Source organism: Candidatus Binataceae bacterium, assembly GCA_036495685.1.
Taxonomy (GTDB): Bacteria; Desulfobacterota; Binatia; order Binatales; family Binataceae; genus JAFAHS01.
Map to the genome: position 1 here is coordinate 1 of DASXMJ010000094.1, position 51,508 is coordinate 51,508.

Sequence of the window (51,508 nt, forward strand, 5' to 3'; positions counted from 1 at the left end):
ACTGACCTGTCGAAGTTCACCCAGCGCCAGCTCAACGCGATCGCCCAGCGCCTAAATCAGCGGCCTCGAAAGACCTTGGGATTCCAAACCCCAGCACGTACACTTAGCAGCAACGTTGCATCGACCCATTGAACTGGCCGGAGCAAACTTTGCTGTTCATGGTCATCGAGCGGTTTAGGGATCGAGATCCACTTCCGATTTATCGACATCTGCGCGATCGCGGGCGGATGGTGCCGGAGGGACTCACCTACCTCGATAGCTGGGTCGAGCCTAACTTTGATCGCTGTTTTCAGTTGATGGAGTGCGATGATCTGCGGCTGATCCAGCAATGGGTCCTGAATTGGCGCGGTTCGGGCGTGACGATCGAAATCGTGCCGGTGGTTCCAAGCAAGGACACCATGGAGGTGGTCGGGCCGCGCCTGGATAAAGAGTCGACCTCCTGACTTGGTTGTCGGCCTCCTCCTCCTCGGCACACGGCGCGCCGTCTGGCGGTTTCGCTCGGGAGCGGCTTCGTTCCGCTACCGAGCCGGGCTTCGATCAGACTTCTATTTGTTTTCGAACTGGGTTATGAGTTTTCTCACCAACCCACTCAAAGTTGAGAAAAGGCAATGGATTTTTCGCTCAGCTCGAAGTCTGAAGACCTGCGCAAACGCGTGGGAACGTTCATGGATCAGCACGTCTACGCGGCGGAGAAGGAGGTTCTCTCGCATGAGCGCGCCGATTCCCATGAAGAACATCCCATCATGAAGGAGATCCGGAAGAAGGCCAAAGCTGAAGGGCTGTGGAACCTGTTCCTCCCGGACAAGGAATTCGGCGCAGGACTTACCAACCATGAATATGCGCCGCTGTGCGAATTGATGGGTCGCAGCCCGCTCGGGGCGCGCGCTTTCAATTGCATGGCGCCCGACACGGGCAACATGGAAATCCTCGCCGAGTACGGCACCAGGGACCAGAAGGACCGCTGGCTCAAGAAGTGTCTAGATGGCGAGATTCGCACCTGCTTCTCGATGACCGAGCCTGACACCCCCGGCTCCGACCCGACCCAGCTTAGGACGCGTGCCGTGCGCCAGGGGGACTACTACGTAATCAATGGCCACAAGTGGTTCACCTCCGGGGCCATCGGAGCCGCGTTCGCGATTGCAATGGTGGTGACGGACCCCGATGCGGAGCCGCACCGGCGCGCCAGCCAGATTATCGTTCCGACCGACACTCCCGGCTTCAACCTGATTCGGCCGGTGCCGGTCATGGGCCATGTTGGCGGCGGCGGCCACTGTGAGATCATCTACAAAGATTGCAAAGTGCCGATCACCGCCCTTCTCGGCGGTGAGGGCGACGGCTTTGCGATTTCCCAAGCGCGGCTCGGCCCCGGGCGAATCCACCATTGCATGCGCACGATCGGAATCGCGGAACGCGCGCTCGAGCTAATGTGCAAGCGGGCGAACACGCGATGGACGCACGGAAGCCTGCTTGCGGACAAGGCCAATATCCAGGAATGGATCGCGGACTCGCGAATCGAGATCGACTCGACGCGCCTGATGGTCATGAACGCCGCGTGGAAAATGGACACGTTGGGCAAGAAGGAAGCGCGCAAGGAGATTTCGATGATCAAGGTGATGGCGGCAAACATGGTGATGCGCGTGCTCGACCGCGCCATCCAGCTTTACGGCGCCGCCGGGGTTAGTGACGATTATCCGATCGCACGGTTCTGGCGAGAGAGTCGCGCTTTGCGCATCGCCGATGGTCCGGACGAGGTTCACCGCCAGACCATCGCGCGCCGCGAGCTGCGGGCGTGGAAATAATCGCGCCGCAGGGGTAGTAGGCCGGTTACCCGAAACCAGGCGAAGGGTAACGGCGCAAGCTGTCCTCCGACGCCGCCGAGAGAAATGTCGGCGGCGTCCTTTTTACGAGAAAGCGACGCCGATTGCGATCCCGGCCGCCATGATCAAAAACGACAGCACGATCACTATCCCGATCGTGATCGCCGCCACTGCGGGCGGGGCATGACCCGAATGCTCGGTCATCGCACCCATCTGCTGGGCGCCGGCCATACCCTCGTGAGCTGCGGCGCCGGCTCGACGCACCGTCAGCATTCCGTGCTTGAGCCGGCGCGCAACCAGCCACCAATTCATCGGATAGGCAGCGATGAATCCGGTCATCAGGGCCATGCTCATGACGAACCAGAAGGCGGGTGAGAGCGGGCTCGTCGCGCGGGGAATCCGCGACTTGAGGATCATCGCGACCGCAATCATTCCCGCCATCAGACAGTTCATCGAGGTAAGCTCGGGGATGAAGGACCTGGCCAGCGCGCGAGGGTACGAGCCGCCGACCATGTCGCGCATGAAAAGGGCCTGGAAGATTCCCAATCCGAAAGCGAACCCGAGGACATACTCCATGGTGATGTCGAGCGCGGCAGGCAGCAGCAGGAAACCGCCGATGACCGCGCCGGCTAGAATGCCGACGCCGTCCCCCGCGACACAGTGCATCGTAGAGCCCAGTGTCTGCCGCCATTGCGCGGCGACGTATTGCTCGTGCGTGCCGGCCAGGGGCTCGCGGCAGCCGAGTACATAGAGAATCGCGCCGATGGGACCGGTGAAGAGCGTCACCAGTACGAAGCCCCATTTCAGGACCGGCGATTCGGGAGTGTTACGGATATCGATCGCCACGAAGGCGACCGACAGAGCGGTCAGAACAAACCAGGCCAGAATAACGCCGCTGAGCATCGAGTCCCCTCGCCTGCCCGACCATCGCGCAGCGCGGCGATCATATGCACGACCCCGGTCCAGCGCCACCATTGATTTGCGGAACCCGGCCGCTCATCTGGCGCGGGTGGGCGGCTTTTTGGCATAAATCAAGGAGATGGCAGGGACCGACGAAATAACCCCCGAATTTGGCGAGGTTCGCCAAGAAGAGCAGCTCGATTGGGCGAAGCTCGCCGCCTATCTGCGCGAACGGCTGCCCGATGCGGATCGCCCGTTAACCGTGAAGCAATTCCGTGGTGGGCATTCAAACCTGACCTATCTCCTTCGCTTCGGCGATCGCGAATGGGTGATGCGCCGGCCGCCGTTCGGTCCCTTGCCGGTCGGCGGCCATGACATGGGCCGCGAGTATCGTGTGCTGTCGCGGGTCTGGGAAGTATTCACGCCGGCACCGCGTGGGATGTTGTATTGCGAAGACCCCGCGATAGTTGGCGCACCGTTCTTCGTAATGGAACGGCGCAAAGGAATTCTCATCCGGATGCGGCAGGCGCTGCCTCCGGAACTGCCGATGGATCCAGCCTCGCTGCGCAAGTTGTCGGAGGGGTTTGTCGACACACTTGCCGATCTACATGCGGTTAACTACCAAGCCATCGGACTCGGCGAGCTGGGGAAGCCCGATGGATTTCTCAAGCGGCAAATCACCGGGTGGATGGGGCGTTGGGAGAAGGCCAAGACGCGCGAAGTTCCGTTGATGGAAAAACTCGGCGGGTGGTTCCTCGATCACCTGCCGGATTCACCGCCGCCATCACTGATTCATAACGACTACTACCTGCATAACCTCATGATCGATTTTGCCGATCCCGGGCAGGTCGTCGGGGTCTTCGATTGGGAAATGTCGACGATTGGCGATCCTTTGGTCGATTTTGGAGTAGCGCTCGGCTACTGGCGTGAGCCGGACGATCCCCCGGATCTGCTGGCGACTGGCGAAGGGGAAGTGCATACGCTGCGCCCGGGGTTCATGAGCCGCGATGAACTGATCCATCGGTATGCGACCCGCACCGGTCGCGACCTGAGCAACATGCCCTATTACTGGGCGTGGGCGCATTGGAAGAACGCAACGGTGGTGGAACAGATCTATGTTCGTTACGTGCGCGGTCAGACCACGGACCCACGGTTTGCGGGCATGGGAACGCACCCGCCGGCACTGGCATCGGCAGCAGCGCGCATCGCGCGGCGACTAGGATTCAGAGACTGATTCTTGTTCTGAGCGAGGAATCGTCGTCTTTCCGATCAGGAGCTGACAAGAGCATTTGTAGGGGCGCTCGGAGAGTGCGCGCTTCTGGGCCCGTCAGTCAGGAGCGCGGTCAGCTTCACAATCACGCGCCGAGGACGCGCTGAAATAAGGAACCGCACCCTGGTCTCCGGCTGAAAAAGGGCAACAAAGGTTTGGACTTGTCCGAACGAGAAGAGCTTTGCGAAGAGCGGTCGCCGGGTTTGCTATTTACGCGCTCCTTTCGGGGCTGGGGAAACTGCGCTATCTAAGGGGATTGGGGGACACGTGTGCCCTAGCTTTAGCTGGAGGAAGTGCCCGCTTGCACGCATTTAATTACGAAGCTCCTTCGACGCTGGCCGATGCGCTCAAAATCATGAAGGCGCACGGCGACAAGGCGCGGCCGATCTGCGGAGGTACCGATCTGTTGATCCAGATGCGCGCCGGTGTCCGACAGCCCGATTTTATTGTCGATATCAAGCGCATCAAGGAGATGCGCGAACTCAAGTTCAACGCCAGGACGGGCCTGCGGCTTGGTGCGGTGGTGTCGTGCATCGATGTCGCCGAGAACGCCGAGATGCAGCGGCATTACCCTGGCCTGACTGAGGCAGCGCACCTGATTGGCTCGCTGCAAATCCAGAATCGCGCATCGGTGGGAGGAAACCTATGCAACGGTTCTCCGGCCGCGGATACCACACCCGCTCTCATCGCACTCAGGGCGCGTGGGCGCATCGTAGGGCCGCGCAGCGAGCGCGAAGTGCCGGTCGAAGAATTCGTGGTTTCCCCGGGGCGCACGATCCTGAAGCCGGGAGAATTGCTGGTCCAGCTGATGATTCCCGCACCCGCGCCCCATTCGAGCGACGCGTACCTGCGTTTCATACCGCGCAATGAAATGGATATCGCCGTGGTAGGCGTTGGTGCGTCGGTCACGCTGAATGGTGACACGATAAAGGCGGCGCGGATTGGTCTCGGTGCCGTAGCCGCGACCCCGCTCTTCGCCGACAAGGCATCGGAGTCGCTGATCGGCAAGAAGCTGGACGAGCACGCGTTGGCGACCGCAGCTCGGCTGGCCAGCGAACAGGCGTCTCCGATAGACGACATGCGTGGAACCGCCGAGTATCGCATCCACGTGACGGGAGTTCTGACGCGACGCGCACTGACGATCGCGACGGAGCGCGCGCGCAAACACTGAGAGTGAAAGAGACGAGAAGTATGGCGAAAAAAACCCTGGTTGAAGCCAATATCAACGGCGAAGTGGTGGAGTTCTTGTGCGAGCCCCGGCAGAGCTTGCTCGAATGCCTTCGCGACGTCCTGGAACTGACGGGCAGCAAGGAGGGATGCCTGACGGGAGACTGCGGCGCATGCAGCGTGCTGGTCGACGGCCGGGCGGTGTGCTCGTGCCTGATGCTTGGGGTGGAGGCTCAAGGCAAGAACATCCGCACCGTTGAAGGGCTCGCCGACGGGACGACACTGCATCCTCTGCAACAGAAATTCCTGGAGCATGCCAGCCTCCAGTGCGGTATTTGCACGCCGGGATTCCTGATGTCGGCGACCGCGCTGCTGGAGCGCAATTCGAACCCGACTGAGGCCGAGGTCCGCTATGCGCTAGCGGGGAACCTGTGTCGTTGCACCGGATACGATAAGATTGTTAGGGCGGTGCTCGACGCCGCCGGGTCCATAAGGTCTGGAGTCAAGACCAGCCGCGCCGCGTAGGCGGAACACGCGAAGAGCTAAGAGGGCATACCCATGGAAGGGACCACTTCTAACGGCAAGTTCAAGGTAATCGGAACCCGGCCGATCCGTCACGACGGAATCGACAAGGTAATCGGCCGCGCCAAGTATGGCGCCGACTATGCGTTTCCTGGCATGCTGCACGGCAAGGTGCTGCGCAGCCCCCACGCGCACGCGAAGATAAAATCGATCAACACTGCGAAGGCGCTCAAGCTGCCGGGGGTCAAGGCGGTGGTGACGGCGGCCGACCTGCCGGAAGCGGCCAACCGGCTCGAACAGGCCGGCGAGATGGCGATCAACCCCCACTATCTGTCGATGAACATCCTGGCGCGTGACAAGGTGCTCTACGACGGGCATGCGGTGGCGGCAGTCGCCGCGACCAGCCCCCACATAGCCGAAGAAGCGCTCAAGCTGATCGAAGTCGAATACGAAGTGCTACCGCCAGTCATGACGGTGGATGCCGGGATGAAACCGGGAGCGCCCATTCTGCTGCCCGATTTGCGCAACCGCGAAGAGGGCGACAAGCCGACCAACGTCGCGCAGCACTACCAGTTCAAGCGCGGCGATCTCGAGGCGGGTTTCAAAGCCGCGGATTTCGTGATCGAGCGTGAATTCAACACCGCGATGGTCCATCAGGGCTATATCGAGCCGCACAACGCAGTCGGCATATACAATGCCGACGGCCAGGCAACCATCTATTGCTCGACGCAGGGTGCTTTCGATGTGCGCTCGCTGAGCGCGCAGGTGCTCGGCGTTCCAGTCGGAAAGATCAAAGTGGTACCGGCCGAGATCGGTGGTGGCTTCGGCGGCAAGACGACCATCTACCTCGAGCCGCTCTCGGTGCTGCTTTCCAAGAAGACCGGCCACCCGGTGAAGCTGGTGATGACGCGCTCGGAAGTGTTGCGCGCATCCGGGCCAACCTCCGGTTCGCGGATCAAAGTGAAGATGGGTGCGACGCGGGACGGTAAGGTAGTCGCGGCGGAAGTGTGGATGGCCTACGAGGCGGGCGCGTTTCCCGGCTCGCCAGTCGGCGCCGGCGCGATGTGCATTCTCGCGCCTTATACCATTGAGAATCTGCAGATCGACGCCTACGACGTAGTCGTGAATCGTCCCAAGACAGCGGCCTACCGCGCCCCAGGCGCGAGCAATGCCGCGATGGCCAGCGAGACGGTTATCGACGAGATCGCGGAGAAGTGCGCAATGGACCCGCTCGAGCTGCGCATCAAGAACGGCGTACGCGAAGGCTCGCCGCAGGTGGTCGGTCCGCCTTTCAAACGCATCGGATTCATCGAGACCTGCGAAGCTATCAAGCACAGCGATCATTACAACTCCAAGCTGACCGGTGCGCATCGAGGGCGCGGGGTTGCATCGGGCTTCTGGTTCAACGCCGGCATGCAATCGTCGGCGACGGTTAACATCCACACCGACGGTACAGCTAGCGTCGTCACCGGATCGCCGGATATTGGCGGTTCGCGCGCCTCGATGGCAATGATCACGGCTGAAGTGCTCGGGCTTGCGGTTACCGACGTGCGTCCGGTGGTGGCAGATACCGACTCGATCGGCCACACCGATGTGACGGGCGGAAGCCGGGTCACGTTCGCGACCGGAATGGCGGTCTACGAAGCAGCGCAGGATGCAGTCCGCCAGCTCCGCGAGCGCGCGGCCAAGGTGTGGGAGGTGAAACCAGAGGATGTCCAGCTGGTCGACGGAGCGGTGAGCGTGAAGGATACGGCGAGCTTCGAAAAAGGCGAAGGCAAAACGCCGATGACGATCAAGGAGCTGGCGACCAAGCTCGCGCGCACTGGCGGCCCGATCACCGGACGGGCGAGCGTCAACGCGCGCGGCGTCGGCCCTGCCTTCGCGACTACCCTGGTCGATGTGGAAGTCGATCCGGATACCGGCAAGGTTCAAGTCCTGCGCTGCACCATCGCACAGGACGTCGGCAAGGCGATCCACCCGAGCTACGTTGAAGGGCAGATGCAGGGCGGCACCGCGCAGGGAATCGGCTGGGGCCTCAACGAAGAATACTTTTACGATGACAAGGGCGTGCTGCGTAACACCGGATTGCTCGATTACCGGATGCCAACCTGCCTCGACCTGCCGCTGATCGAGACGGCGATCGTGGAGGTACCCAACCCGGGACATCCGCTGGGCGTGCGAGGGGTCGGTGAGGTTTCGATCGTTCCACCCCCGGCGGCCCTGGCCAATGCGATCTATCGTGCCACCGGAGTCCGTATGACCGAGACCCCGATGTCGCCGCCGCGTGTGCTCAAGGAAATGCTCAAGAAGCGTACTGGCGAAGAGAGTCAGTCAGCAGCAGCGGACTGATCGGACAATAAAAGGAGCGAAGGAGCCGGGCCCCCGTGGTCCGGCTCTTTTGTTTGAGATGGCGACCGCAATCATTCCTTCACTGTTGCGAAAATTCACCAACGGCGAAGAACGGGTAACTGCTCGCGGCCGCAACGTGCGGGAATTGATCGCGGACCTGAACCGGCAGTTCCCAGGACTCGCCAGCCATCTCCTGGAAGGCGACGACCTGAAGCCATCCATTGCGGTCTCGGTCGACGGGGAGATTGGCCCGGGCGGAATAATGGAACCGATCGGGGAATCCAGCGAAGTTCACTTCCTGCCGGCGATTGGGGGCGGCAGCGGGAAACCCAAGGGGCCGCGCTTAAATTGGTCTCGATCACCGTAAGGTTTTCGTTGCAAGCAGGGCCCCAATTGGGCAACAATGGAAACTGCTGGCCGGGGTTTGCCCCCCTTTTCCCGGCTGGCGATGGGCCGGGCGAAGTGATTCGCTCGGCCTTTTTTGGTGGCCGCGACTTCGCCGGAGTTCAACCCAGCGGTTGCCGCAATGCTGTGGATCCCGCAGACCAGGTGCCGGATGGGAGGCTGGGCGAACCGGGTTAACTCATAAAGACTTCGCGGACGTGATTGGTGTCATTATACTCGCGGATTTGTCCGATCTGGTCGCCATCGAATCGGAAATAGAAGTGATACCGATTGGCGTACTTCTTTCCGTTTCCCGCCGTGGTATCTGATTCGGCTTGGATCGCGACGTGGTTAGCTTCCGCGATGACGGTATGGAATTTCAGGTTGAGCCCGTTGGGGAACATCTGCTTCAGGGTGACCGGCAGGCCCTTGAGGAGCGTATCTTTGCCCCTGATCGGGGCAACGCCCGGCAGGTGACCCATCACTTCGAACTCGACATCGTTGGCGAGCAGGCCCTCCAACGTCTTCGGATCGGGCTTGTCGAGGTTTTTGAGAAACGTGAGGGCGCGGTCCTTTTGTTCTTGAAGATTCATTGAAATTCTCCTGTTGGGACGGTGACGCTATTCCCGGCGGGTTTTCAGTACCAGCACGGAGCAGGGGGAATTGCGCACCAGTTTTTCGGTCACGCCGCCGATGAGGGCATAATCAGATCCCGAGTGACCGAACGCTGGCAGCACGATCAGATCGACATTGTTTTGCTTCGCGTATTCGACCAGCTTCGCAGCGGGTGGCCCTAGGAGGACCGCGGTGCTTACTTTGTCGGAGTCTCCCAGCTCGTCCTTTTTGAGACGGGCCAGTTCTTCTTCCGCCTGCTCCTCCATGGCGGTTTCACGTGCGAGTTCTCTGCTGCCCTCTACGATGGTGAAATGCTGTCCCACGACGTGAACGATATGCAGCTCACCGTTGACATCGCGGGTGAGTTCCCAGGCGTTGCGTAACGCCTCGGCCGAATGCTCCGAGAAGTCAAGCGGGGCCAGTACCTTCTTTACGTTTTGAATCATGACACCTCCGGAATTCTTGCACTTAACATGGTATTCGCGGCGGCTGCAAACCCGAACCCTTCCGTGCGATTATCACGTCGGTTGCAAGGGCGGCACGATTAGCTCCGCTTGCGGAAGAGGCATCCAAGGATGAAAGCGACTGTCTTCCACGGCCCGCGCGACGTTCGCGTCGAGACCGTCCCTGATCCGATTGTTAAGTCGCCGACCGACGCGATCGTACGAATTACCCGCGCGGCGATATGCGGTTCCGACCTGCATTCCTATCACGGCAATCAGCCAGTTGTTCCGGGCTTCGTGCTCGGGCATGAAGGGGTCGGCGTGGTGGAGGAGATCGGGAAGGCGGTCGGGCACCTGAAGAAGGGTCAACGCGTGGTGGTCGCAGGCGCGGTAGCGTGCGGCCAGTGTTTCTTCTGCCGGCGCGGCCAGGTCGCACAATGTTCCGTGAGTGGCGCTGCAGTTTTCGGCTACGGCAAAAATTTTGCCGGCACCTTCGGAGAAATAGGCGGAGAACAGGCGGAGGCGGTGACCGTACCGCTGGCCGACTACACTTGTTATGCGTTGCCCGACTCGATTTCAGATGAGGCGGCGATATTTCTGGCCGACATACTGCCGACCGGATATTTCGGCGCACTCAACGGCGACATCCGCCCGGGCGACACGGTGGCGATTTTCGGGTGTGGGCCGGTGGGGCTTTGTGCGATCATTGCGGCGCAGCTTTTCGGACCCGCCGAAGTCATCGCGGTCGATAACTTTCCCTACCGCCTCGCATTGGCGCGCAAGCTCGGCGCGAGCGCGGTGAAAGTCGAAGACGCGCAAAACACCATCCTCGATCACACGGAGGGACGCGGGGCCGATGTCGCGATCGAAGCGGTCGGCCACATCTCCGCTCTCGAAGCTGCCTTTCAGGCGGTGCGCGGCGGCGGGACGCTCTCGATGGTGGGGGTGATAAGCGACCCGGCGATCAGTTTTCCGATGATGCAGGCGTTCATGAAGGACCTGACGTTCCGTACCGGGCTCGCGAATATCCGCAGCAACATCCCGCATCTCGCCAAACTCATCGAGCGCGCCAAAATCGATCCCCGTCCAATCATCAGCCACACGCTTGCGCTCGACGAAACGCCCTATGGCTACAAGATTTTCGATGCGCGCACCGAAGGCGCGCTTAAAGTGTTGATCAAACCCTGATGTTTAGGAGCCCCGCGCAATGGCTGAAGAACTAGTCAAAAGCAGAATCGAAGGTGAACTCGCGTATATCGCGCTCAACCGGCCGGAGAAGCGCAACGCGGTAAGTGGTGCGATGCTGGAGGCGCTGCCGCGCGCGCTTATGGAGGTGAGCCGCGCGGAGGTCCGCGCGGTGATTCTGTACGGCGAGGGCGAAGTCTTCTCGGCTGGAATAGATTTCAAATCGCTCACCGGCGATACCGGAGCGTCGTCGGGAGCGAACGGTGGGCCTGATCTGGCCCGCTTTCGGCATTTCGTTGGCGAATCGCAGGCCGCGCTCAATCGCATCGAATCGATCGAGAAGCCGGTCATCGGCGCGATCCATGGTTACGCGGGAGGCCTGGGCCTCGAGATCGCACTGGCCTGCGACGCTCGGATCGTAGCCAAAGGAACCCGCCTGGGCATGCCTGAGGTCCGGGTTGGCCTGGTGCCTGACGTGGGCGGAACCACGCGGCTTGCGCGCACGGTTGGTTATGCGCGTGCGAAGGAATTGATCATGACGGCGCGACTGGTCGATGCCGACGAGGCCGAGCGCATCGGGCTGGTGAACCGGGTGGTGGCGCCTGGCAGCCATATCGTGGCCGCGGAAGAACTGGCCCGCGAGATGGCACGTAACGCTCCGGCGGCGGTGGGCCTGGCGAAACGGATCATCGACCGCGGCTACGGTCTGGACAAAATGACGTTCATGGAGCTGGAGATCCTCGCGCAGAGCTCGTTGCTCATGACCGAGGATTTTCGCGAGGGCGCCCGGGCGCTGGCCGAGCGTCGCGAGCCCAGATTCAAGGGCCGCTGAGGCGAATCTCGAAGCCGGTCTCGAACGACGCGCCCGGCCCAAGCACCCGCAGGCCAGACCCGATTCCGCGCGCCGCCATGTTGAAAGCATCGGGCGCGCAAGTATACGGCTCGAGTGCAACTACCTGATGATCCGGCGGCGCAAACACCACGAACTCGCCGAACTCCGCGTCCACGCGAACTTCGATGGCGGTTCGATTGGCGGGGTTCACCAGTGTGGCGCAGGGAGCTGCAAGGTCACGCGCAGGATCGAGATGAAACGCGTCGTCGTAGCTGCCATCGGTGAGCCTCTGCGGCTTGCGCAAATCGAACCTGCCGGCCATGGCAAGGGGTGACCCGGTCGGAATCATCTTCTCGTCGAGCGGCCAGCGGGAGATAGCCGGTGGCACCTGCACGGTCAGGTCCGCGCGCGTGCCGGCGCCGCCCAGAGGAGCATGAAAATAAGGATGCGCCCCGAAGCCGAAGGGCATCGCGAGGTCCCCGGTGTTGCGCGCCCGGGCGCGAACCCGGAGCCCATTGCCGACTTCGTAGTCAACCTCCAGAAGGAATTGGTAGGGCCAGTAGCGCTTAAGCTCCGCGTTCGACGACGAGTCGAGTTCGGTATGCACATAGTACGGGCCGCGACGGACAACGCGAAAGGCACAGTTCCAGGTGAGACCGTGAATCGCATGACCGTGCGCCGGTTCATTGATGGGCAGTCGAATTTCCCTTCCGTCGAAGTGGAATATGCCGTTGGCTACCCGACCCGGCCAGGGAAATAGCAGAGGAATACCGCTTCGGAACGGATGCGCACGCCATACGTCGAGGTCGGGTGGGCCGGCGATTATTTCCAGCGATGCGACACGATAGTCAAAGCATTGGCATCCGGCCTCGGGAACGATCGTCGCGCGCTCGCTTTGCGCCTCGAGGGTAATGAAATCCACGCTCCCTAGGTTAACCAACGAGTGCGCATCTCTCTAGCGTAGACGCTGACCGTCCCAGTTGATATGCGATGCTGCCCGCCCTCGCCTGCCGCCTTGTTCAACTTTCTCGCTCGTAGACCTAACCCAACGCGCTAGAGTCATACACAGAAATAATGACGAGTGAATTTTCAGTCGCACGAGCTGAGGCTCTGCGAGCAACTGATCTGCATGAAACTGCGAGACGAGGCGGCTGTGCTGAGTGCGGTTGAAGAGGGACGCGCGGCGCCGGAGCCGGGACGGATTCTCGCGATCAACCCGTACCCAGCCGGCGCTGCGGTTCAAAGTTAGTCGCGATCCCGCGGGCCTCCTCGCCGATCATTATTTCTTGCTTGAGCCTCGTTAACGCGGATCGGACGCCCCTTAATATCTCTGCCGTTCAGTTTCTTTATCGCCGCCTCCGCAGCTTCATCGGAGGCCATCTCAACGAAACCAAACCCTCTCGAGCGATTAGTCGCTCGATCGATTATGACCTGGGAGCTGTCGACTTTACCTGCTTCTGAAAATGCATCCTGCAGGTCCTGATCAGTCACAGTCCAAGCCAGGTTCCCGACATACAATCTGCGACCCATTACCTTCTCCCTGGCGACCTCCAAACTCTTCGCCCGCGCGCAAGACAGTTCACACGCTCCTTATCGCGAATTCGGAATTGTGTTCGCAGTCGCGCAGTCGGCGGGCAAGTCTCAGTGGCACGCACCTTTCGAAATTTGGCTGTCGTTATAGCACCGGAATCGTCTTAAATACAGGCACGAAATGCAGGGTGAGCTTGCGCTTGCATTGACTGCAAGTTGATGAGTGCAACCGACTGCGAGAGGTCTCGGGTCTGAGTGGCCGCGTCAGTCGCAGAAGACTGAAGGGAGCGCACGTAAGCAACGAATTTCTCCAAAAAGACGAACACTGCCTCTAAGAACGCTGTTCTAAACGACTTGTTGAGAGACTTATCGTAAAAGCCGCTCGGTTCAGGTCAGGGCGCTCGTTTGGTGAATCGCAGCGTTGGCCTGTGGCACCCCAGCCGGTCTGCAACCTCAAAGAAGTCAGCTGCTGGAGCAGCATCAAAAACTCAAGAGCATCATGGGTATTTTCGCGCTTTTCGCAACTCTGCGACTTGATGCGAAAATACAATTTATGATTGTCCGCTACCCAGTTAACAAAACCAAAAAAGTAGGTACATCGATCTAACAGTATTCGAGCGGAAAATCCCGGTCGGTAGCTAGTACCAAACGGACGGCTTGTAGTCACGTGACCGATTATGTAGGTTGAAATTGACTTTCGGGTCGGTTTCGTAAAGGAGTGAGTTAATGCCGCGTACTAGTCTAGGTGGAGTAACTTCAGCTTTTGAACGTATACAGCGCCAAGCTCGAACAGTACTTGGAGGCCTCCGGGGACAGATTCGCGCCAAGGAGAATGAACTCCTACGCCTCAAACAGGAAGAGGCGCGCCTTAGCCACCTGCTGGGAGGCAGCGGCAAGGCAGGACAACCAGCGAGGGCGGCGGCGGCCCCGGCTGGTGGCGGGGGACGTGGACGAATCAACTGGCGTGAAGTGCTGAAGCAGATGCCCAAGCAGTTCAAGGCTTCCGATGTTCGAAGAGTGCGCGGGCTCAAGAGCAAACGTCCGTCAGAGATCTTCGCCGCGATCACACGCTGGATCGACGCGGATCTGGCCAAGCGCAAGAAGCGCGGAATCTACGAGCGAAGCTAAGACCTTGTGATTCTTCTGAGTATTTCCTGACTACCTCGAAAACCAACCGGTGGGCGGTGACGAACTTGTCGCTCTTGTTCCCTATCTGGCGATCTCACGGTAGCGCCTGAACCGGCTATTCTGACAGGACAATTTCCTCGCCAACTCTTCTTAGTTCATGGCAGTCAAGACCATCGAATGGCGTGCCGATACGGTCAGGATGATCGATCAACGATTGCTCCCGACGCGAGAGGTAATACGTATCTATCGGGACTTTCGAGGGGTTGCTGGTGCCATTCGCACGATGGTCATTCGCGGCGCTCCCGCGATCGGGGTCGCGGCGGCGATGGGAGTCGCTCTCGGTCTCAAGGGTTTCCGCGGCGAGAATGCCTTGAAACGGTTTGCGCTGGTGGCAAAAACCCTACGCTCCACCCGTCCCACTGCGGTCAACCTCGCGTGGGCGGTAGAGCGGATGCACCGGGTGCTCGAAGCAAATCTGGCCCTTGACGAACCAGCGCTGTTCCGCAGATTGCGCGAAGAGGCGATTTCGATCTACCAGGAAGACCTGGCGGCCAATCGTTCACTAGGCCGCTACGGCGCCGAACTCCTGGACGATCCCGCCGCGGTGCTCACGCATTGCAATGCAGGAGCTCTTGCGACGGCGGGCTACGGCACCGCGCTGGGAGTAGTTCGCGCTGCACGCGAGGCGGGTAAGACCATCGAGGTGTATGCAGATGAGACTCGGCCCTTTCTGCAGGGTTCGCGCCTGACCGCGTGGGAGCTTCGCAAAGATCACATCCCGGTAACTGTGATTGCCGACAACATGGCCGCTACGGTCTTGTCCCAGGGCCGTGTGAACTGTGTCATCGTTGGTACGGACCGCACCGCGGCCAACGGTGATGTAGCCAACAAGATCGGTACCTATCCGCTCGCGGTGATGGCACGCCGTCACGGGGTGCCCTTCTATGTTGCTGCGCCGCTGTCGTCGGTCGATTTAGAGTGTGCTTCCGGCGAGGCGATTCCAATCGAGCAACGCAGTCCCAAGGAGATAATCGAGTTCTCCGGAAAACGGGTAGCTCCGAAAGGAGTAGCGGTTTTCAATCCGGCATTCGATGTAACTCCAGCCGAGTTGGTAAGCGCGATCATCACTGAGCGCGGCGTTGCGCGCGCCCCCTATCGCGAGAGTTTGCGCGCTCTCAAGGAGAGCAGCTGACCACACCGCGGCCCGGGGAAGGAATACCCTCCTGGGGACTTAGCGTTCCGCGTGCATGTTTAATCGCGGCCTACTCTTCGAGATGATCCAAATACTCGGCGAGGCCATAGCCGATTTTTTCGCCCCATCGCCATTCGGTCATGCCTTCGGCGATTCGGGTTACCGTTCCGGCGCGGCGGTTGCGTAGTGGAATCATCGAGATAACTTTGCCGGTGATTGTCAGGGGTTCGTCGCTGCCGTCGGCCAGAATGACGGCTTTGATTTTTGTCGTGGAGTTTCTGTTCACCGGAGAACTCGGTCACGATTTCAACCTTACGGACAGTGAGCGTGTGCTGATTTTTGCGAGCAATGAACCCGCCCGCATGTTCACTGCCGTCACGATTGACCGTAATGCTAGCCATCGCGCCCAGCCCCTCATCGAAGTTCATCGTTAGCCATCGATAGTACTTGGGTGCCTGCCAGTAGCGGGGGCCCCAGCTGTGGTCGCGCAGACCGAGTCCGTCGAATTTATATTCGCGATCGTCAATCTTGATCGAGCCGGTCGCGCGGCCAAGTTGTTCGAAGTGACCCTTGGCGAACTGGACACCGGGATCGCCATCGTTCCGCGGCGAGACCCATTGATCCCCCTGCCGCTCGCGCAGCTCACCACCCCAGGCGGGGGCGGTGGCCCGGTAGTCAAGTTCCAGGTGCACCCGGACAAAGGGATTGCTTTTGAACGCCTGCGCCGGTTCAACCATTTCGAGCGGATCTTTCAGGACGCAGACCTTCCCCGCATAGGTGACGCGGTGATGCTCGAACGGCTTGATAACCCGGAACTGGAGGCCGCCCGCGTCGTGCGCGTCGTTGTTATTGATTTCGGGACGCCGGAACATGAAGCCAACCGTGGCATCCGGTCGGTACAGGCAAACAGTCATTTCGGCTGCGCCCTCGTTTGGCCGATTACCCAGTCGCACAAAGCCACCGAGCCGCTGTCCGCGGTCGAAAAAGTTGTAATAGGCGCTTTCATTGAAGTTGGATTCGCCGGTGTTGGGATGCATCAAATCGTCGTGCTCGAGCAGGATAACTCTGCGCTCAGCCATTGGGTCGCTCCTTGGAGAATGGTTTAGCACATCGAATCCAAATCCGGACAGAATCCGATGAGCTCGCCGTATGTACGCACGCCCTAGGAGCGGGTTCCTGCCAATTGGGCGAGACCATCACCGAGCAGGTTAAAGCCGAGTATGGCGAGACCGATCGCGAGGCCGGGAGCGATCGTGAGGTATGGAGCGACCAGCATGAACGCGCGGCCCGCATCGAGCATGCTGCCCCAGCTCGGTGTGGGAGGTAGCGCACCCAGACCGAGAAACGAGAGCGCAGCTTCGGCCGCGACAATCCCCCCAACCCCGAAGGTCGCCTGTACCACGACCGGACCGGCCATCGCGGGAATTAGATGGCGCACGAGAACCCGCGCGGGTCGTGCGCCGAGGGTCTCGGCTGCTTGGACATATTCGCGCTCGCGCAGCGACAGAACTTCGCCACGCACCAATCGCGCATAGGTGGTCCATCCCATCGCGGATAGCGCGATCAGCAGGCTCAGAACCCCGGGGCCGAGGATTGCGGCCAGCGTGATCGCGAGCAAGATCCCCGGGAACGCGAGCAGGATGTCGACCGCGCGCATGATCAGCTCGTCGATCCATCCTCCGCTCAAACCGGCCACCCCCCCGACTAGACTGCCCACAATCAATGAGAGCGCCACTACTGAGACCGAGATGCCCAACGATAGACGCGCGCCATACACGATGCGCGCAAAAACATCGCGCCCCAGCGCGTCGCAGCCAAGGAGATGCCTGCCGCTTGGGCGGGTCAGTGAGTCGGATAGATGAATCGCGAGCGGGTCTGCATGAGCCAGCAACGGTCCCAACACTGCGATTGTCACGAGCAATACGACTATCGCCAGGCCGGCCGCCAGGGAGGGGTTCGGCGCGGAGCCTTTCAATCGAGCCTCACCCGGGGATCGACAACCGCATAGACGAAATCGGTGGCCATATTTACCAGCACGTAGGTCAGAGCGAAGGTCAGCACGCACCCTTCGACCAATGGATAGTCGCGAGCGCTGATAGCGGTGATCAGCAGCCGGCCGATCCCGGGCCACGAGAAGATCACTTCCGTGATTAGCGCTCCGGTCAAAAGCGCACCCGCCTGCAAGCCGATAAGAGTTACCACCGAAGTCAGGGCGTTGCGCAGCCCGTGGCCGAGCAGTGCCGCCGTTTGACCTAGTCCTTTGCCACGGGCCGTCCGCAGGTAGTCGCTCTCGCGAACGACGATGAGGCTCTGACGCAACATCCGCGCGAGAACCGCTCCCAGCGCGGTTCCGAGGGTCAAGGCCGGCAACACCAGATGAGCAAATCCGCCACGACCGGTCAGCGGGAACCATCGGAGATCCAGCGAGAAGATAATCATTAGCAGCGGCCCGAGGTAGATGTGGGGAATGGATATTCCGAGAATCGCGAAGCCCATCGCGCCGAGGTCGGCTACACTACCCGGTTTCGCGCCGGAAATTATTCCCAGCGGAAAGGCGATCACGATCCCGACGAGCAGGCCCGCGACAGTCAACTCCAAGGTGGCTGGGAATCGTTCCGCGATCAAACGGGCGACCGAGCGATGGTAGGTGATAGAGTCGCCCAAATGACCCCTGGTCAGGCCGCCCAGGAAGTCGAGGTATTGTTCGCCGAGTGGGCGGTCGAGCCCGAGGCTATGGCGCAATCCCGCGATATCGCTGGGTGCGGCGGTCTCGCCGAGCATCGCGATGACCGGGTCGCCCGGCACCAAGTGAATCATCGCGAAGGTGAGGGTTGCAACACCGATCGCGACTGGCACCACCGAGCCGAGGCGGCGCAGAAAATAGCGCATCACTCCGATGCCTCAGAAGCGAAAGGAGCCACGAGGGTTACGCTCGCGAGCGAACGCAGGCTACCATTGGGATACGGTTCAAAACCGGCCACTTCTCGATTCAGCACCGTGACGTTTTGCAGCCACCACAGGGATACATAGGGCAGGTCGTCGGCCGCCAGATGTTGCACTTGTCCGTAGATGGCGCGGCGGCGTGCGCCATCGACAGTGCTCATTCCAGCTTCGACGAGCGCATCCATTTCCGGGTTGCGATAGGCGCCGCGATTCAGTCCGCGCGGCGGTAGCATCAGCGAGTCGAAGGTCAGGTAGTAGTGGTTCGGATCATCGATGCCGATCCACCGCATCGAGGCGAGATCGAAGTTGCCGTTGGCAAGGTCACTGTAGAACGTCGCCCAGTCGTTGCTGCGAATCTCGACCCGAATACCGACTCGTCGCAGCATCGCCTGCAGCACTTCGGCGAGCCGCCCGCTTTCGGGCGTGGTCTTGTAGATGAACTTGAGAGCGCGCACGCCATTCCGATCGGCGTGATATCCCGCGTCATCGAGGAGCCTCCGTGCCATTTCCGGATCATAGCGGTAGGGCCGCACGTTGGCGTCGTAGGCCCAATTTTCCGGCGCCAGCATGCCGCTGGCAATGCGGGCCGTGCCGCGCAGATAGGAATCGACAATCGCGGCGCGGTCGATTGCATAGGCGATCGCGCGGCGCACGCGCAGGTCGCGAAGGTGCGGGTTGCGGAAATTGAACAGCAGATAAACATAGCTGGTGCCGGGAGCCTCGTTGAGACGAAGGTTGGGATTCGAGATCAGGTAGGAAAGGACTTCTGGATCGATGTTGTTCGGGGCGACATCGCAGATCCCTTCCGCGAGCTCCAGCGTGCGCACCGTGCCATCGGGCACAATCTTGAACACGATGCCCTCGGGCGAGTTGGTGGGGGCCGGCCGGTACGGATTACGCTCAAGCCAGGCCGAATCGTCGCGCAGGTACTTCGCCATCCTGAAGGCCCCGGTTCCGGGTGGGCTGACGACCACGCTGCTATGCGGCAACGGGGTGCCTGCGGGCACGATGCCATAGGTACCCATCTCCAAGGCGGGTGCATAGGGGCGCGTGGTGGTAATCACGACCGTGTGCTGGTCCGGAATCTCGATGGACTTGAGCTGCTCGAGGCCGGCTCGCTTGGGGGATGCCGACCAACGATCGAGAATCGAGTCGTAGGTGAACTTGACATCCCGCGAGGTGAGCTCGCGTCCATCGCTGAAGCGCATACCGGATTTCAAATGGAAAATTATGTGGGTGTCGTCGGGCCGCTCGATGCTTTCAGCAAGATCGCCGACCAGCCGACCATTGCGATCGATCTTGACCATCGAATCGAAGATCAACTCCATGATTCGCGACGAGATGGCATCCGTCGCAAAGCGCGGGTCGGTCGCGGTCGGAGAGGTTTCAATGTCGACCTGCAGGTAACGCGCCGGAGGGGGCGCGGGACGGCCGCATCCAAACGCCAGTGCTACGCATAGTGCTAGCGCATATGCGGTCGCCCGGCCTTTTCGTTTCCTCATCTCCACGAGTCTTTGGATCATCGCTGACAGCGCGGATAATAGCAGACCAATCTGGGGTAAATTGGAGGAGGCGCGCGCGATGGCTAGCGAATGGCGCGACAAGGTAACTCTCCGGCAGGGCGATCTCACCGAGGCATCGACAGATGCAATCGTGAACGCTGCAAACAATGACTTGCAACTGGGCGGGGGAGTGGCAGGCGCAATTCGGCGCAAGGGTGGTCCAACGATTCAGGAGGAATGCGATCGCATCGGGCCGCTGCCGCTCGGCGAGGCGGCGATCACTAACGCAGGTCAGCTGCGCGCCAAGTACGTGATTCATGCGGCCAGCATGCGACTGGGCGGCCGCACCACCGAGGAAAATCTGAGAGCATCGACCCGCAACTCACTACTACGGGCCAAGGAAAAAGGACTTCGGTCGATCGCGTTTCCGGCCGTGGGCACCGGGATCGCGGGGTTTGCGCTGGACCGCTGCGCGGAGGTGATGTTGAGCGAGGTAGCGGCGAATCTGCGCGGCACAACCCCCGTGGAGAGGGTGGAGTTTGTGTTATTTGACGATGCGGCGTTGCAGGTATTCCGGCGCGTGCTTGAAGGGATGGGTAGCGAAGCTAAACGCTGACCCGCGGCGGTGCCAGAGGAGTAACCCCGCACCAAAGGTTTTGGCTCTGCGACTTTCTCCCCATTCGGACGGGTGAGGACCTGGTTGACCTGCGCGAATTCGGATCACTCAACGCCGCAAAGGTCGCGCCCGCACCAAGCGGCAATCGTAAAAGCGGTTGCTGACACGGCGCGTCCGTCGAAATCAGTGGGCGGCGCCGCCGGCGCCTGCTTGGGCGCGGCGCAAGACGATGAAGCTGGGGACGAGAATCAGCATCATGATCGCAAGGGTGCGGTAGATGTCGTTGAACGACAGCATCGCGGCCTGGGCCTGGATCATCGCGTAGACGCCCCCGATGCCCTGCTTTTGCCCGGTGATGAGTTGCGGGACAAAGTGAAAGGCGTGCGCGCCGGGCAGCTGGGTGCCGGCCGCGCTCATTTTCCAGGCGGCAAAGACCGAGAAGCGTTCCGCAAGATACGACTGGTGGACCTGTTCGTGACGCACGAGCGCGGTGGTCATGTACGAGATGCCGATAGCGGCGCCCGCGTTACGCATCATGTTATACAGGCTGGCCGCATAGCCCATGCGCTCGCGCTGCACGCAGGAAAGTGTAATCGCGGAGAGGGTCGGAAAAATCATTCCCATCCCGATGCCCATCACAATGCTTGGCCATACCACCACCCAGGTACTCACCTGCAGGTCCCAGCGCGACATCTGCCACAGGCCAGCGGTCATAAGGACAAAACCCAGGCCGATGAGCGGGCGGGTGTCAAAACGCGCACGTGCGAGCTGACCTATGAGAAGCATCGCCACCATGGTTCCGAGCCCGCGCGGAGCCAACACCAGGCCGGCCTTCCACGCGCTGTATCCGAGCAGCTCCTGGAGGAAAATCGGGTTGAGCAGACCCGTGCCGTAAAGGGCGAAACTCATCGCGACCATCAGCGCGACCGAAAAGCTGAAGATCGGAATCTTGAGAATGCGCAGATCAAGAATTGGTTCTTCGAACCACAGTTCGTGGATCACGAACCAGGTGAACAGCGCCAGCGAGATCACGACTGAATAAACCACCCACGACGACGCGAACCAGTCCGCGCGCTGGCCGCGATCGAGAACGATCTGCATCAATCCCAGGCTCACCGCCATCAGGAGCATCCCGAGGTAGTCGACCTTGCCGCCGCGCGCGCGATGCGTTCGCAGGTAGACGGGGTCGTGCACGAAGGCCGAGACCATCAAGAAGGCGATAAGGCCGATTGGCAGATTGATGTAGAAATTCCAGCGCCAGTTCCAGTTATCCGTGATCCAGCCGCCCAGCGTCGGACCCATGATCGGAGCCACCATCAGACCCATGCCCCAGGTCGCCATAGCGAGCTGTTGCTCGTTGGGTGGAAAGGTTTCCATCAGGATGGCTTGCGACGACGGGATCATCGCGGCGCCGGCCGCCCCCTGGATGAGCCGAAATATCACCATCTGGTCGAGTGAGCGCGCGGCGCCGCACAGGCCGGAGGCAACCATGAACACCGCTACCGAGGTAAGAAAGTAGCGCTTGCGACCGAAGCGGGCGGAGATCCATCCGCTCATCGGGATCATGATGCCGTTAGCCATCAGGTAGCTGGTCAAAACCCAGGCAATCTCGTCAACGCTCGCGGAAAAGGTCCCCTGCATGTGCGGCAGGGCGACGTTGACGATTGAGGTATCGAGCACCTCGAGTGAGGTGCCCAGCATCACCGCCAACGCGATCAGCCATTTGTGCGACGGCGTAGCGTGGTCGAACTGCTCGAGCGGTACTTTACTGGCGGCTCCCATGGGAAACTTGTTCTGTAGCTGCTCTTGCCCATAGTAACGGACTCTCACCAACGGACACAGGCGCGGTGGCGGTCATCTGAAAGGCACCGAACGGTAATGTGATCTTCATTGATTGTGACATGTGAAGCCCGCGATGCTGAGCCGTGCACCCCGATGGTGACAACGGGTATTCGAGCGGCTACTCTCGGTGCATGCGGCTTGCCGCAATCGACGTAGGATCGAATTCCGTACACATGATCGTCGCCGATGCGAGCCGCGACGGGCACCTTGAGGTGGTCGATCGCGTCAAGGAGATGGTGCGTCTGGGGCGACGATCCTTCATGACCGGCAGTCTCATCGACGAATCGATGGACCTCGCGATCGGGGCCTTGAAGAATTTCGGGCGACTGGCTCGGGTACGGAAAGTTGACCGGCTACGGGCGGTTGCGACCAGCGCTGTCCGCGAGGCGAAAAACCGCGTCGGGTTCATCCGTCGAATCCGCCGCGAGACCGGCCTCAAGATCGAAGTTATTTCCGGAGTTGAAGAGGCGCGACTGATTTTCCAGGCCGCGCAACATGCTTTTGGACTCGATGGTGGTCCACACCTGCTGTTTGATGTGGGGGGCGGCAGCGTCGAATTGGTCCTGGTGCAGGATCGGCATCCGCTCTGGATGCATAGCGCGAAGCTGGGAGTCGCCCGGTTAACTGAGCGTTTTCTTACCGCGGATCCGCCGACCAACGCGCAACTCCGCAGACTCGAGAATCACCTCGACCACAAAATCGGCGCGCTGCTCCGCAAGGTGCGTAAGGCTGGCGTTGTTCACGCGATCGGGACATCCGGGACGATCAACACGCTGGTGGCGATGGCGCGGGCATCGAGGGGAGAAGAACTCGGCCGCCTGCACGGCGCCAGCGCATCGGCCGAAGAGATCACCAAGCTGGCGGGCGACCTGGTGACCGCCAATGCCGCGCTGCGCGCGGAGCTTCCGGGAATGGATGCGAAGCGGGTCGACCTAATGCCGGCAGCCGGAGCGCTAGTGGACTTTGTGCTGAAGCGCTCGGGCGCATCCTCGTTGGTCGCGTGTTCCTGGGCGTTGCGCGAGGGGTTGATCCTAAGCCTGCTCAAGGCGGCACGCGGCAACAGCGCGGCGGACGCTCGACGCCGATCGGTGAAAGCCCTAGCGTCGCGATTTTTGGGATCCAACGAACATGGACAGCAGGTTGCGAAGCTGGCGCTGCGCCTGTTCGACGCTACCGCCCCGGTTTTGGGTCTGCCAAAGAATTCGCGTGAATTACTTGAATACGCGGCCGTGCTTCACGACGTAGGACACGCTATCGACCACGACCGGCACAATCGACACTCGTATTATCTCATCAAAAATGCTGAACTATTTGGCTTCGAGCCCGACGAGATCGAGGTGATCGCCCAGGCGGCCCGCGGTCATCGCAAGCAGGCGCCAAAGGTAGACTCACCCGACCTAAGTGCGCTAACTGGAGCCAAGCGCCGTCTGGTACGGGGGTTCGCAGCGATTCTGAGGGTGGCCGATGCGCTGGACCGCACGCATTTCGGTGTGGTTAAAAATATCGAAGTAAGCTACTCGCCGGGGCGGTTGATCATCGGGGTCGACTCCGACAAGGAAAAGGCCGACCTCGAACTGTGGACATGCGAGAGACGGACAGACCTGCTATCGCGACTTCTCGAGCGCCAGGTGACCTTGGCGCGATAAGCTCGGCAACCCATTCGGCGCGCGCCGCAGCCAATGGCCGGGGCGGCGCTGCAGCCGCGAAGGCGGACGGCAACAGCCTCCTGCTCACGCCCCATCCGTATCCGGGGCGGCTGATCGCGGTCGAGGGAATCGACGGATCCGGCAAATCCACCCAAATGATGCTGCTCGAGCGATGGCTGCGGGCGCGCGGTTACCCCGTCATCTTCACCGAATGGAACTCGTCGCGCCTGGTGCGGCGCTCGATGAGCCGCGGCAAAAAGAAGAACCTGCTGACGCCGACGACCTTCAGCCTGCTCCATGCAGTCGATTTCGCGGACCGCTTGACCTATCAGATCATGCCGCCATTGCAAGCGGGAATGATCGTGCTCGCCGACCGCTACGCGTTTACCGCCTTCGCACGCGACGTGGCCCGCGGGGTGCATCCGGAATGGGTGCGGGCGGTGTACAGCTTTGCCCTGCGTCCGGACCTTACGCTGTATTTCCGGGTTCCCATCGAAGTCTCGCTGGAGCGTTTGCTCGCGGGGCGTGCCAAACTCAAATATCACGAGGCCGGCATGGACGTGGGGCTGTCGGCAGATCCCGCGGAGAGTTTTCGTATGTTCCAGAGCCGGGTGCTCGAATTCTACGACGAGCTGACGCACGAGTTCGAGCTACGCACCATCGATGCGACTGGCGAAATTCCGGAGCAGCAGCGGATGTTTCGCCAGATCGTTCAGGACGTGGTGCTGCATGACTATGACCGCGAACGTGCCAAGGGGAACCATGTCAGAACACAGCCACGCTAAGAAGTGGTACGGACACGGGCTGCCATACCTGTCCGAGAAGCGGCTACCGGGGCATTTGATCGCAATCGAGGGAACCGACGGTGTCGGCCGCTCGAGCCAGATCGCGCTGCTGCGGCCATGGTTGGAGCTGGAAGGATATGCGGTCAGCAACACCGGATGGACCCGGTCGCCCTTGTTGTCGGAGACGATCAACGAAGCGAAAGCAGGCCATCAGCTAACCGTCACTACCTTCAGCCTGCTGTATGCGGCGGATTTCGCCGATCGGCTTGAGCACGAAATTCTGCCCGCTCTGCAGGCCGGGTTTATCGTGATCGCCGACCGCTACATGTACACGGCATTTGCCCGGAACATGGTAATGGGCGCCGATCCGCGATGGACTCGCGACGTTTTTGGTATGGCGCTGCAGCCGGACCTGGTCATTTATCTAGACATCGATGTGGAGACGCTCATTCCGCGCGTCGTGCAAGGCAAGGGCATGGACCATTGGGAATCGGGCATGCATCTACTACTCGGAACCAACTTGTTTGAATCGTTCCAACGCTACCAGACCCACCTGATCGAGGAATACCAGCGACTGGCGTCGGAATTCGGCTTTATCGCGGTCGATGCGCGCCAGCCGATCGATGATGTGCAGACGGAACTGCGCTTGCACATCATGCAGTACCTGCGCACCGCCGATCCGGCGCGCAACGCGATCACACACAAGGAGAAGTCGGCCACTTCCACGGAAGAGGAGTAGGCGGTGGAAGTTGACGTGCCCACTTCCTTGGCGCCGATCGCGGAGCCTCCCCTCGCGATCGCGCAGGCGCTTCCGGCTGCGCCCAGGCTCGAGCTCGCGGCAGACCAAACGATTACCGTGGCGGTGCGCGAGGCGATCATTTTTGGTGGTATCGCGCTGGAGCGTCATCGCGAAGCCGCAGCCACGGGACAAACGGAGCCGATTCACCAACTGAGGGTGACGGCGCGACGCCTGCGCGCTTCGCTGCACTTGTTTGCCGGGGTCATCCACGCAACCTATTCGCGAATCATCGAGCGCGACTTGATCTGGATGGCACAGGCGGCCGGCGGTGTGCGCGAACGCGAAATCAGTACTGTAGTTTTTCGCAGACGCGCGGCGAAACTCGACCCGGTCCTGGCGGACTCGCTCGCAGCGATCTACACGACCCTCTGGAGGGAGCGTTCGCTCAAGTTATATGACCTTCAGAGCGTGGTCGAATCGAAGCGGTACCGCGCGCTGCTTGCGCGGCTCGAGAACCCCCGTTTACGTAAGGTCTACACGGACACCCTTCTCCGCACCGAGGCTGCCTCAATGCTGCGCCCGATCGCGCGTTCGGTTGCGCGCGCCGGCGCGGCGTTGGATGAAGGTTCCGCGCCGCGGACGATCCATCGGCTTCGGGTGCGGGTCAAGCGGTTGCGCTACGCGCTCGAACTTCTGTCCGCACTTGGAGGCAAGCGCAGCCGACGACTCCTGTCGCGGCTGGAGGTGCTTCAGGACCTGCTCGGTAATTTGAACGATCTATCGGTCGCGACCGCCTGGCTGATCAATTTTCCCCGCACCGCAGGCGCCGAGCTGGGCGCGGTGATGGCGGCGGGCGCGATGACACAAGCGCTGCGCAGCCGGTCGGCCAAGCTCGCGCGTCGCGGCGTCAAAGCCTGGCGCAAGCTGGATAGGGGCACCGCGATCGCGGACGCGCTGGAGGAAATTCGCCGGCACGGCAAAACCGTTCCGGTGCAGGCGTCACCGATACAGGAATTCGTTACGGAGAATGCCGCATGATCCTTTACATTCTTCGTCATGGAATTGCCGAAGATGCGCCAGTGGGCGGCGATGAAGGCGCGCGCAAACTAACGCCCAGGGGACGCGAGAAAATGCACGCCGCAGCGGAGGGCATGCGCAACTTCGGTCTCAAGTTCGATTCGATTCTAACCAGCCCGCTGGCGCGCGCCACGGAAACGGCCGAGATCGTCGCGGCGGCTTACGCGAACACGCCGCCGCCGCAAGTCCTACCCGCGCTGGCCACGGGAATCCCGGCTCCAGAGGTCGCCGCAGCCCTGCGCTCGTTCGCCAAGCAAAAGCACGTGATGATCGTGGGACACGAACCACAGCTGAGCGCGGTCGCATCGATAGTGTTAACCGGGTCGCCCGCGGGTGCGAATCTTGAGCTCAAGAAGGGCGGGTGTGTCGCTTTGCACGTGCCCTCGCGTCCGGACAAAGGCGGCGCGCAACTGCTGTGGCTACTTACCCCGCGTCAATTGAGAACTCTGCGCAAATGATCCGGCTCTTCATTGCCAAACCTTTGCAACCGGTACGATCTGAACCTCGACCCTGCGCGACTCACTCATAGGATTTCGAATGGCTGCGGACTCCGCGTAGCGCTCTGCGGTCCATATCTTTCCCGGATGAACCTTGGTGACGAGCGAGTTGGTACGCGGGCTGGGGGGCACCCCCGGCATGATGCACGACCATACCGCCGGCTGGTTGTTGACCGCGGGCCGGGTTCCGGTGAAGGGCGCGCAGACCGACCCATCTTCGAGCTGCAGAATCCACGGTGATGGAGAGGCGGCGGGAGGGGCGGTCACGAGCGGAAGCGCTTTAGTAAGCTTCATCACAAAGCCGCTCTTGCCGAGCGCGGGGTTGGCATCGCAGATAACCTCATTTTCCATTGGCGGCACCTGGAAACAGGGGTCGCGAATGCCGTTGCCGATCATACATCGCCACGCGCCCGGCCGGTCGGCAGCAATCGAGCGGGTCCAGCACGATCCTTGCTGGATGGGGCCCGGGGGAACTGAGGGAGTGAACCAGGTGACTTCCGTCGTGCGGATGACCGACTGAGCGCAAACGCGATCACTCAAGATCAAAAGGATCGCGGCTGCCAGGGCACGAAGAGAGGTCTTCATGGCGGGAGCTTAGCTGCTCATCGCTCGTTTCGGGAAACCGAGCCGGGCGCAGCTTGCCGGCAATAGCCGCGACGCTACTCCTGCTCGAACCCCCTAGAGTAGGGGCAGGGAAATTCCGGCGGTGACCAGCGCCCCGGTCGCTACGCCCATCAGGGCTTCGCCGGCGACCATTCCGGCAGCGAACAGGAGTCGGGGGCCGCCCTCCTCCTCTTGGCCGAGCCATCCGCCGGCCAGCGCGCCAATGAAAATGGTTACGCTCAAGCCGAAGGGTAAATACAGTCCGATCGCGACCGGCATGATTGGAGCCCGCCAAGAGCTGCTGGACCGTTCAGCAAGCACATCGCCGACCGCCAGCAGGGCGGCCAGAATCGCGCCGGCCGCGATCATGGCCCATGGCAAGCCGCCACGGAAAACCCCTTGAGTTACTTTGGCCATCAGGAATGCCTGTGGCGCGGCGAGAGCACCGGGGCGGGCGGTCGCGGTTCCGGCAATTCCATAGCCTGCGATGAGCAGATTCAGAATGGGCGCCATGACGAACGATGCCGCGATCGCTCCGATCAACACGCCTATCTCCAACGCGCGTGGGGTCGCTCCAACAAAGTATCCGGTTGCAAGGTCGTGCAACGAATCACCCGCCATCGCGGCAGCCGTGCAGACGACGGCGCCTGACAAAATCGCAAGACGGGGCCCGACCTCCACGCTTTCAACCCCGGCAAGTTTGAGGAAAATTGCCACGGCCAGCAACACGATGACCGTGACCCCCGAAACTGGATTATTCGAGGCACCCACGATTCCGGTGAGATAGCCGGCGATCGCGGTAGCGAAGAATCCGATCAGCGCCAGCATCAGGGCAAGCGCGGCGCTCAAGGCCACCCCCGCACCCAGCACGAGGCAGAGTGCGAAAATTACCGGAACCGTGAGCCCGACGGCGGTGACGATGGCCTTCGGCGAAAGATCGGTGTCCTCGCGCGCCAGCACCTGCACATGGCTGCCACCCACGATAGCCAGGCTGTCACGTAGGGCGGCGAAGATGCGCGTGCGAAGGCGCCACAGCGTTACGATTCCGCCGGTAAGCATCGCTCCAACCCCGAGATAACGGACTTGCGAACTCCACAGCGCCGAGGCGGCGCGCATCGGGTCGGGGTTTTGCCCACCGCCATGAAGCAGGGCGAGAACCGGTATGGCGACAACCCACGCAAACGCGCCTCCGGCGAAAACCAAACTGGCGATGCGCAATCCAACTATGTAGCCGATACCCAAAAGCGCTCCGGAAATATTGATCGAGCCGCCGATCACCGCACCTCCCAGCCATCGCGCACCGGAAACCATTCCCGGAAGAATGCCAAACACGTCCTGCGTGGCTTTCAAACCGGCCGCGATCGCACCACCCCACGCAAGCGGAGCTATTTGGGTCTGATTCTCCCCGGCGCGCAGAACTTGAGCGCAGGCGAGCCCTTCGGGAAACGGGAGACGGTCCTCGACGATATAGGCGCGGCGTAAAAAAACAACCAGCAAGGCGCCCATCGTGCCACCCGCTGCGCTCAAGGCAGTGACCTGCAGGTAAGGCAGCGGACCTTTGTGTCCGAGGATGATGAGGGCGGGAAAGGTGAAGATCGATCCGGCGGCGACTGCTTCTCCCGCGGATGCGATGGCTTGCACGACGTTGTTCTCGAGAATGGTGGCCCCGCCGGCCATCCGCAGAATCGCCATCGAGATTACCGCCGCCGGAATACTGGCCGAAACGGTCAGGCCGGCGTAGAGACCAAGATATGCGTTGGCAGCCCCAAGGATGAGTGCCAGGGCGATTCCGAGCGCGATGCCGCGGGGGGTCAGTTCGCGCGGGGCGAGCTGCGCTAATGGGGAGGCGGCTTGCACCGCGCAACTATATGCCATCGACGAGGCGAGATGGCGAACGTACAAGGGGGAATAGGTAAGCCAAGCCAAACCAACCGCCTGACTCCTCCCCTGGGCTGGAGAGCGCAATTCGCCAGGGTTCTACCAGAGCAAAGTCTACGGCCCAACTCGAGCGTCTACAGGCTATCGGCGGCGCCGTCGACTGATACGACTGGTTTGCCGGCCTTGTGCCATCCGGTAATGCCGTCGACCATCACGCTAACGTTGGTGTATCCGGCGCCGACCGCCCGACGGGCGGCTTCGTGTGACGCCATTCAATGCAGGTTGTGACAGTAGAAAACCAGCATGGCATTTTTGTTGGACGGCAGCTCCTCAGCCACGTCGTAATGACTGTCCGAGGAAAGCGGCCGCGCGCCTGGAATCATGCCTTCTGTGTTGCGCACTTGCGGCCCGTCGGCATCGAAGACATGAACGTGTGCGTTCGGGTCGGCCATCAACTTGGCGAGATCGTCGACATGGATTAGCTGGAAACTATCCTGTTCGGGTTTGTTGTTGATGATGGAGCCTATGTCGGTCGCGATGGCCGGTATCGCGACTACCATGATTGCGCCGATTACAGCCAGGATCGCGGCTGGTTTTCGCATGAGAACACTTCTCCTCGACGACAACCTTAAGAATATCAAACCTTGTTCACCACGAGAACGATCAAACTTTCTCGAACAGGCCGACCCATCGTTCCAGGGCAGTCTCGTGTCCGGGTACCAACTGTATCGTAAACTGGTCATAGCCGGCATCGCGCAGGGCGCGAATTCGCTCGATTAATTCCGGCGCCGGTGCTGTGAAGGTAGTCATGCGCATAACGTCTTCGGTCAGAAAGCGCTCCTCTTCCGGGCGCACTGCCAGCAGATGCAGCTTGTGCATCTGGAGATAGCGGGCATCCGCGGGCTGATAAGTCGCGTACTGACGGCGATATTCTTCCATAAGCGGGGCAATCTGCGCCGGAAGCTGCAGGTTGATCGTTGACTCGACCAGGCCGTGAAAGAAAACTGTTGCCAGCGGACCCGCCTGGGCGCGGGCCCGCGCCGAGGCGGGCGATTCGCCCCCATCGAGAATACACCCCAGCGTGAACACGGTACGGTAGAGCGACTTCGGGTCGCGCCCCGTGTCTCGGCAACTGAGCGCGATTTGATCCGCCTCATTTAGCGCGCGCGGCATGGTCGACAGGAACGTCATCCATCCGTCGGCGATTTCTGCGGTCAACTTGCGTGCCTTCGGCGCGAAAGCGGAGATGTGCAGCGGGATCTTGTCCTTGATGTTGACCATGCCAAATTCGGGGTTGAGAAACCGCACCTTGTGAGAGGCGCCTTCGCACTGCCAGTCCACGGTCTCGCCCCTCAGCAGCCCTCGAACGACGCGCAGATACTCGGCAAACTCCCCTAGCTTCATGGGGCCGAGGCCCATGGTGTTGCGGGCGGTGAAGCCGGTGCCGGCGCCAAAAATGATTCTTCCGGGCGCGAGCTGATTTAGAGTCGCTAGTCCATTGGCCGTCACCGGCGCGATCCGGTTGGTAGGAACCAGCACCCCCAGTCCCAATTTGATCTTGGAGGTATGCTCGGCGGCAAGTGCCATGGTGGCGAAGATATCCGGCGCCAGCATCTGCGAGTCGTAGAACCAGGCATGCGAAATTCCGAGTTCCTCTGCATGCTTGACCGTTTTCCATGCATCGAGATTCGATGCGAGTGCGATTCCGAAGTCCATGGTTCAGCCTCCAATCCCAGCGAATCGAGCGAGCACTATCACTATTTGCGTAAAGGGAAAATCGCGTTAGGGTGAGTGTCTGGCACCATCTGGTTAGGAATTCTTCCCGTTATGCTGAAACTCTACGAACATCCATTTTCGCCATACGTGCAGAAGGTCAAGATTGCGCTCTATGAGAAGAACATTCCGTTCGAGGTCGAAATTCCCGACGCGTTCAGCGGCGCACCGACCAAGTTCGGCACTCTCAACCCGCGCCTGGAGGTGCCTGTCCTGGTCGATGATGGCTTTGCGATCTTCGATTCGACGATCATTCTCGACTACCTCGAGGACAAGTGGTCTAGCCCCCCGATGCTTCCGGTCACACCGCGCGAGCGGGCGCGCGTGAGGATGATCGAAGACCTGTGTGACACCTATTACGAGGCGATCAACTGGGGGCTGATGGAAGTTCGCGCATGGAAGCGGGTTACCGGTGATCGGGCCGCGGCGATCGAAAAGCGCGCAGGTGAGCAGACGGCGGGAGTCTTCGCCTGGCTGGAGCGAGAACTTGGCACAAGCCAGTGGTTCAACGGCTCGTCGTTCGGTCACGGCGATTTGAGCGTATTCCCGTACGCGCACGGCTCGGTGGTGTGGGGCGCCGAACCGAAAGCTGGATCGAGGCTTGCTTCGTGGCTGGAGCGGATGGACGAGCGCGAGAGCGTGCGCAAGACCATTGCGGCGACGCAGCAGTTTGCGGGCTCGATGGATGTGCTGCCGGCGATGCTCGAATCGGGCGTCTTCAAGCGACAGTATCGAGACCATCGGCTGGAGTGGATGATGCGGGTGGGCGGAGCTGAGGTGGTGCTAGAGGGATTGAGGAAGGGGACGATTCGGTTTTCGGAGGAAGTGTCTTAGGCCGCGTTGCGAGCACCGAGTTTCATCCGACTCTCCAACACTGCTTGTGACAAGTCCGGAAATTGTTAGACCCTCAGCTGGCGACAGCTTCGTCGTCTGGGGAAGTACCCCGCCGGCCGCGGCGGTGTATGACTTTCCCCTAAGCGGGGAAAGGAACCCAACCGAAGGGCTTACCTAACTGCTGTTTCGGCGGGTTCCGCGATTACCTGGTTCTCGAGCCTACCGATCTTTTCGATCTCGATTCGCACGACGTCGCCGGCCACCAGCCATTTTGGCGGTTTCATCGCGGCTGCGACTCCGCTGGGGGTCCCAGTCGAGACGATGGTGCCCGGCAGCAGGGTAAACACGGTCGACAGGGTTTCGACCTGGGCGAAGCAATCGAAGATCAGGTGCCGCGTATTTGAGTGTTGGCGCATTTCACCGTTTACGAAGGTCTTGAGGTCGAGCGCGTGCGGGTCGCCGATTTCGTCGGGGGTGACGATCCAGGGGCCGATCGGGCCGTGGGTATCAAACGATTTGCCCAGCGTCATGGTAGGCGCACGCATCTGCCAGTCGCGCACGCTGACGTCATCGACGATCAGATAGCCGGCAATCACTTCGTGAGCGCGATCGCGCGGCACGTGGCGGCAGCGCCGGCCGATCACAAAGCCGAGTTCTCCCTCGTAGTCGAGCGCCTTCGAAGCGCGCGGCAGATGAATCGGATCGTTCGGCCCGGCCACGCAGGTGGCCTGCTTGTTAAAGAACATCGGAAAGGAGGGTTTCTCGCGCCCCGTCTCGGCCACATGGTCGGCATAGTTCAGACCGATCGCGAGGAACTCGGGAGGGCGCGCGATGGGCGCTTCCAGCTTTAGCGAAGAGAGTGCAATCCGCCCCGCGTTGCCGGTGACGGCCTTTCGCGCGATGTCGAGCGCCTCGCGGCCAGCGCCCAAGAACGCGACCATCTCGCGCGGAAGTTCGGGTGCAGCTGCGGCCAGGTCAATGATCGATTCGTCGGTGACGACGCCGATGCCAGTTCTTCCTTGATACGTGAAAGTTGCTAGTTTCATTGTCGTCCTCGCTCATAGAGCCGCTTTGAACCTGAATGCGCCCCCGCTCCGGCTGATCTTGCCGGCCGAAGGGGTGGCGAAGTGAGTGCCGAACACCAGCACGTCGCGGTCCGCATATTTCTCTGCGAACGCGCGCCGCGTGCTCTTGGCCATCGCAAGGTCGCTGTCAAAAGCGTCGTCCCAATCCGGGTACTGGAACTGCACGGGATGATGAATCAGATCGCCGGTTATAACCGCGTCGTGGCCCTTGGACGAAATGCGAACGCTGTGATGTCCAGGAGTATGTCCGGGAGTGGGTTCGAGCCAGACCTCATCGGTGATTCGATGGTTCGAATCGACCAGCTTCGCGTGTCCTGAATCAACCACCGGGCGAACCGAGTCTTCAACCGGATCACGAGAGTCTTTGTTGTCAGACTTGGACCAGTAATCCCACTCGGTGCCGCCTACGAGGTAACGGGCGTTGGGGAAGGTCGGGACCCATTTGCCGTTCTCGAGCGTAGTGTTCCACCCGACGTGATCAACGTGGAGATGGGTGCACACGACGATGTCGATGTTGTCGCGGGTGTAGCCAGCTTTTTTGAGATCGTCGAGAAACGGCAGCTTGAGATTGCTCCACGCGGGGTTGCTACGCACCTTGTCATTGCCGATGCAGGTATCGACCACTATGCGCTTACCCTGGGATTCAAGGACCAGCGCGTGGATAGCCATCCTGAGCTTGCCTTTCTCGTCAGTGAAGGTGGGAAACAGCCAGCTTGCCTCTTTCTTGATGTTCTCTGGTGTCGCGTCGGGCAGTAACCAGGTGCCCGGCCACGGGGCTTCGCTTTCAATGATGCGGCTGACCTTGACGTCTCCTATCTTCCAGGTGCTCATTGGGGATCGACCTCCGCTACTGGTCCGCAACTTAACTCGATTCCATGGTGGTCGCCAAACGGGTCGCGCGAATTTGGAGTTGAAATTCCTAGTGGAATTGACTTCGGGGGGCCTGCCTTTGCGGGCCGGGACGCGAGCGGGCCGGGACGCGAGCAGCCCGCGATGACGAGAAAAGCAACTGGGTGGCATCGGGAAAAAGCGGTCGCCTAAATCGACGGTTCTACTTCAAAGCAAGAAAAAAAGATCTTGACAGGATGAATCCGGTTGCCTCTTCGGAGCAACAACCACTAACTAGAGAAGGGTCGGCACTAATCCGCTCGCGTCGGACCCATTTCTGTTAGCGGAGCGGTAGATCGGGTTTACCCGGTCGGGAATTTGGAGGTGCGAGTGATGTCGGTCAAACCACCTACGGCGGAAGAAATTCGAGAACTGGCGCGCGAGAGCTACATGGAACTGAGCGCGAGCGAGCTTGATGCGCTGGTGGGGGCAGTCCGTGCGCAGATTCCTTTGCTTGAACGGGTCGATGCGTTCGCGGCAGATATACCAGCGTCCGTCGCGCGCTATCCAAAACGCGACGCGGGCGCGCCGATGAATCGCAAGGACGATCCGCTCAACGCGGTGGTGCGAAAATGCCACATCGCTGGCGCGCCCTCGGGAAAGCTCAAGGGCAAACGTGTGGGTCTAAAGGATAGTGTTTGCGTGGCGGGCATTCCCGTCAGCGGAGGCTCGCACGTGCTGCAAGGGTATACCGCCGATATGGACGCGACGATCGTCGCTCGGATGCTGGACGCGGGCGCGGAGATCGTCGCGATGCTGAACATGGACGACTTCGCACTTTCCGGCGACGGCAAGACCTGCGCATGCGGGCCGACACTTAATCCGGTGAATCCGGAACATTGCTCCGGCGGGTCCTCAAGCGGGTCAGGGGCCGCACTGGGTTACGACTGGATCGACATCACCATCGGAACCGACCAGGGCGGGTCGATCCGAATTCCCTCGTCGTGGAGCGGCGTGGTGGGTATCAAACCGACTTACTCCTTGGTTCCGTACACCGGGGTTATGAGTATCGACCCCTCCCTCGATCACGTCGGCCCAATGGCGAAGAACGTTCGTGACTGTGCTCTCATGCTCGAGGTGCTGGCCGGCAAGGACCCACTTGACCAGAGGCAAGGGGAAGTTCCCATTGAAAGCTACACCGAGCTGCTCGACCGGGGCGTGAAGGGGTTGCAGCTGGGCCTCCTGCGAGAAGGGTTCGGGCACCCCGGTGCCGAGGCCGATGTCAATGACTGCGTGCGGAAAGCGGGCGCCGCCCTGGAAAAACTCGGTGCGACGGTGCGAGAACTTTCCATCCCGGAGCATCGCGATGCATCGGACCTGCTCTTTGCAATCGCGCCGGAAGGGATGATGAGGCTGGCCGATACGGCCTTGCAGAGCGTCCACTTCAACGGCAGCTACAGTCCGAGTCTTGCTGACTTTTTCAGCGCCAACCTGCCATCGCGCGCGAGCAAGGAAGCGCTGACCGTAAAGCTGATGGTCGTGCTCGGCAGATTCGCGGCGCGCCGATACAACGGGCGTCTGTACGCAAGGGCGCAGAACTATCGTCCGAAGCTGAGAGCGCTCTACGATGATGCTCTGAAATGCTGCGACGTATTGATGATGCCAACCACGCCAATGAAAGCGCCGCGGCAAGATTCCGAGACGCCGTACGGAATGATCACAAACACGGCGCCCTTCAACATGACCGGACATCCGGGACTGAGCATCCCATGCGCAATGTCGAAGGGACTGCCGGTCGGGCTAATGCTTATCGGGCGGCACTTCGAGGATGCGACGCTGCTGCGGATTGGGCATGCCTATGAACAGAGCGTTGATTGGCGCAAGGCATAGGGAGCATCGGCGAATCTTTCGGCCGATGGCGATAACCGTGCGTTCCGCGCTGGTCGGATCGCTGCTGTTCGCCCGACTGCGACAGCGGTCGCCGCAGACGCGATGCGCCGCAGCACCCACTCCAGCGAGCGGCTATAGCGATCTCGCAAGGCGGTGGCACGCCCGCCGCAAAGCCTTGATACGCGATTGCCACACGTCGTCACCGAGTAGGGTGCCGTGTTGCAGAAACTCGCCTAGCGCGCGGGGACCCTCCAAGGCGCCATGCGGCTGAACAACCGATCCCGCAGGACCAGCGTGTGAAACAGAACAGCCGAAAAATGCGCGATGAACGTGAGGAATAAGAGGTAGGCGAGAATTGTGTGCGCCGTCCGCAGGGCCGCGTACAACATCACGCTATGCGGAAGGATGGGGAAAAGATGCAGCCCGCCGTACAATACGATCGGATAGCGCGCCGCGGACAACATCCCCAAGCCAACCAGCGGCTGCACAAACAGCAATGTGTACAGCAAGATTTCCGACTCGTGTGCGATGAAGCGCTCCTGAGACGACATCGTCGCAGGAAAAGGAGGCATGGTGCTGAACTGCCGTTTCACGAACCGGATCACCACCAGAATCAGGACCAGGATCCCCAACGGGCGATGGATTGATACCAGCCGGTGGTAGTCGGCGAGCGACGCGACCATGGCAACACCAATGCCGAGCATGGTCAGCACCATCGCGGCGATCAGCCAGTGAAAAAACCGCATGGAACCTGGGAATTGCTGCGGGTTCGTTGCCACCTTGACGCTCACTTTCGCACGTCCGAAGGCGTGATCGCGCTCGGTTCCTTCTTCTCGCCCGCTCGCCTCGTAAACGATTGCGAATAAACCGCCGATCGAGCGCTGAGCAAAGGATCGTCGGACGGTGCGATCCCGGCCGGCAACACCAACGGATCGAAGTTGATGTCGCGACAGTTTCCAGGAGCCTCGGCCTCGACTTGGTCGATGATCAGCGTACCGGCATCGACGTGCTCCCGATCTTCCGGCCATGGGATCGTCGCATCGTCGGTAGGGTCGCCGGGTTGCCCAACCGTGAGGATCAGCCGCCACTGGACGGGCGCACTATGAATCCGCGCGATAAAATCGTCGAAGAGATAATTCTTGTCTGGATTGGCGGATTGAGCCTGATCTTCAGGTTTAAACGCATCCACCGGCACCAGCGACCATCGAACCGGCGTCGAGGTGCCGGCCGCGTTGACGAAACGGAACGCATTGAGGCCGTTGAAAGTGCTGTTGTCGAAGCCTGAGGAAAATGGTTTGGCTTTGATGATCGTTAGAGCCCGCGCACTCTCAGGATGGTCGGCGAAAAATGTCTTTAGCTTGTCGGGATCCGGCTTGCCCGTCGTCGGGTCCGGCTTCGATGCCAGCAATTGGTCATAGAATCCCTGAGCGGTTCTGACCGCGAAGGCGGGGATATCAACCATTGCCGTTCGCCACTCTTCCCCATTCGCTGGTGTGAAGGCGAGTCCCATCCCGCGCACGGACGCCGGAGTGTCGGACACGTAGGGGTTGCCACCGGGTAGCGAGACGCGGCCGATCACCGGCACGCGGCCGGGCTTGAACACGACAGCTTTCGACAAGCGCGCACCCTCGCCGTTGCTGTCGAAGTACCCGGTGATACACATGCCTTTGGCATGATTACGGCGGAAACCGGAGTGGATTCCGAAGACCTGCTGAAAACCGTTGACGAACCGCGCAGGTGTTAGTTCATGCGGACTGAACCAGCCCCCCAAATAGAGAAACCCTCCGACGACACATAGGATGACGACGCCGATGCCCGCCAATCGCGCCAGTGCGCTGGGTACGCTCAGGGGAGCTGGCTGATTTTCCGTCGATGGGGTCGCGTCACTTGGCAATTGCCCCCTCCAATGCCTGCTTACCTAGGCGACGATCCACATTTCCCGAGTAAGGTGCCGGGAAGCAGCGCTGGATCCCCGAGAGCGCCGAAGCTCCTGACAGCTCCTACTTCTGCCGGATTGCGCTTGAGTCCACAAGCAGGTCCTTCGCCGAAGTCACAGGGAGGTGCGAGACAATGGCCCAAAAAAGGCGCTAATTGGAGGAGACTACTGCGGTCTTCCGCATTCGCGATTGTTACCGGCGCAGATACAGCTTCAAGCGCGGCAACGTCGTATGCGGCGAGCCGCGCAGCATTCGAGAACGAGCTGCATGTCGGTGCGGGAATTGCGGAGGTCATCTTCGAGCGCGAGTTGAGTGATCCGAACCGCCGGATGACGTTGCGGGTTTATTCGGGGGAAAAGGCCACCAGAGTTTGGTTCAGGCAGATCGCGTGACTTGCGTCCGGGGGCTTCCTCGCGCTGTTCCAAAACAATCACCCGCTCCACCCGGATTCTGCGGATCTCGAAGCGCGGATAAATTTCAACGCCACCGAGTTCGACAAAGCTTTCTTCCAAGGGTGCTACCGGGCCACCGGGTCAGCAACAAAGCCGGTCGATAACCTTGAGGATGATGGGAGTGGTCTTTTCGAATGATTCGCGCCGGATGTATTCGTTAGGTTGATGGGCTTGCTCGAGATCGCCCGGCCCGCAGATCAGTGAATTGATTTCTGCGCGAGCGAAGAATCCTCCGTCGGTTCCGAACAGCACGCCGCCCGAGTCGTGGGTACCAGTCGCTTCCAGCAGGGCGGCCTCCAGCGGAGTTCCACGCGGGGAATTGAGCGGCGGAGTAACCACCGGAGAGGTCAATTCTATTTCCGCATTGTGATTGCGCGAGGCGTAGTCGTGCAATGAGACGCTTTCAATTCGGCGCTGCACCTCGCGATACAACTCCGTCGGGTCGACGTCCGGCAGTGTGCGGTAGCTCAGTTTCAGCACGCACTGCTCGGCGATCATGTTTACGGCCATGCCGCCGCTTATGGTGCCGAAGTTCAGAACGTCGTGGGGAGCGTCGGGGAAGATTTTCGTCTGCTCGGGGCGCGGGCTGGATCTACGCTGCTCCTGGATCTGGCCGATCACTTCGATGACTTTACCCATCACCGCGATGGCGTTGACGCCCGTCGCCGGCGCACCGCTGTGTCCGCCGCGGCCGCGTACGATCACATCGAACAGCACGATGCTTTTGTGGGCGTGGCTCACCTGCCAGGAAGTTGGTTCTCCGATCCAGGCGATGCGCGGAACCGGGGTCTCGCCGAGTATCGACTTGAGCGCGGGCCCAACCTGTGCGGCGCCCAGACATCCAACCTCCTCATCGGCGGTGAACACGAACACGAGCGGTCGCCTAAGCCGTGAAAGGTCAATTCGTGCAGCAGCATCCAAACACGCGGCGATGAAGCCCTTCATATCGGAGGTTCCGCGCCCGTAGAGCCGGTCGCCGGCGTCCTCCAGTTTCAGTGCGCTCCGGGTCCATCCTGGCTGTCCTTCGAAGGGGACGGTATCGATGTGTCCAGAAATAATCAGACCGTCCGTGCGCGAAGGTCCGACCCAAGCAACCAGGTTGGATTGCGGAACTCCCTCGACTTCAATCCTCTGCTGCTCGACCTTGAACCTGAGGCCCTCTAACTGGGTGGCCAAGTAGTCGATCGCGACCAAATCGCTGTTCGTACTGACGGTATCGAACCCGATTAAGCGACGGGTAACGTCGTAGAGGTAACTGGCCACTTCCTCACTCCAAGACCGACTCTACCACGGCCCACGGCAACGGGGATTGAGTCAGGTTCGTGGTTTCTTCGCCCGACAAAAAAGGACTTGGGGGTTACCTGCGAGCGCCGGGATGCGCTATCAGCTACAATGACCGACCGAGGATTCGCTGGATGCCGAATGAGGGCACGACGACCGTCGTCACGGACGATTCGCAATCAATACCACTTCAGTCGCAGGGCAATAGCGTGGCAAGTTCCACCTTAAGCGTGCCCTCTAAAGAGGTCCCGCTTCGGCCGGCTACGGAGGTTTCACGACCCGTCAAGGGGGAAGCCACCGAGCTTAGCGCGCCGGAACTCCTCCTGAATCGCGAGCTAACCTGGCTTGCGTTCAATCGCCGGGTGTTTGAGGAAGCGCTCGACCAGCACAATCCTCTGCTGGAGCGCGTCAAGTTCCTCGCCATTACCGCCTCCAATCTCGACGAGTTCTTCATGAAACGAATCGGCGGTTTGAAGCAGCAGGTCGTCGCGGGCTTACAGGAGCTCACGGTTGATGGCCGTACTCCACAACAACAGATCGACGAATGCCTCGCCGAAATTCGCGATTTCGAACCGCGCCAGCGAGCGTTGCTGCCGGCGCTCTTGGAGGAGCTCAAGAAGAACGATGTCCAGGTACTCTCTTTCGACCAATTAACCGGTGAAGAGCGAGTCGCGATTCGCGACTACTACTTTCGTAACATCTTTCCCCTGGTGACGCCGCAAGCTCTGGACCCCGCCCATCCGTTCCCGTTTATTTCGAACTTGTCGCTCAATCTGCTGGTGACCCTGCGCTCGCCGGATGATATCGAGCCTTCACTGGCACGAGTGAAAGTCCCGGTCGGGCTGGGTATTCCCCGCTTCCTGCGAGTCGACGGCACCAATCGTTTTGTCCCGCTCGAAGACGTCATCGCGCACACCCTCGACCTGCTGTTTCCGGGCGTAACGATCGAGTCGTACGAGTTCTTCCGGGTCACGCGCAACGCGAACACGGAGCGGGACGAAGACGAGGCCGACGACCTGCTAGCCCTGATCGAGTCGGAGCTGCGGGATCGCAGGTTTGCACCGATCGTAAGAATCGAGGTGGCGCGCGGCATCAACCCGGTGCATCGCGGGATGCTGGCTGCCGAATTGGGCCTCCACGAACTGCGTGACGTGTTCGAGGTGGACGGGATGCTCGCGATTCGCGATCTGATGGAACTGGTGGCGGTGGACAATCCGGCGCTGCACGATCCGCCGCATCATCCGGTCGACCATCCGCGGCTGACCCCCTCGCGAAACATCTTCCACGTGATTCGCGAAGCGGGTTCCGTGCTGCTCATGCATCCCTACGAATCGTTTTCGACCTCGGTCGGACGCTTCCTGCGCGAAGCGAGCGAGGATCCGAAGGTGCGCGCAATCAAGATGACGCTGTACCGGACTTCGCGTGATTCGGAGATCATCGACTATTTGTGCGACGCCGCGCGCAATGGCAAGCAGGTTGCGGTGGTGGTCGAACTGAAAGCGCGTTTCGACGAGGCAGCCAATATTCAGTTCGCATCACAGCTCGAGGACTACGGAATTCACGTGACCTATGGCGTGGTGGGTTTTAAGACCCACAGCAAGGTCATTCTGGTAGTGCGCCAGGATTACAATGGACTGCGCCGCTACGCGCATATCGGGACTGGCAACTACCATCCGGGGACCGCGCGTCTTTATGCAGATTTCGGGCTGCTCACCTGCGAGGACACGATCGGACAGGACCTGACCCAGCTCTTCAACTATCTGACTACCGGGTACTACGGAAACCGTTCGTACAAGAGAATTCTGCCGGCGCCTCGATTCCTGAAGAAAGCGTTGCTGGAAAAAATCGAGCGTGAAGCGAAACTGCATTCGACCTCGTCCCCGGGCCTGATCCAGATTAAGATGAACGCGCTCGAGGACGCAGATATCACCCTCGCGCTGTATCGGGCCTCGAGAGCCGGGGTAAAAATCGAATTGGTGGTGCGCGACACGTGCCGGCTGCGGCCCGGGGTCCCGGGGCTGTCGGAGAATGTCCGGGTCGTAAGTGTGGTAGGGCGCTTTCTGGAGCACGGGCGTATCTTCTATTTCCGCAACGGGGGCAACGAAGAGTATTTCATCGGCTCGGCCGATTGCATGAAACGCAACCTCGAGAGCCGCGTGGAAGTGGTCGCGCCGGTGGAGGATCCCGCGTTGCGCAAGGAACTCCGGACGGTGCTGGATCTGCAACTCAAGCCGAACCATGCGACGTGGGAAATGCACGCCGATGCGACCTATACGCGAACGGTGGCAGGCGATTGGCAGAACAACTGCCAGCAGGCGCTTATCGATCTGGTCACCAATCGCGAGAAGGAAGCGAGCAAGGTGCGCCGGAGACGGCGGCGGGGGTTCGCACGGCGCTCAGTGAAATAAATCCGCCCCTTTCGCAGCAACGGAGATCGAATCTTACCTCCCCAGGAACTCGCGCAATTGTTCTGCTAGTTCCTGAGGTTTTTCCTCGGGTATGAAGTGACCGCACTCGGCGATCGCTCCGCCCTCGGCGCGGTTCGCGACTCTTCGCAGTGACTGGACCACGAGCTCGCCGCGTCCGCGCAGACCGCCGCCCCCAAGCCCAAGCGTCGGCATCGGAAGTTTAAATCCGTTCGCAAGCGTCGCGCGATTGTCCTCGATGTCGCGCGACATCGCCCGATAGTAATTGAACCCCGCGCGCATCGCTCCCGGCTGCGAGTAGGTGCGGACGTATTCGGCGACGTCGGCATCGCTGAAGGTACCGGCCTGGTCGGCGCCGTTCATAAAGAAAAATTCCAGGTAGGTTCGCTCGCGGCCAACTGTCAACGCTTCGGGGAGGTCGGGCACCTGATGGAAGAGATGGTGCCACCGAGTCGCACCTCGCGGGTCGATGGGGCTGCCATCGCCTGGGGCGCGATCACCCGGTACCGGCACATCGAGCATGACCAGGTGAGTGACCGCCTCGGGGTGATCTGCGCTGAGACGGAATGCGACGGGTGCGCCCCAATCGTGGCCGACGACGATGAAACGTTGGTGGGCAAGATGATTGTGCATCAGTTCCCACACGTCGTTGGCCACGGTCTTCTTATCGTAGCCGGTGGAGGGACGCGACGAATCACCGAGACCACGCAGATCCGGAGCTACCATCGCAAAACGATCCGCAAGCAAGGGGATCAAGCGGCGCCACTCGTACCAGGTCTGCGGCCATCCGTGCAGCAGCACCATTGGAGTGCCGCGGCCGGCGGTGACGTAGTGCAGGCGAAGACCTTTGAGGTTTGCGTAGTGATGTTCGAACTGGAAGTCGCCCATGCTGATCGCTCCTGGAGAGCCGCTGCGATTCTAGGGCATGGGGAGACACACCGAAAGAAGCTCATTGGGCGCTGAACATTTTCATTACCTCGGGATGCGGGATCGGAGGGTTTGAGGTGAACGCATCGTAGGTGCCGGTGGTAAGGAGCTCCTGGGCGATTTTCCTTGCTAATGACAGGGCGGCAAATGCAGCGGCGCCACCGATGCTGAGGCGCGCGACTCCGAGACCCTGGAGCTCTGGCGCGGGAGGCAGACCAGGGGCGAGCATCACGTTCAGCGGCAAGGGAGACTCCTTTGCTATGCGCCTGATGGTTGCCGAGTCCGTCACTCCAGGGACAAAAGCACCGTCCGCGCCCGCGGTGGCGTAGGTTTTGATGCGGCGGATGGTTTCATCGAAACGGCCGTCTTCTGCGCCCAGGCGGCGCAGATACACATCGGTGCGGGCATTGACAAAAAATCGGAGGCCGATTCTATTCGCCAACTCGCGGACACCCTTGATTTTGTCAGCGAGGACAACCGGCGGCTCCGTCGCGTCCTCGATGTTCATGCCGATCGCGCCCGCGTCGACGACGGCGCGCACGGTTTCACAGACGTCGGCCGCGGTGCTTCCATAGCCGGTTTCGAGGTCAACGGTGAGCGGAACGTTGACCACGCGCGTGACGCGACGGACTGCATCGAAGAGACGGTCGCGCGTGATGTGCTGGCCATCGGGGTAGCCGTTTGCGGCGGCGAGTCCGGAGCTGGTGGTGGCAACGGCGGGGGCGCCTGCGAGTTCGAAGACTCGGGCACTGGCAGCGTCCCAGCAATTGAGGAGAACGAGAATTTTGCTCGCATGATGAAGTTGCTGGAATGCTTGGGCTTTTGCGATTTGGGATTGGTTCATGGTTCGGCTCCTGGTTCCTTAATTCGGTGGTCATGGTCAATCGATGAGAACCCCGGTGAAACGCGGATGTGAGAACGGGAAGATTCTTAAATGCCTAGAGGACGCTCTGCCAAGAAATTCGGCTCAGCGGCTCGCCTGGTTCGGCCGCTCGTACCGTAAACACCGGGGGTCATCTGGGCTAGGAGGCGGGGGCGAGAACGCCACCGCAGTTTGGACAGGTTTGATTCATGGCGCTCGCGCAGTCTGGGCAGAAAGTGCACTGGAACGAGCAGACGTGCGCGTCTGAGCGGACCGGTAGAGGTTTGCCACACTTCTCGCAGCTTTCTTTTGCGGTGGTCATCAGGCGCAGTAGTCCGCCATTCTCTTCCTCGCGGGTGGCGGCCTTGAGGAGAGCTTCGCGAGCTTTGAAGTTCTGCTCGTGGGCAGCCCACGCACGATAGAGTCCGGCACCGGTCGATTCCAGCCGGCCGAGCAGGGCCATTTGCTCGTGGCGAGAGAGGCCCGCGAACAGTGACGCCATGACCTGTTCCGGCGAGGTGTCGAGTTTGCCCAATGGTCGTTCCCCTTTCGCTACGATCTTGCTTCGAGCACCATCTGTGTCTGCGTGACAATCGCAAGCAGGCGTCCATCCGCAGCAGTGACCCGCGTCTGCCACACCATGGTGCGCCGACCGCGATGAATCGCGGCGCATTCCGCTCTCACGGTGGTTCCCACCGGAGCAGGAGCGAGAAAATTGGTTTTGGACTCGATGGTAGTGGTGCCCTGCCCGTCTTTCAGATTGACGAGAGTCGCGTACGCGCCGAGCGTGTCCGCCAGCGCCATGAGTGCGCCGCCATGCAACACCTCGGGGTTGGTGCACAACTCCTTGCGCACCAGCAATTCCGCGGTCACCCGCTCGGGTGACGCGCCAAGGAACTTGACGCCGAGTAGTTCAGAGAAGGGCAGCGGATTGTTCTGGATACTGGTCAACTCATCCATCGCATAAGCTCCAGTTTACATAGCCTGACAAAGGTGAAGCATTGGCGGCAACCGGCTCTCTTACGTGCGAGGTAATCATTAGTATCCGGTTCAGCCGCTCTTAAGCGCCTTTCGCACCGGATGATCGGGCGGCAGGGTGCAGAGGCCGTCGCTCTCGATCTTCAGTGCGCAATTGAAGCGCGCGCGGAAATTCTCGAGCGCGATTGCCTGAGTCAATTCGACCACCTGCTCATCGCTGAACTGCGCGCGGACCTCGGCGAACACCTCATCGGAAACCTCCGCAGGCGTACGGGTCATTCCCTCGGCATAGCGCAACAGCGCTTTTTCCCGCCGATCGAAGCTCAGACTCGTCTCGAAATCAGCGAGCGCTTCGAGCTGCTGGTCGGTGATGCCCGCGTCTCTGCCCACGGCAGAGTTAATGTCGACTCAGAAAGGACATCCGATCATCTGCGCGGTGCGCACGAAAGCGAGCGTCTTGAGGCGGCCGTCCACCACGGTGGATGCGGCAACCGCCTGATTCAGCCGACCTGAGGCCAGAAAAATCTCCGGACGATGCGCCATCACCAGATTGGGCGTGATGACTCGGCCAAACAACTCGATGCTTTTCTGGAAGGCCGCTCTTACACTGTCCGGTGCGAGCTCAGGATCGATTCCTTTGATTCGCATGATTTCAACCACCCTGAAGTCTGCCTTTCCAATTGATACACCGATGCGCAGGATGAGTGGACCGTTAACCTTAGCTCCCTCCTGCCGTTGGGAGAGAATCTGGTCGAAAGGCTCCCGCCGCAAGCTTACCAGGTGTCGATGCAGGGTCGCTTTTTACCGCTGCGGGGTGGGGGCGGCGGCGCTGATTGCAGAGCCGTCATGATCCACTTGCGCGACTCGAGCGGATCGATGACGTCATCGATTTCGAAGGTCGAGGCAGTGTTGACCGCCTTACCGTGCTTGTACATCCGATCGACCATCTCGTCGAACAGCGCCTTGCGCTGGTCGGGATCCTCGACCGCGGCGAGTTCCTTGCGATAACCGAGTTTGACCGCGCCCTCGAGCCCCATACCGCCGAATTCTCCGGTCGGCCACGCGACCGTGAACAAGGGCGCCTTGAAGCTGCCGCCCGCCATGGCCTGGGCGCCGAGTCCGTAACCCTTGCGCAGCACGATGGTGAAAAACGGGACCGTCAGGCTCGCACCGACAACGAACATTCGCGAGGCGTGGCGCACCAAACCGGTTTTTTCGATTTCCGGTCCGACCATGATTCCGGGCGTGTCGCACAGGAACAGAATCGGGATGTCGTAGGCATCGCAGAGCTGCATGAAGCGCGCCGCCTTGTCGGCGCCGTTGCTTTCGATCGCGCCGGCGAGATAGGTGGGGTTGTTCGCGATTACGCCGAGCGGCCGTCCCTCGATTCTGACCAGCGCGGTGACCATCCCGTGCCCGAAGTGACGCCGGACCTCGAGAACCGAGCCGGTGTCGGCCAGCGTCTCGATCACTTTGCGGACGTCGTAGATGCGAAGGCGATTCTCCGGAATGAGTCCGCGGAGCAGTCTTTGATCGGCGCAGCTCCAGCCCTCGATCGATCCTTGGAAATAAGAGAGATACTTGCGCGCGACCTGAACCGCTTCGCGCTCGTTCTCGACCGGAAGGTCGATGACCCCGTTCCGGACCTGCACCTCGACGGGACCGACTTCCTCGGGACGGAAGATGCCGAGCCCTCCGCCCTCGATCATCGCGGGACCGCCCATCCCGATATTGGAATTGCGCGTTGCGATCACCACGTCGCAGCATCCGAGGATCGCCGCATTTCCCGCGAAACATCTGCCGGAGTTGATGCCGACCATAGGGACCAGTCCACTGAGCTTGCCCCAATAAGCAAACGCCATGCAGTCGAGCCCGGCCACCCCGACGCCATCGGTATCGCCGGGGCGGCCGCCCCCGCCTTCTGTGAAGAAGACCACCGGGAGCCGCGATTTCATCGCGATTTCGAACATTCGATCTTTCTTGCGATGGTTCTGCTGACCCTGAGTTCCCGCGAGCACCGTATAGTCGTAGGACATCACGATGCATTGCGCGCGCGAGTCTTCGAACAGGTCCCCATTGATACGTCCGATGCCCGCGAGCATCCCGTCAGCGGGCGTGTTCTTGACCAGGTCCTCGACGGTTCGGCGCCGGCGTTGGGCCGCGATAACGATTGGGCCATATTCGACGAAGGTTCCGGAGTCGCACAGGTCGGTGACGTTCTCGCGAGCGGTGCGCTGGTCGGTCTTGCGCCGGCGCGCGACCGCGTCGGGCCGCGACTCATCCATGCCGAGGAGATGCCGCTCGTGCACTTCTGACAAGTCGGCACGGATGTGATCGAGGTCGATTTGCTTCTGCTCTGCCGCCGCGGAGACCTGAACCTCCGCTTCCTCGATGAGTGCGAGCGGGTGACCTTCGAAGATGGCATCGCCGACCGCGACCAAAATCTGGCGCACCGCACCACTGACCTCAGCTCGAATCACATGCTCCATCTTCATCGCTTCCATGACGAACAGCTGCTGCTCCCTGTGCACGAGATCGCCCTCCATGACATCGATGGAAACGATGGTCCCCTGCATCGGTGCCGAGATCGCGACCATCCCCGCCGGGACCGCGATGTCGTTGCGGGGAGCGGCGGCGAGCGGAGCATCCTGCCCGACTACGGCGGTTTCGCCCGACTTACCGTGATGGAGCACGGCGAGCGGATCGCGGGTATCGATTCTGGCACCCGCGAGCCGCGGAGCGGCGCCGCGTTCGAAGAATAGGCGGCGATGAACAGAACCCGACGTGCCGTTCAGTTGCGCGATGTGATCGTCGATGAACCGTGTGTACAGACGGTTCGCCGCAAAATCCGGATGACTGAGCAAGCTCTGCAGGAAGCCCAGGCTGGTGGATACCCCTTCGACCTTAAACTCGCAGAGTGCACGATAGGCTCGCTTCACCACGTCGGAAAAATCGGGCGATGGCGAATGGGCGATCAGCTTCGCGAGCAAAGAATCGAAGTTCGAATTGGTCGTGTAGCCGACATAGGCGAAGGTATCGACGCGAAGGCCGGGACCCGAAGGCGGCTCGAATGCAGTGAGCGTTCCGCCGGAGGGCTTGGCGGTCCCGTCGGGTCGCATCGATTCCATGTTGATGCGCGTCTGAATTGCAAATCCGCGCGGCTTGGGGACGTTTTTCTGCTCCAGGCCAAGCTGCGCTAGAGATTTTCCGGCCGCAAGCTGAAACTGCGATTGCACAAGGTCGACGCCCGTGACTTGCTCGGTTACCGTGTGTTCTACCTGCAGGCGCGCATTGGCTTCGATGAAGGCGAAGGATCCACCGCCGTCGACGGTCGCATCGATCAGAAACTCGAAGGTACCAAGATTGTTGTAGTGACCTTCCTTGGCAAGCTTCAGCGCGGCAGAGATGATTTCATCGCGCAGCATGGGAGCGAGGCTCGGGCTTGGCGCGATTTCGACGATCTTCTGGTTCTGACGCTGCACGCTGCATTCGCGCTCCCAGAGGTGGCTCACGTGACCGGCGTTGTCACCCAGAATCTGAACCTCGATATGGCGCGCACGCGGCATCAGCTGCTCGACGTAGACATCTCCAATGCCGAATGCCGCGCGTGCCTCGGACTGGCAGCGTTTGAAAGCCTCGTCGATATCTTCGGCGCGATGAACCGCGCGGATGCCGCGGCCCCCGCCACCGGCAACCGCCTTGATCATGATGGACGCGTCCGGGCCGAGTGACCCGAAAAAGGTCTTGGCCTCGCTGAGGGTTGTCGCGCCCGCGGTACCGCGCAGCAGCGGAATGCCCGCGTGGTCGGCGAGGGTGCGCGCCCGGACTTTGTCACCGAACAGGTCGAGGACTTCGGGGCGCGGACCGATGAAAGTGATTCCGGCTTCGGAGCATCGACGTGCGAAGGCGCCATTCTCGCTCAGAAATCCGTAGCCAGGATGGATCGCGTCGCATTTGGCGGCCTGAGCGACCGCGATTAGCTGCTCGATATCAAGGTAAGCCGCGGCACCTTTGCCCCGCAGCGCGCGCGCATCATCGGCCTTTCGCGTGTGCAGTGATTGAGCATCATCCTCTGAAAAAACCGCGACAGTGGAAATGCCCAGTTCTGCTGCGGCGCGCATGACACGAATCGCAATTTCGCCACGATTGGCGACCAGCAGGTTCTTCGAAAGCATGAATTAGGCTTACTCTCCCCTTAGCGAACGCATCGAACGGCAAATGTCTTCACCTGATCTATCAGATAAAAGCAAAGTCTTGTGGCATTGTGGAAGTGCAGTGAGGGGCTCCCAACCCCACGCCGAATAGGAGAGCGGCTGGAAGTGCGACTCAACCAGACCCCCTCGAGCCCAGCCAGCGCAGGAAGATCGCGCTGTCTGGGGACCCATTGGTGGTACCCTTTCTTTCCCCGACCACGAGTTAGAGGGTAGCTTGAACCGCCGCCGATGCCTTCGGACACAAACGCTGCCTGGCCTCCAACCGTAAACTCGCCATCGGCGGCGGGTGCGGCATTCTTACGGCGCGACCTTGCATCCCGCGCGGTCGCGATCGCCATGATTACGGCGCTCAGCGTGATCCAGCTCTGCGGGCTGACCCGCTATTTTCCGATCGATTCCTGGACCGACCGGCATCCATTTTTCACCAACAGCTACGCACTCCATTTTGCGCGCAGCTTGTTGAGCTCCAGGGCGATGGCGCGGCACCTCAGGCTGTGGAGCTACAGCCCCTTCTTGATGGCGGGCTATCCGGCCGGGACGCGAACCGAGCCAATAGGCGACGCAGTCGCGCTGTGGTTTTGGTTGTGTAGCGGTCTTTCAACGGTCCGATGGGTAGGCCGGGCTGCTGTCCTCTACAAAATGTTCGTGGTCGGAATATTGGTATGCGTTCCCGCTGCGGCCGCTTCGACGGCGATCTGGCTCGGCTTCGATTGGAGCATCGCGACGATCTCGGCGGCGCTCGGTGTATTTGGAACATTCAATTACCCGGGACTGATGATGCTTCGGGCCGGAATGTTCGCGTTCTTCGCGGCCGCTTTCCTGTGTGCGGCGTGGAGCGCGCTGCTCTACCATTCGCTTGAGAGGGGTCCGGCGCATCGCGCGGCGGTCGCGATAAGTGGCGGGCTGCTCACCTATCTCCATCCCCTGACCGCGCTTCTGCTGATTCCGGCCTCGATTGGGTGCCTTGCGGAATGCCGAACCCGTAAGCGTCTGTTGTCACTGGCCGCCACGCTGGCGGCGGCACTCGCGATTTCGCTTGGCTGGCTATGGCCGCTCCTGATGACCTGGGATCTCGGCGTTCATTTCGCCCATTGGTGGAGAACCTCAGGAACAGTGAGGGGTAGCCTGGCGGCGTTTTTTCGCTGGCGCTTGCCGTTTCCACCCATAGCAGTCGCCGCCGCCGCAACGTACGGCGGAGTGCGCGCGCCGTTGCGCAAGCGTTTCCTTAGTCTGTGGCTCGCTGCGATTCTGAGTTTTGGCGTGCTTGCTTACTTTGGATCGGAGCTAGGAGCCCTCGCGAACCTGGAGCCGGGACGATTCGAAGTGCCTTTTTTCTCGTTCGCGGCACCCCTGGCCGCCTATGGTATCCGCGACGGGTGGCACTGGCTCGGACAACTTCGGACCCCGATGCGCCAGCTGAGCAAATCATTGGCAATCGTGGTGGTAGTGTTCTTCGCGCTAGTCTCCGTCGCGTCGCTGTGGCTCGAGACAGCGGCGCATGGACCTATAACCACCACGCTTCCGGATCAGGCCCAAGAAATCTGGCAATGGATGGAGACGTCCGAGCATGATTCGCGAATGGTGATGGAGTCGGGATGGACTGTCGATGAGAATGGCGGGGTTGTGGCACCCTATTTCAACAGCGATATCGGCATGCTGTGGGCAATCGAGAGCAATCGGGAACTCATCGGTGCGTCGCCCAGCGAAGGTTTTACCGCGTTCAGCTTTACCGACCTGGGCAACGGAGTCGCGTTTGGCAAGCCGCTGTCCAGCTTGAGCCCGGCTCAGTTTCGCGCCGAACTCGAAACTTACAATGTAGGCTCCCTGATCGCCTGGTCGGCCGAGGCAAAGGAATACCTCGATCGAGTTGATGGGCTGGTACCGCTGCAAAGAAGCGACCCATATATGCTCTACGGGGTCGCCGGCAGCCACACATTTCTGATGTCAGGAAAGGCAGGTTCCGTTAGTGCGGATCAGGATTGCATTCGGATCAAAGCCGCGGACCCGGGGCGGCTGATTTTGAAATACCACTACTTCAAGACGCTACGCACTGACCCGCCGATCGCCATGAGCGCAGCGCCGATCGCCAATGGTGACCCGATTCCCTTCATCGCGATCGATAACGACGTCAGGCGCGATATACGAGTTTACAATGCTGGCTTTAGCGGCTGGGGTAGTGCGGCGGATGCCTGTCATTAAGCAGGTCGGTGGGGGTGCGACTCAACCTCGCCGCTGCGAATCGTCATAAAGTAGCCGCGGGCGCGGCTAATCGTAAGACCTAGGTCGGCGAGAAACGGGGGGTCAGCCAAGAGCACCTTGTCGGCTAAAGCAAACGTCAACCGCTCGAACAGTTGGCAGGGCCGTGCGCAACGCGCGAGTCCGTGTGCGGACTCCCGCGACTTCGCTTACAGCGAGCAGCACACAGTGAGAACCGGCCGCTTAGGGTTGCCAAACGGGGGTGCCGGTTCGAAGCCTATCACTCGCTTCAATGAAATCTCGGGAAACTCACAAAATGAAGGTGTTGGTGGGACTTACAGTTCCAGCTATGGGGCTTGCGCA

49 protein-coding genes are annotated in these 51,508 nt (G+C 60.8%); 23 read left to right on the top strand and 26 right to left on the bottom strand.

What is annotated here, in order from left to right; translation table 11 throughout:
• From VGI36_09950 to VGI36_09960, 3 genes are all read left to right on the top strand, one after another.
• The coding region (locus VGI36_09950; GenBank protein ID HEY2485461.1) for an IS30 family transposase at positions 1-132 on the top strand (132 nt) is incomplete at its 5' end.
• Between the two features lie 26 nt (positions 133-158).
• Positions 159-443, top strand: coding sequence for a DUF3303 family protein (locus tag VGI36_09955; protein HEY2485462.1), 285 nt, complete (start codon positions 159-161; stop codon positions 441-443).
• A 165-nt stretch (positions 444-608) separates the two neighbouring features.
• A complete protein-coding gene (locus VGI36_09960; GenBank protein ID HEY2485463.1) occupies positions 609-1,799 on the top strand; it encodes an acyl-CoA dehydrogenase family protein in 1,191 nt (396 codons plus the stop codon).
• Between the two features lie 102 nt (positions 1,800-1,901).
• Here the strand turns inward: VGI36_09960 and VGI36_09965 are convergent, their stop codons facing one another.
• The gene (locus tag VGI36_09965; protein HEY2485464.1) at positions 1,902-2,720 is read right to left on the bottom strand and encodes a DUF4396 domain-containing protein; all 819 of its coding nucleotides are present in this window, start codon (positions 2,718-2,720) and stop codon (positions 1,902-1,904) included.
• Between the two features lie 136 nt (positions 2,721-2,856).
• Here VGI36_09965 and VGI36_09970 point away from each other — a divergent pair, with 136 nt between their 5' ends.
• From VGI36_09970 to VGI36_09990, 5 genes are all read left to right on the top strand, one after another.
• Complete coding sequence (locus tag VGI36_09970) at positions 2,857-3,951, top strand: phosphotransferase family protein (protein HEY2485465.1); 1,095 nt, start codon at positions 2,857-2,859, stop codon at positions 3,949-3,951.
• A gap of 337 nt (positions 3,952-4,288) precedes the next feature.
• A complete protein-coding gene (locus tag VGI36_09975) occupies positions 4,289-5,158 on the top strand; it encodes a xanthine dehydrogenase family protein subunit M (protein HEY2485466.1) in 870 nt (289 codons plus the stop codon).
• Positions 5,159-5,178: 20 nt separating this feature from the next.
• Positions 5,179-5,679, top strand: a complete 501-nt coding sequence (locus VGI36_09980) for a (2Fe-2S)-binding protein (protein ID HEY2485467.1) — start codon at positions 5,179-5,181, stop codon at positions 5,677-5,679.
• Positions 5,680-5,712: 33 nt separating this feature from the next.
• Positions 5,713-8,025, top strand: a complete 2,313-nt coding sequence (locus VGI36_09985; protein HEY2485468.1) for a xanthine dehydrogenase family protein molybdopterin-binding subunit — start codon at positions 5,713-5,715, stop codon at positions 8,023-8,025.
• A 58-nt stretch (positions 8,026-8,083) separates the two neighbouring features.
• Positions 8,084-8,392 (top strand): MoaD/ThiS family protein, encoded by a 309-nt coding sequence (locus VGI36_09990; protein ID HEY2485469.1) that lies wholly within the window; start codon positions 8,084-8,086, stop codon positions 8,390-8,392.
• A 211-nt stretch (positions 8,393-8,603) separates the two neighbouring features.
• Here the strand turns inward: VGI36_09990 and VGI36_09995 are convergent, their stop codons facing one another.
• Positions 8,604-9,002, bottom strand: coding sequence for a nuclear transport factor 2 family protein (locus VGI36_09995; GenBank protein ID HEY2485470.1), 399 nt, complete (start codon positions 9,000-9,002; stop codon positions 8,604-8,606).
• 27 nt (positions 9,003-9,029) lie between these two features.
• Entirely contained in the window at positions 9,030-9,470 is a 441-nt protein-coding gene (locus VGI36_10000) for a universal stress protein (GenBank protein ID HEY2485471.1), read from the bottom strand.
• Positions 9,471-9,599: 129 nt separating this feature from the next.
• Here VGI36_10000 and VGI36_10005 point away from each other — a divergent pair, with 129 nt between their 5' ends.
• Together VGI36_10005 and VGI36_10010 are read left to right on the top strand one after the other, a co-directional pair.
• Positions 9,600-10,655: an alcohol dehydrogenase catalytic domain-containing protein gene (locus VGI36_10005; GenBank protein HEY2485472.1), complete on the top strand. Its 1,056-nt coding sequence runs from the start codon at positions 9,600-9,602 to the stop codon at positions 10,653-10,655.
• A gap of 19 nt (positions 10,656-10,674) precedes the next feature.
• Positions 10,675-11,484 (top strand): enoyl-CoA hydratase/isomerase family protein, encoded by an 810-nt coding sequence (locus VGI36_10010; GenBank protein ID HEY2485473.1) that lies wholly within the window; start codon positions 10,675-10,677, stop codon positions 11,482-11,484.
• Here the strand turns inward: VGI36_10010 and VGI36_10015 are convergent.
• On the bottom strand, positions 11,471-12,406 hold the full coding sequence (locus VGI36_10015; protein ID HEY2485474.1) for a hypothetical protein: 936 nt from the start codon (positions 12,404-12,406) through the stop codon (positions 11,471-11,473). The two genes, VGI36_10010 and VGI36_10015, sit on opposite strands and share 14 nt — an antisense overlap.
• A 1,334-nt stretch (positions 12,407-13,740) precedes the next feature.
• Here VGI36_10015 and VGI36_10020 point away from each other — a divergent pair.
• Together VGI36_10020 and mtnA are read left to right on the top strand one after the other, a co-directional pair.
• Entirely contained in the window at positions 13,741-14,142 is a 402-nt protein-coding gene (locus VGI36_10020) for a hypothetical protein (protein HEY2485475.1), read from the top strand.
• Between the two features lie 157 nt (positions 14,143-14,299).
• Complete coding sequence (mtnA, locus tag VGI36_10025; protein HEY2485476.1) at positions 14,300-15,334, top strand: S-methyl-5-thioribose-1-phosphate isomerase; 1,035 nt, start codon at positions 14,300-14,302, stop codon at positions 15,332-15,334.
• A 70-nt stretch (positions 15,335-15,404) separates the two neighbouring features.
• On the opposite strand, the gene VGI36_10030 is transcribed toward mtnA, so the two are convergent.
• Complete coding sequence (locus VGI36_10030) at positions 15,405-15,620, bottom strand: hypothetical protein (GenBank protein ID HEY2485477.1); 216 nt, start codon at positions 15,618-15,620, stop codon at positions 15,405-15,407.
• Between the two features lie 193 nt (positions 15,621-15,813).
• Between VGI36_10030 and VGI36_10035 the strand changes: the two genes are divergently transcribed.
• Entirely contained in the window at positions 15,814-16,440 is a 627-nt protein-coding gene (locus VGI36_10035; GenBank protein ID HEY2485478.1) for a hypothetical protein, read from the top strand.
• A gap of 56 nt (positions 16,441-16,496) precedes the next feature.
• Here VGI36_10035 and VGI36_10040 read toward each other — a convergent pair whose 3' ends face one another.
• Genes VGI36_10040 through VGI36_10050 form a run of 3 tightly spaced genes read right to left on the bottom strand, consistent with a single transcriptional unit; the run spans position 16,497 to position 19,779 of the window.
• Positions 16,497-17,309 (bottom strand): ABC transporter permease, encoded by an 813-nt coding sequence (locus tag VGI36_10040; protein HEY2485479.1) that lies wholly within the window; start codon positions 17,307-17,309, stop codon positions 16,497-16,499.
• Positions 17,306-18,223: an ABC transporter permease gene (locus VGI36_10045; protein ID HEY2485480.1), complete on the bottom strand. Its 918-nt coding sequence runs from the start codon at positions 18,221-18,223 to the stop codon at positions 17,306-17,308. The genes VGI36_10040 and VGI36_10045 overlap by 4 nt, the downstream gene beginning before the upstream one ends.
• Positions 18,223-19,779 (bottom strand): ABC transporter substrate-binding protein, encoded by a 1,557-nt coding sequence (locus tag VGI36_10050; GenBank protein ID HEY2485481.1) that lies wholly within the window; start codon positions 19,777-19,779, stop codon positions 18,223-18,225. Before VGI36_10050 ends, VGI36_10045 begins: the two co-directional genes overlap by 1 nt.
• A 79-nt stretch (positions 19,780-19,858) precedes the next feature.
• Between VGI36_10050 and VGI36_10055 the strand changes: the two genes are divergently transcribed.
• Positions 19,859-20,395, top strand: coding sequence for a macro domain-containing protein (locus VGI36_10055; protein HEY2485482.1), 537 nt, complete (start codon positions 19,859-19,861; stop codon positions 20,393-20,395).
• Between the two features lie 183 nt (positions 20,396-20,578).
• On the opposite strand, the gene VGI36_10060 is transcribed toward VGI36_10055, so the two are convergent.
• Complete coding sequence (locus VGI36_10060) at positions 20,579-22,177, bottom strand: DHA2 family efflux MFS transporter permease subunit (GenBank protein HEY2485483.1); 1,599 nt, start codon at positions 22,175-22,177, stop codon at positions 20,579-20,581.
• 191 nt (positions 22,178-22,368) lie between these two features.
• Between VGI36_10060 and VGI36_10065 the strand changes: the two genes are divergently transcribed.
• From VGI36_10065 to sixA, 5 genes are read left to right on the top strand one after another with little or no spacing between them, the layout of a single operon-like run.
• Entirely contained in the window at positions 22,369-23,883 is a 1,515-nt protein-coding gene (locus VGI36_10065) for a Ppx/GppA phosphatase family protein (GenBank protein HEY2485484.1), read from the top strand.
• Positions 23,820-24,668 carry a thymidylate kinase gene (locus VGI36_10070; GenBank protein HEY2485485.1) on the top strand — a complete coding sequence of 283 codons (849 nt, stop codon included), beginning with the start codon at positions 23,820-23,822 and terminating at the stop codon, positions 24,666-24,668. Before VGI36_10065 ends, VGI36_10070 begins: the two co-directional genes overlap by 64 nt.
• Entirely contained in the window at positions 24,646-25,407 is a 762-nt protein-coding gene (gene tmk / locus VGI36_10075) for a dTMP kinase (protein HEY2485486.1), read from the top strand. Before VGI36_10070 ends, tmk begins: the two co-directional genes overlap by 23 nt.
• Positions 25,408-25,410: 3 nt before the next feature.
• A complete protein-coding gene (locus VGI36_10080) occupies positions 25,411-26,445 on the top strand; it encodes a CHAD domain-containing protein (protein HEY2485487.1) in 1,035 nt (344 codons plus the stop codon).
• Positions 26,442-26,942, top strand: coding sequence for a phosphohistidine phosphatase SixA (gene sixA, locus VGI36_10085; GenBank protein ID HEY2485488.1), 501 nt, complete (start codon positions 26,442-26,444; stop codon positions 26,940-26,942). The genes VGI36_10080 and sixA overlap by 4 nt, the downstream gene beginning before the upstream one ends.
• A gap of 9 nt (positions 26,943-26,951) precedes the next feature.
• Here sixA and VGI36_10090 read toward each other — a convergent pair whose 3' ends face one another.
• From VGI36_10090 to VGI36_10110, 5 genes are all read right to left on the bottom strand, one after another.
• The gene (locus VGI36_10090) at positions 26,952-27,566 is read right to left on the bottom strand and encodes a hypothetical protein (protein HEY2485489.1); all 615 of its coding nucleotides are present in this window, start codon (positions 27,564-27,566) and stop codon (positions 26,952-26,954) included.
• 93 nt (positions 27,567-27,659) lie between these two features.
• Positions 27,660-29,510 (bottom strand): oligopeptide transporter, OPT family, encoded by a 1,851-nt coding sequence (locus tag VGI36_10095; GenBank protein ID HEY2485490.1) that lies wholly within the window; start codon positions 29,508-29,510, stop codon positions 27,660-27,662.
• Between the two features lie 86 nt (positions 29,511-29,596).
• Positions 29,597-29,734: a hypothetical protein gene (locus VGI36_10100; protein ID HEY2485491.1), complete on the bottom strand. Its 138-nt coding sequence runs from the start codon at positions 29,732-29,734 to the stop codon at positions 29,597-29,599.
• Complete coding sequence (locus VGI36_10105) at positions 29,735-30,064, bottom strand: rhodanese-like domain-containing protein (GenBank protein ID HEY2485492.1); 330 nt, start codon at positions 30,062-30,064, stop codon at positions 29,735-29,737.
• Positions 30,065-30,125: 61 nt separating this feature from the next.
• The gene (locus tag VGI36_10110) at positions 30,126-31,178 is read right to left on the bottom strand and encodes an LLM class flavin-dependent oxidoreductase (GenBank protein HEY2485493.1); all 1,053 of its coding nucleotides are present in this window, start codon (positions 31,176-31,178) and stop codon (positions 30,126-30,128) included.
• A gap of 111 nt (positions 31,179-31,289) precedes the next feature.
• Here VGI36_10110 and VGI36_10115 point away from each other — a divergent pair, with 111 nt between their 5' ends.
• The gene (locus tag VGI36_10115; GenBank protein ID HEY2485494.1) at positions 31,290-32,069 is read left to right on the top strand and encodes a glutathione S-transferase family protein; all 780 of its coding nucleotides are present in this window, start codon (positions 31,290-31,292) and stop codon (positions 32,067-32,069) included.
• 170 nt (positions 32,070-32,239) lie between these two features.
• On the opposite strand, the gene VGI36_10120 is transcribed toward VGI36_10115, so the two are convergent.
• Together VGI36_10120 and VGI36_10125 are read right to left on the bottom strand one after the other, a co-directional pair.
• Positions 32,240-33,115 carry a fumarylacetoacetate hydrolase family protein gene (locus VGI36_10120; GenBank protein ID HEY2485495.1) on the bottom strand — a complete coding sequence of 292 codons (876 nt, stop codon included), beginning with the start codon at positions 33,113-33,115 and terminating at the stop codon, positions 32,240-32,242.
• A gap of 12 nt (positions 33,116-33,127) precedes the next feature.
• The gene (locus tag VGI36_10125; protein HEY2485496.1) at positions 33,128-33,985 is read right to left on the bottom strand and encodes an MBL fold metallo-hydrolase; all 858 of its coding nucleotides are present in this window, start codon (positions 33,983-33,985) and stop codon (positions 33,128-33,130) included.
• A 390-nt stretch (positions 33,986-34,375) separates the two neighbouring features.
• Between VGI36_10125 and VGI36_10130 the strand changes: the two genes are divergently transcribed.
• Complete coding sequence (locus VGI36_10130; GenBank protein ID HEY2485497.1) at positions 34,376-35,872, top strand: amidase; 1,497 nt, start codon at positions 34,376-34,378, stop codon at positions 35,870-35,872.
• A gap of 233 nt (positions 35,873-36,105) precedes the next feature.
• Here VGI36_10130 and VGI36_10135 read toward each other — a convergent pair whose 3' ends face one another.
• The 3 genes from VGI36_10135 to argE all read right to left on the bottom strand — a co-directional run bounded on the left by VGI36_10135 (position 36,106) and on the right by argE (position 39,524).
• On the bottom strand, positions 36,106-36,663 hold the full coding sequence (locus VGI36_10135; protein ID HEY2485498.1) for a cytochrome b/b6 domain-containing protein: 558 nt from the start codon (positions 36,661-36,663) through the stop codon (positions 36,106-36,108).
• On the bottom strand, positions 36,660-37,766 hold the full coding sequence (locus VGI36_10140) for a catalase family peroxidase (GenBank protein ID HEY2485499.1): 1,107 nt from the start codon (positions 37,764-37,766) through the stop codon (positions 36,660-36,662). The genes VGI36_10135 and VGI36_10140 overlap by 4 nt, the downstream gene beginning before the upstream one ends.
• Before the next feature lie 576 nt (positions 37,767-38,342).
• Complete coding sequence (gene argE, locus VGI36_10145) at positions 38,343-39,524, bottom strand: acetylornithine deacetylase (GenBank protein ID HEY2485500.1); 1,182 nt, start codon at positions 39,522-39,524, stop codon at positions 38,343-38,345.
• Positions 39,525-39,676: 152 nt separating this feature from the next.
• Between argE and ppk1 the strand changes: the two genes are divergently transcribed.
• A complete protein-coding gene (gene ppk1 / locus VGI36_10150) occupies positions 39,677-41,950 on the top strand; it encodes a polyphosphate kinase 1 (GenBank protein HEY2485501.1) in 2,274 nt (757 codons plus the stop codon).
• A gap of 33 nt (positions 41,951-41,983) precedes the next feature.
• Here the strand turns inward: ppk1 and VGI36_10155 are convergent, their stop codons facing one another.
• The 7 genes from VGI36_10155 to VGI36_10185 form a co-directional block, all read right to left on the bottom strand.
• Entirely contained in the window at positions 41,984-42,856 is an 873-nt protein-coding gene (locus VGI36_10155; protein ID HEY2485502.1) for an alpha/beta hydrolase, read from the bottom strand.
• 61 nt (positions 42,857-42,917) lie between these two features.
• Complete coding sequence (locus tag VGI36_10160) at positions 42,918-43,739, bottom strand: isocitrate lyase/phosphoenolpyruvate mutase family protein (protein HEY2485503.1); 822 nt, start codon at positions 43,737-43,739, stop codon at positions 42,918-42,920.
• A 178-nt stretch (positions 43,740-43,917) separates the two neighbouring features.
• Positions 43,918-44,292, bottom strand: a complete 375-nt coding sequence (locus tag VGI36_10165) for a DUF1272 domain-containing protein (protein HEY2485504.1) — start codon at positions 44,290-44,292, stop codon at positions 43,918-43,920.
• 17 nt (positions 44,293-44,309) lie between these two features.
• A complete protein-coding gene (locus tag VGI36_10170) occupies positions 44,310-44,717 on the bottom strand; it encodes a PaaI family thioesterase (GenBank protein HEY2485505.1) in 408 nt (135 codons plus the stop codon).
• A gap of 90 nt (positions 44,718-44,807) precedes the next feature.
• A complete protein-coding gene (locus VGI36_10175; protein ID HEY2485506.1) occupies positions 44,808-45,125 on the bottom strand; it encodes a hypothetical protein in 318 nt (105 codons plus the stop codon).
• A gap of 18 nt (positions 45,126-45,143) precedes the next feature.
• Positions 45,144-45,383: a hypothetical protein gene (locus tag VGI36_10180; protein ID HEY2485507.1), complete on the bottom strand. Its 240-nt coding sequence runs from the start codon at positions 45,381-45,383 to the stop codon at positions 45,144-45,146.
• 125 nt (positions 45,384-45,508) lie between these two features.
• Positions 45,509-48,910, bottom strand: coding sequence for a carboxyl transferase domain-containing protein (locus VGI36_10185; protein HEY2485508.1), 3,402 nt, complete (start codon positions 48,908-48,910; stop codon positions 45,509-45,511).
• A 267-nt stretch (positions 48,911-49,177) separates the two neighbouring features.
• Here VGI36_10185 and VGI36_10190 point away from each other — a divergent pair, with 267 nt between their 5' ends.
• Positions 49,178-51,148, top strand: a complete 1,971-nt coding sequence (locus VGI36_10190; protein HEY2485509.1) for a hypothetical protein — start codon at positions 49,178-49,180, stop codon at positions 51,146-51,148.
• Positions 51,149-51,508 lie beyond the last annotated feature (360 nt).

Coding starts and splice junctions, on each gene's coding strand:
- VGI36_10055 (HEY2485482.1), top strand. CDS start 19,859: ATGGCTAGCGAATGGCGCGACAAGGTAACTCTCCGGCAGGGCGATCTC.
- VGI36_10045 (HEY2485480.1), bottom strand. CDS start 18,223: ATGCGCTATTTTCTGCGCCGCCTCGGCTCGGTGGTGCCAGTCGCGATC.
- VGI36_09990 (HEY2485469.1), top strand. CDS start 8,084: ATGGCGACCGCAATCATTCCTTCACTGTTGCGAAAATTCACCAACGGC.
- VGI36_10130 (HEY2485497.1), top strand. CDS start 34,376: ATGTCGGTCAAACCACCTACGGCGGAAGAAATTCGAGAACTGGCGCGC.
- VGI36_09970 (HEY2485465.1), top strand. CDS start 2,857: ATGGCAGGGACCGACGAAATAACCCCCGAATTTGGCGAGGTTCGCCAA.
- VGI36_10020 (HEY2485475.1), top strand. CDS start 13,741: ATGCCGCGTACTAGTCTAGGTGGAGTAACTTCAGCTTTTGAACGTATA.
- VGI36_09955 (HEY2485462.1), top strand. CDS start 159: ATGGTCATCGAGCGGTTTAGGGATCGAGATCCACTTCCGATTTATCGA.
- VGI36_10070 (HEY2485485.1), top strand. CDS start 23,820: ATGCGAGAGACGGACAGACCTGCTATCGCGACTTCTCGAGCGCCAGGT.
- mtnA (HEY2485476.1), top strand. CDS start 14,300: ATGGCAGTCAAGACCATCGAATGGCGTGCCGATACGGTCAGGATGATC.
- VGI36_10115 (HEY2485494.1), top strand. CDS start 31,290: ATGCTGAAACTCTACGAACATCCATTTTCGCCATACGTGCAGAAGGTC.
- VGI36_10180 (HEY2485507.1), bottom strand. CDS start 45,383: ATGCGAATCAAAGGAATCGATCCTGAGCTCGCACCGGACAGTGTAAGA.
- ppk1 (HEY2485501.1), top strand. CDS start 39,677: ATGCCGAATGAGGGCACGACGACCGTCGTCACGGACGATTCGCAATCA.
- VGI36_10160 (HEY2485503.1), bottom strand. CDS start 43,739: ATGAACCAATCCCAAATCGCAAAAGCCCAAGCATTCCAGCAACTTCAT.
- VGI36_10155 (HEY2485502.1), bottom strand. CDS start 42,856: ATGGGCGACTTCCAGTTCGAACATCACTACGCAAACCTCAAAGGTCTT.
- sixA (HEY2485488.1), top strand. CDS start 26,442: ATGATCCTTTACATTCTTCGTCATGGAATTGCCGAAGATGCGCCAGTG.
- VGI36_10100 (HEY2485491.1), bottom strand. CDS start 29,734: ATGGCGTCACACGAAGCCGCCCGTCGGGCGGTCGGCGCCGGATACACC.
- VGI36_10000 (HEY2485471.1), bottom strand. CDS start 9,470: ATGATTCAAAACGTAAAGAAGGTACTGGCCCCGCTTGACTTCTCGGAG.
- VGI36_09980 (HEY2485467.1), top strand. CDS start 5,179: ATGGCGAAAAAAACCCTGGTTGAAGCCAATATCAACGGCGAAGTGGTG.
- VGI36_10190 (HEY2485509.1), top strand. CDS start 49,178: ATGCCTTCGGACACAAACGCTGCCTGGCCTCCAACCGTAAACTCGCCA.
- VGI36_10060 (HEY2485483.1), bottom strand. CDS start 22,177: ATGGGAGCCGCCAGTAAAGTACCGCTCGAGCAGTTCGACCACGCTACG.
- VGI36_10005 (HEY2485472.1), top strand. CDS start 9,600: ATGAAAGCGACTGTCTTCCACGGCCCGCGCGACGTTCGCGTCGAGACC.
- VGI36_10010 (HEY2485473.1), top strand. CDS start 10,675: ATGGCTGAAGAACTAGTCAAAAGCAGAATCGAAGGTGAACTCGCGTAT.
- VGI36_10170 (HEY2485505.1), bottom strand. CDS start 44,717: ATGGATGAGTTGACCAGTATCCAGAACAATCCGCTGCCCTTCTCTGAA.
- tmk (HEY2485486.1), top strand. CDS start 24,646: ATGTCAGAACACAGCCACGCTAAGAAGTGGTACGGACACGGGCTGCCA.
- VGI36_10050 (HEY2485481.1), bottom strand. CDS start 19,779: ATGAGGAAACGAAAAGGCCGGGCGACCGCATATGCGCTAGCACTATGC.
- VGI36_09995 (HEY2485470.1), bottom strand. CDS start 9,002: ATGAATCTTCAAGAACAAAAGGACCGCGCCCTCACGTTTCTCAAAAAC.
- VGI36_10065 (HEY2485484.1), top strand. CDS start 22,369: ATGCGGCTTGCCGCAATCGACGTAGGATCGAATTCCGTACACATGATC.
- VGI36_10125 (HEY2485496.1), bottom strand. CDS start 33,985: ATGAGCACCTGGAAGATAGGAGACGTCAAGGTCAGCCGCATCATTGAA.
- VGI36_09985 (HEY2485468.1), top strand. CDS start 5,713: ATGGAAGGGACCACTTCTAACGGCAAGTTCAAGGTAATCGGAACCCGG.
- VGI36_09960 (HEY2485463.1), top strand. CDS start 609: ATGGATTTTTCGCTCAGCTCGAAGTCTGAAGACCTGCGCAAACGCGTG.
- VGI36_10120 (HEY2485495.1), bottom strand. CDS start 33,115: ATGAAACTAGCAACTTTCACGTATCAAGGAAGAACTGGCATCGGCGTC.
- VGI36_09965 (HEY2485464.1), bottom strand. CDS start 2,720: ATGCTCAGCGGCGTTATTCTGGCCTGGTTTGTTCTGACCGCTCTGTCG.
- VGI36_10105 (HEY2485492.1), bottom strand. CDS start 30,064: ATGCGAAAACCAGCCGCGATCCTGGCTGTAATCGGCGCAATCATGGTA.
- VGI36_10090 (HEY2485489.1), bottom strand. CDS start 27,566: ATGAAGACCTCTCTTCGTGCCCTGGCAGCCGCGATCCTTTTGATCTTG.
- VGI36_10110 (HEY2485493.1), bottom strand. CDS start 31,178: ATGGACTTCGGAATCGCACTCGCATCGAATCTCGATGCATGGAAAACG.
- VGI36_10185 (HEY2485508.1), bottom strand. CDS start 48,910: ATGCTTTCGAAGAACCTGCTGGTCGCCAATCGTGGCGAAATTGCGATT.